Annotated in this window: 54 protein-coding genes (1 of these 54 cut by a window edge); 29 read left to right on the top strand and 25 right to left on the bottom strand. The window is 65.3% G+C overall.

Annotated elements, in window-relative coordinates:
* Nucleotides 1–312: the 5' portion of a methyl-accepting chemotaxis protein gene (locus AC3WLT_RS25910; protein WP_492594537.1), read on the bottom strand. It extends 1620 nt beyond the left edge of the window; only the first 312 of its 1932 coding nucleotides appear in the window; the start codon lies at nt 310–312; the stop codon falls past the left edge of the window.
* 999 nt (nt 313–1311) lie between these two features.
* Here AC3WLT_RS25910 and AC3WLT_RS25905 point away from each other — a divergent pair.
* The 3 genes from AC3WLT_RS25905 to AC3WLT_RS25895 are packed head-to-tail and all read left to right on the top strand — an operon-like array spanning nt 1312 to nt 4672.
* Entirely contained in the window at nt 1312–2583 is a 1272-nt protein-coding gene (locus AC3WLT_RS25905; RefSeq protein ID WP_492594536.1) for a chromate transporter, read from the top strand.
* Between the two features lie 50 nt (nt 2584–2633).
* Nucleotides 2634–4196, top strand: a complete 1563-nt coding sequence (locus AC3WLT_RS25900; RefSeq protein ID WP_492594535.1) for a sensor domain-containing diguanylate cyclase — start codon at nt 2634–2636, stop codon at nt 4194–4196.
* Nucleotides 4193–4672, top strand: a complete 480-nt coding sequence (locus AC3WLT_RS25895; RefSeq protein ID WP_492594534.1) for a hypothetical protein — start codon at nt 4193–4195, stop codon at nt 4670–4672. The genes AC3WLT_RS25900 and AC3WLT_RS25895 overlap by 4 nt, the downstream gene beginning before the upstream one ends.
* Before the next feature lie 112 nt (nt 4673–4784).
* Here AC3WLT_RS25895 and AC3WLT_RS25890 read toward each other — a convergent pair whose 3' ends face one another.
* Nucleotides 4785–5021: a hypothetical protein gene (locus tag AC3WLT_RS25890; protein WP_492594533.1), complete on the bottom strand. Its 237-nt coding sequence runs from the start codon at nt 5019–5021 to the stop codon at nt 4785–4787.
* Nucleotides 5022–5843: 822 nt separating this feature from the next.
* On the opposite strand from AC3WLT_RS25890, the gene AC3WLT_RS25885 reads away from it, so the two are divergent.
* Nucleotides 5844–8072, top strand: a complete 2229-nt coding sequence (locus tag AC3WLT_RS25885) for a GGDEF/EAL domain-containing response regulator (RefSeq protein ID WP_492594532.1) — start codon at nt 5844–5846, stop codon at nt 8070–8072.
* Nucleotides 8073–8181: 109 nt separating this feature from the next.
* Here AC3WLT_RS25885 and AC3WLT_RS25880 read toward each other — a convergent pair whose 3' ends face one another.
* The 11 genes from AC3WLT_RS25880 to AC3WLT_RS25830 all read right to left on the bottom strand — a co-directional run bounded on the left by AC3WLT_RS25880 (nt 8182) and on the right by AC3WLT_RS25830 (nt 18902).
* On the bottom strand, nt 8182–9120 hold the full coding sequence (locus tag AC3WLT_RS25880; protein WP_492594531.1) for a vWA domain-containing protein: 939 nt from the start codon (nt 9118–9120) through the stop codon (nt 8182–8184).
* Nucleotides 9117–9707: a tetratricopeptide repeat protein gene (locus tag AC3WLT_RS25875; protein WP_492594530.1), complete on the bottom strand. Its 591-nt coding sequence runs from the start codon at nt 9705–9707 to the stop codon at nt 9117–9119. Before AC3WLT_RS25875 ends, AC3WLT_RS25880 begins: the two co-directional genes overlap by 4 nt.
* The gene (locus AC3WLT_RS25870; protein ID WP_492594529.1) at nt 9704–10690 is read right to left on the bottom strand and encodes a vWA domain-containing protein; all 987 of its coding nucleotides are present in this window, start codon (nt 10688–10690) and stop codon (nt 9704–9706) included. Before AC3WLT_RS25870 ends, AC3WLT_RS25875 begins: the two co-directional genes overlap by 4 nt.
* Nucleotides 10687–11565: a calcium incorporation protein MxaA gene (locus AC3WLT_RS25865; RefSeq protein ID WP_492594528.1), complete on the bottom strand. Its 879-nt coding sequence runs from the start codon at nt 11563–11565 to the stop codon at nt 10687–10689. The genes AC3WLT_RS25870 and AC3WLT_RS25865 overlap by 4 nt, the downstream gene beginning before the upstream one ends.
* A gap of 62 nt (nt 11566–11627) precedes the next feature.
* Nucleotides 11628–12491, bottom strand: a complete 864-nt coding sequence (locus AC3WLT_RS25860) for a DUF58 domain-containing protein (RefSeq protein ID WP_492594527.1) — start codon at nt 12489–12491, stop codon at nt 11628–11630.
* A gap of 3 nt (nt 12492–12494) precedes the next feature.
* A complete protein-coding gene (locus AC3WLT_RS25855; RefSeq protein ID WP_492594526.1) occupies nt 12495–13514 on the bottom strand; it encodes an AAA family ATPase in 1020 nt (339 codons plus the stop codon).
* 315 nt (nt 13515–13829) lie between these two features.
* Nucleotides 13830–14792 carry a LysR family transcriptional regulator gene (locus tag AC3WLT_RS25850; protein ID WP_492594525.1) on the bottom strand — a complete coding sequence of 321 codons (963 nt, stop codon included), beginning with the start codon at nt 14790–14792 and terminating at the stop codon, nt 13830–13832.
* A 15-nt stretch (nt 14793–14807) separates the two neighbouring features.
* The gene (locus AC3WLT_RS25845; protein ID WP_492594524.1) at nt 14808–15563 is read right to left on the bottom strand and encodes a hypothetical protein; all 756 of its coding nucleotides are present in this window, start codon (nt 15561–15563) and stop codon (nt 14808–14810) included.
* Nucleotides 15560–16471, bottom strand: coding sequence for a substrate-binding domain-containing protein (locus AC3WLT_RS25840; protein WP_492594523.1), 912 nt, complete (start codon nt 16469–16471; stop codon nt 15560–15562). The genes AC3WLT_RS25845 and AC3WLT_RS25840 overlap by 4 nt, the downstream gene beginning before the upstream one ends.
* A 30-nt stretch (nt 16472–16501) precedes the next feature.
* Nucleotides 16502–16921, bottom strand: coding sequence for a c-type cytochrome (locus tag AC3WLT_RS25835; protein ID WP_492594522.1), 420 nt, complete (start codon nt 16919–16921; stop codon nt 16502–16504).
* Nucleotides 16922–17084: 163 nt separating this feature from the next.
* Nucleotides 17085–18902 (bottom strand): methanol/ethanol family PQQ-dependent dehydrogenase, encoded by a 1818-nt coding sequence (locus AC3WLT_RS25830; RefSeq protein WP_492594521.1) that lies wholly within the window; start codon nt 18900–18902, stop codon nt 17085–17087.
* Between the two features lie 458 nt (nt 18903–19360).
* Here AC3WLT_RS25830 and AC3WLT_RS25825 point away from each other — a divergent pair, with 458 nt between their 5' ends.
* From AC3WLT_RS25825 to AC3WLT_RS25785, 9 genes are all read left to right on the top strand, one after another.
* Nucleotides 19361–19759, top strand: coding sequence for a 4a-hydroxytetrahydrobiopterin dehydratase (locus tag AC3WLT_RS25825; protein ID WP_492594520.1), 399 nt, complete (start codon nt 19361–19363; stop codon nt 19757–19759).
* Nucleotides 19760–19908: 149 nt separating this feature from the next.
* On the top strand, nt 19909–20937 hold the full coding sequence (locus tag AC3WLT_RS25820) for a beta-ribofuranosylaminobenzene 5'-phosphate synthase family protein (protein ID WP_492594519.1): 1029 nt from the start codon (nt 19909–19911) through the stop codon (nt 20935–20937).
* Nucleotides 20938–21043: 106 nt separating this feature from the next.
* Nucleotides 21044–21985 carry an NAD(P)-dependent methylenetetrahydromethanopterin dehydrogenase gene (locus AC3WLT_RS25815; RefSeq protein ID WP_492594518.1) on the top strand — a complete coding sequence of 314 codons (942 nt, stop codon included), beginning with the start codon at nt 21044–21046 and terminating at the stop codon, nt 21983–21985.
* A 46-nt stretch (nt 21986–22031) separates the two neighbouring features.
* Nucleotides 22032–23240, top strand: coding sequence for an ATP-grasp domain-containing protein (locus tag AC3WLT_RS25810; RefSeq protein ID WP_492594517.1), 1209 nt, complete (start codon nt 22032–22034; stop codon nt 23238–23240).
* Nucleotides 23215–24246, top strand: coding sequence for a methenyltetrahydromethanopterin cyclohydrolase (gene mch, locus AC3WLT_RS25805; RefSeq protein WP_492594516.1), 1032 nt, complete (start codon nt 23215–23217; stop codon nt 24244–24246). Before AC3WLT_RS25810 ends, mch begins: the two co-directional genes overlap by 26 nt.
* Nucleotides 24243–25304: an ATP-grasp domain-containing protein gene (locus AC3WLT_RS25800; RefSeq protein WP_492594515.1), complete on the top strand. Its 1062-nt coding sequence runs from the start codon at nt 24243–24245 to the stop codon at nt 25302–25304. The genes mch and AC3WLT_RS25800 overlap by 4 nt, the downstream gene beginning before the upstream one ends.
* Nucleotides 25297–26244, top strand: a complete 948-nt coding sequence (locus tag AC3WLT_RS25795) for a triphosphoribosyl-dephospho-CoA synthase (RefSeq protein ID WP_492594547.1) — start codon at nt 25297–25299, stop codon at nt 26242–26244. The genes AC3WLT_RS25800 and AC3WLT_RS25795 overlap by 8 nt, the downstream gene beginning before the upstream one ends.
* A gap of 105 nt (nt 26245–26349) precedes the next feature.
* Nucleotides 26350–26859, top strand: a complete 510-nt coding sequence (gene fae / locus AC3WLT_RS25790) for a formaldehyde-activating enzyme (protein ID WP_492594514.1) — start codon at nt 26350–26352, stop codon at nt 26857–26859.
* A gap of 86 nt (nt 26860–26945) precedes the next feature.
* Nucleotides 26946–27353 carry a hypothetical protein gene (locus AC3WLT_RS25785; protein ID WP_492594513.1) on the top strand — a complete coding sequence of 136 codons (408 nt, stop codon included), beginning with the start codon at nt 26946–26948 and terminating at the stop codon, nt 27351–27353.
* A 57-nt stretch (nt 27354–27410) separates the two neighbouring features.
* On the opposite strand, the gene AC3WLT_RS25780 is transcribed toward AC3WLT_RS25785, so the two are convergent.
* Nucleotides 27411–27947, bottom strand: coding sequence for a dihydroneopterin aldolase (locus AC3WLT_RS25780; protein WP_492594512.1), 537 nt, complete (start codon nt 27945–27947; stop codon nt 27411–27413).
* A gap of 450 nt (nt 27948–28397) precedes the next feature.
* Here AC3WLT_RS25780 and AC3WLT_RS25775 point away from each other — a divergent pair, with 450 nt between their 5' ends.
* The 3 genes from AC3WLT_RS25775 to AC3WLT_RS25765 all read left to right on the top strand — a co-directional run bounded on the left by AC3WLT_RS25775 (nt 28398) and on the right by AC3WLT_RS25765 (nt 32544).
* Entirely contained in the window at nt 28398–30503 is a 2106-nt protein-coding gene (locus tag AC3WLT_RS25775) for a sigma-54-dependent Fis family transcriptional regulator (protein WP_492594511.1), read from the top strand.
* Nucleotides 30500–31078, top strand: coding sequence for a flavoprotein (locus tag AC3WLT_RS25770; protein ID WP_492594510.1), 579 nt, complete (start codon nt 30500–30502; stop codon nt 31076–31078). The genes AC3WLT_RS25775 and AC3WLT_RS25770 overlap by 4 nt, the downstream gene beginning before the upstream one ends.
* An 83-nt stretch (nt 31079–31161) precedes the next feature.
* Nucleotides 31162–32544 (top strand): DUF6513 domain-containing protein, encoded by a 1383-nt coding sequence (locus AC3WLT_RS25765; RefSeq protein WP_492594509.1) that lies wholly within the window; start codon nt 31162–31164, stop codon nt 32542–32544.
* Nucleotides 32545–32566: 22 nt separating this feature from the next.
* Here the strand turns inward: AC3WLT_RS25765 and rpe are convergent, their stop codons facing one another.
* From rpe to AC3WLT_RS25730, 7 genes are all read right to left on the bottom strand, one after another.
* A complete protein-coding gene (gene rpe, locus AC3WLT_RS25760) occupies nt 32567–33286 on the bottom strand; it encodes a ribulose-phosphate 3-epimerase (protein ID WP_492594508.1) in 720 nt (239 codons plus the stop codon).
* Between the two features lie 85 nt (nt 33287–33371).
* Complete coding sequence (tkt, locus tag AC3WLT_RS25755) at nt 33372–35414, bottom strand: transketolase (protein WP_492594507.1); 2043 nt, start codon at nt 35412–35414, stop codon at nt 33372–33374.
* A 46-nt stretch (nt 35415–35460) separates the two neighbouring features.
* On the bottom strand, nt 35461–36333 hold the full coding sequence (locus AC3WLT_RS25750; protein ID WP_492594506.1) for a phosphoribulokinase: 873 nt from the start codon (nt 36331–36333) through the stop codon (nt 35461–35463).
* Between the two features lie 64 nt (nt 36334–36397).
* Nucleotides 36398–37519, bottom strand: a complete 1122-nt coding sequence (locus AC3WLT_RS25745) for a class 1 fructose-bisphosphatase (protein WP_492594505.1) — start codon at nt 37517–37519, stop codon at nt 36398–36400.
* Between the two features lie 27 nt (nt 37520–37546).
* Entirely contained in the window at nt 37547–38575 is a 1029-nt protein-coding gene (gene cbbX, locus AC3WLT_RS25740) for a CbbX protein (RefSeq protein ID WP_492594504.1), read from the bottom strand.
* A 54-nt stretch (nt 38576–38629) separates the two neighbouring features.
* On the bottom strand, nt 38630–39058 hold the full coding sequence (locus AC3WLT_RS25735; RefSeq protein ID WP_492594503.1) for a ribulose bisphosphate carboxylase small subunit: 429 nt from the start codon (nt 39056–39058) through the stop codon (nt 38630–38632).
* A 109-nt stretch (nt 39059–39167) separates the two neighbouring features.
* Nucleotides 39168–40667 carry a ribulose-bisphosphate carboxylase large subunit gene (locus tag AC3WLT_RS25730; RefSeq protein ID WP_492594502.1) on the bottom strand — a complete coding sequence of 500 codons (1500 nt, stop codon included), beginning with the start codon at nt 40665–40667 and terminating at the stop codon, nt 39168–39170.
* A gap of 483 nt (nt 40668–41150) precedes the next feature.
* On the opposite strand from AC3WLT_RS25730, the gene pqqA reads away from it, so the two are divergent.
* The 3 genes from pqqA (at nt 41151) to AC3WLT_RS25715 (ending at nt 42699) form a co-directional block, all read left to right on the top strand.
* Nucleotides 41151–41225: a pyrroloquinoline quinone precursor peptide PqqA gene (gene pqqA, locus AC3WLT_RS25725; protein WP_492594546.1), complete on the top strand. Its 75-nt coding sequence runs from the start codon at nt 41151–41153 to the stop codon at nt 41223–41225.
* A gap of 100 nt (nt 41226–41325) precedes the next feature.
* A complete protein-coding gene (locus tag AC3WLT_RS25720; RefSeq protein ID WP_492594501.1) occupies nt 41326–41925 on the top strand; it encodes a DUF447 domain-containing protein in 600 nt (199 codons plus the stop codon).
* A 27-nt stretch (nt 41926–41952) separates the two neighbouring features.
* On the top strand, nt 41953–42699 hold the full coding sequence (locus AC3WLT_RS25715; RefSeq protein ID WP_492594500.1) for a (5-formylfuran-3-yl)methyl phosphate synthase: 747 nt from the start codon (nt 41953–41955) through the stop codon (nt 42697–42699).
* Between the two features lie 43 nt (nt 42700–42742).
* Here AC3WLT_RS25715 and AC3WLT_RS25710 read toward each other — a convergent pair whose 3' ends face one another.
* Genes AC3WLT_RS25710 through AC3WLT_RS25700 form a run of 3 tightly spaced genes read right to left on the bottom strand, consistent with a single transcriptional unit; the run spans nt 42743 to nt 45603 of the window.
* Nucleotides 42743–43333, bottom strand: coding sequence for an amino acid kinase family protein (locus tag AC3WLT_RS25710; protein WP_492594499.1), 591 nt, complete (start codon nt 43331–43333; stop codon nt 42743–42745).
* A 57-nt stretch (nt 43334–43390) separates the two neighbouring features.
* Nucleotides 43391–44524: a hydantoinase/oxoprolinase family protein gene (locus AC3WLT_RS25705; protein WP_492594498.1), complete on the bottom strand. Its 1134-nt coding sequence runs from the start codon at nt 44522–44524 to the stop codon at nt 43391–43393.
* Nucleotides 44521–45603, bottom strand: coding sequence for an ATP-grasp domain-containing protein (locus tag AC3WLT_RS25700; RefSeq protein ID WP_492594497.1), 1083 nt, complete (start codon nt 45601–45603; stop codon nt 44521–44523). Before AC3WLT_RS25700 ends, AC3WLT_RS25705 begins: the two co-directional genes overlap by 4 nt.
* Nucleotides 45604–45617: 14 nt before the next feature.
* Between AC3WLT_RS25700 and AC3WLT_RS25695 the strand changes: the two genes are divergently transcribed.
* The 10 genes from AC3WLT_RS25695 to pqqE all read left to right on the top strand — a co-directional run bounded on the left by AC3WLT_RS25695 (nt 45618) and on the right by pqqE (nt 55564).
* On the top strand, nt 45618–46370 hold the full coding sequence (locus AC3WLT_RS25695) for a HisA/HisF-related TIM barrel protein (RefSeq protein ID WP_492594496.1): 753 nt from the start codon (nt 45618–45620) through the stop codon (nt 46368–46370).
* Between the two features lie 288 nt (nt 46371–46658).
* Nucleotides 46659–48044, top strand: a complete 1386-nt coding sequence (locus AC3WLT_RS25690; RefSeq protein ID WP_492594495.1) for a formylmethanofuran dehydrogenase — start codon at nt 46659–46661, stop codon at nt 48042–48044.
* Nucleotides 48041–49741 carry a formylmethanofuran dehydrogenase subunit A gene (locus tag AC3WLT_RS25685; RefSeq protein WP_492594494.1) on the top strand — a complete coding sequence of 567 codons (1701 nt, stop codon included), beginning with the start codon at nt 48041–48043 and terminating at the stop codon, nt 49739–49741. Before AC3WLT_RS25690 ends, AC3WLT_RS25685 begins: the two co-directional genes overlap by 4 nt.
* 21 nt (nt 49742–49762) lie before the next feature.
* Entirely contained in the window at nt 49763–50722 is a 960-nt protein-coding gene (gene fhcD, locus AC3WLT_RS25680; RefSeq protein WP_492594493.1) for a formylmethanofuran--tetrahydromethanopterin N-formyltransferase, read from the top strand.
* Entirely contained in the window at nt 50719–51564 is an 846-nt protein-coding gene (locus AC3WLT_RS25675) for a formylmethanofuran dehydrogenase subunit C (RefSeq protein ID WP_492594492.1), read from the top strand. The genes fhcD and AC3WLT_RS25675 overlap by 4 nt, the downstream gene beginning before the upstream one ends.
* A gap of 80 nt (nt 51565–51644) precedes the next feature.
* Nucleotides 51645–52211 carry a cytochrome b gene (locus AC3WLT_RS25670; protein ID WP_492594491.1) on the top strand — a complete coding sequence of 189 codons (567 nt, stop codon included), beginning with the start codon at nt 51645–51647 and terminating at the stop codon, nt 52209–52211.
* Nucleotides 52212–52321: 110 nt separating this feature from the next.
* Nucleotides 52322–53242, top strand: a complete 921-nt coding sequence (gene pqqB / locus AC3WLT_RS25665; protein WP_492594490.1) for a pyrroloquinoline quinone biosynthesis protein PqqB — start codon at nt 52322–52324, stop codon at nt 53240–53242.
* Between the two features lie 72 nt (nt 53243–53314).
* Nucleotides 53315–54067 (top strand): pyrroloquinoline-quinone synthase PqqC, encoded by a 753-nt coding sequence (gene pqqC / locus AC3WLT_RS25660; protein ID WP_492594489.1) that lies wholly within the window; start codon nt 53315–53317, stop codon nt 54065–54067.
* Nucleotides 54064–54354, top strand: coding sequence for a pyrroloquinoline quinone biosynthesis peptide chaperone PqqD (pqqD, locus tag AC3WLT_RS25655; protein WP_492594488.1), 291 nt, complete (start codon nt 54064–54066; stop codon nt 54352–54354). The genes pqqC and pqqD overlap by 4 nt, the downstream gene beginning before the upstream one ends.
* 4 nt (nt 54355–54358) lie before the next feature.
* Entirely contained in the window at nt 54359–55564 is a 1206-nt protein-coding gene (gene pqqE / locus AC3WLT_RS25650) for a pyrroloquinoline quinone biosynthesis protein PqqE (RefSeq protein ID WP_492594487.1), read from the top strand.
* Between the two features lie 200 nt (nt 55565–55764).
* On the opposite strand, the gene AC3WLT_RS25645 is transcribed toward pqqE, so the two are convergent.
* Nucleotides 55765–55998: a hypothetical protein gene (locus tag AC3WLT_RS25645; protein WP_492594486.1), complete on the bottom strand. Its 234-nt coding sequence runs from the start codon at nt 55996–55998 to the stop codon at nt 55765–55767.
* Nucleotides 55999–56149: the final 151 nt, after the last annotated feature.

Raw genomic sequence — 56149 nt, 5'->3', positions numbered from 1 at the left:
TGCAAGAAGCATCACGGCATCACCTTTATTCCCCGACGGCAGGCCGACCAGGCCACTGCTGGCATCAGGCGTTGCTCCGTCGGCGTCGCGACGACGGATGCCAGCTATACCCGGCCTGGTCGGCGGACCCGCGTCCAGTTTCGTAAAAACTACGTACTCTTTAGCAATCGTGTTCCAAGCGAACTTGTCTGTCTGTAATAACGGTTGCACGCAGACGACCTTTACGGGTAGCAGCGTCGATGAGGAAATTTCGGTGGATTTCGCCATAGACGGGCGGTTGACGCAAAGAGGCGAAACACGCAGCAGGGTCATTCCGAAAAATCTCCCCGGCTGCGACAAACTGGCCCTCATTGAATCGCGTTGACCGCGTGTATACCCTCTCCCGTGCACCCGCGAGGTTGACTTTGCGCGGATCTCGCCGAATGCAGAGATGCGGACGCTGCCCTGTCGGGAAATGGAAGGCGCTGGAACATCCCGCCCAGGTGAGTCTCACGCCTGAGACATCACCCTCGCGCGTTGCTTGAAGTCACTGAGCCGAGTCCATTGGGGGGCACGACACCACATGATTCGCGCGTGCCTGGGCTCCCAGCGTGCGATTCGGGTCGCGTCACACCCTCGAGGCTCTTGTCGCGAAAACGCCAGGGGATCGGGCAAGTGCGCAAAACCGCCTCGCAGATAGAGGCCGTTCCATCGGCGTTCGAGATACAAGTTTGCAACATCGCGGACAAAGCCCTTCTCATCGAATCACAACGACTGCTTCCGTCATGTGGTCGTCCTGGCGGATGCCCTTACCCTCGCTCGTAGCACACGACGGAGCATGGCTCGACAGCGTTAAAACGGCCGACCGCGCCGTTACGTCGCTAGCACATTAAAACATCATTTTTAGTTAGCATTCCGACATACACAACATGCCTAACCGTGTTATGCGGCCGCTTTCAGGTTTCACGTCTGATACACCGCGCACGGATTTCCCCGGTTGCTGTTCATCCTTTCGTTGCAGGCGCCCCGGCGACCACACAGAAGGTGGTACTGGCACAGTTGTCGCGTAGGAGAGGAAGCGCGCGGTAGTCAAGGCGTTTCCGGTGTGCCGCAGTGTCCCATGAACAGGACGCTTCGGCCGGCAGCACTGCAGCCGGAAGCACACCTGGTCCAGACGCGCCGCGGCAGAGTGATGTCGTTCACGCTGGCCGGCAGGGGCTACCGCATTTTTTGTGGCTGGTCTGTTGGATGCCGCACCAACCGTAGTCGCACATTTTCGCCTCTTCCGTTATGCATATATTTAGTGATGCAAATTTAAAGGATGATAACAAGATGACAAGAATTCTCGAGAGCATTCGGCTTCTGCGCTCGAACCGGCTCATTGAACCGACCCCGGCGTTCGAAGCAACGGCAGCGATCAGGGATGAGGTAGCTGCTCATCCTGCCGGCGAGTCTTTGTGGAGTCTTTTCTGGATCGTAATCGGGTTGTCGTCAGTGTCGTGGGGCGGTCTCGCGCTCATGGCGCAACTTGAAAATCAGTATGTCGAGCGGCGCGGACTGCTCTCGCGGCCGGAGTATGCCGACCTCGTTGCGCTGGCGTGGATGACGCCGGGCCCGGTCGGCTGCAACGTGGCCGTGCAACTCGGCAACGCGTTGCGGGGCCGGTGTGGCGCATGGGTAGCCGGCGCGGCAAGCGTGCTGCCATTCGTCATCGTGATGACGCTCTTCGCGATCTTCTACCGGTCGCCATCAATCCGCGCAGTCGCGTCGCCCACGCTGCTCACGCATTTCAGCGTCGTCCTTGCGACATTGATCGGGGTGACGTGGTGGAAGCAGACGCGCACCCTCGTGAAGGGCCGCCTTGAACGGAGCGCGACCATCGCCGCGACCGTCGTGCTCGCGCTTTCGCACCATCCGGCGGCCTACGTCGCGCTGCTTGGCAGCGCGTTCCTGCTCGGCTGGTGGAAAAGCGCCGCCAGCGGCAACCCTGTGAAACTGAAGATGTCGCGCGCAGAATGGCCGCTTGTGGCGGCGCTCGTGGCGATGCTCGCCCTCTTCGCGGTTCAGATCCCGGGCCCGTGGGAAAGCGCGCTGCTCTGGCCGCGCCTGGCCGGCGCCGGCATGACACTGTTCGGCGGTGGGTTCTCCGCACTGCCCGTGTTAAAGAGCCTCTTCGTCACGCCGGCTGTCGGCGTGACCGAAAGCGACTTCCACCTCGCGTTCGCGCTATCCCCCATCTCCCCCGGTCCGCTTCTGAACGTCATCCCGTTCCTCGGCTACATGATTCAGGGGTGGACCGGCGCCATCGTGGCAACGCTCGCACTGTTTGTGCCGTCCGGTTGCCTCGTCGTCCTGGCGCAGCGCCATCTGCGGCGCCTGAAGGCACACACGCGCTTCGAACACGGGATGCGTGTATTGCGCGCGGTGACAACGGCGTTTCTCGCCGTCGCGGTGCTCCACATCGCCATGCGCATCCCGCTTCAGCCGGTCTATCTGCTGACGGCAGGCTTCGCGCTCGTTGCCTTCGGCAAACTGAAGCTGCCCGTCTATCTGGTGTACGGCATCGTGTTCGTCGCATGCGTCGGCGGATCCGTCCTGCTCTAGCCCCGGTTCTCAAGCATAACAAGAGGTGCGCGATGCAACGGACTCTCACAATGCGGGCAGCAACCATGTCGGTACGTGGGCCTGTCGGTCTCCTCACCATCGGCGTTGGTCTGGCGTTCGCCCTTTGCGTGCTGTGCGCAGCGATGCTCAACGAGTCACGTGAGGATGCGGCGAGGCATGCGCTTGCGCGGGCCGCCAACCTCGCGCTCATCGTCGAGCACGACGCGTCGCAGCTCCTCGAGACCGACGACCTGTGCCTGCAGGCGGTCATCGCGAAGCTGAATGACCCGGCTGTGGGCAAGCTGCCGCCCGAACTGCGTCAGCGGGTGTTGTTCGATTGCGTCGGTGCCTCGACGGGTATGGACGGGTTCGTGGTTCTGGACGCAACGGGCGCAGTGATCGCCGAGTCGGGAAATGGCCTGGCGCGCATCGCGAACCTGACCGGGCGCGACGACTTCAGGGCGCCCCGTCAGTCCGCGAATGCCGGACTCTACCTGAGTCACGCGTACCGGTCGGACCTGTCGGGCGACATTGACACCATCGCAGTGAGCCGCCCGATCCCACGCCAGGACGGCAGTCTTGCCGGCGTAGTGGTCGGCTTCGTGCGACTGGACCCATTCCGGCACCGACTCGCGAGCGTGAATCCCGGCGCAGGCAACTCGATATTATTGATGCTGGCCGATGGCACGACGATGGCAGAGCGCCCGTCTGGCAATAAGATCATCGAGACGGACCCGCAAGCGAATACTACCCGGGGTGGCCGGTCTGTCGCGGGAACGGTCACAGGCGCCGCGTCCGTCGACGGCGTCCGGTCCTGGCATGTGGTTCGGCACGCCACCGGCCTGCCGTTGATGGTGGATGTGGTGCTCGCGCGACAGGAAGTCTACGCGGGGTGGCGCCCGCGCGCGTGGATTTTCGGCTCGCTGGCTGCAACGCTCGGCGCGGCCATCGTCCTGATGGCGATAGCGTTGTCGCGACATCTACAGCACAGACTCGCGCTCGAAGACGAACTCCAGGCGCTTGCGTGCACCGATAGCCTGACGGGCCTGGGCAATCGACGCGCGTTCGACGACACGGCGCAAACCGAGTGGGATCGCACAAGGCGCCAGCGACGGCCGCTGTCGGTGCTAGTCATCGACGTCGACCATTTCAAGGGGTTTAACGATCGCTACGGCCACGGCGCCGGCGACGGTGCGCTAGCCGCCGTCGCCCGATGCATCCACGCGAGCCTTCAACGCCCAGGGGATGCGGCGATGCGCTACGGTGGAGAGGAATTCGCCGTGCTGCTCCCCGACACCGACCTGCACGGTGCCGCCCACGTCGCCGAAAGGATTCGCGCATCGGTCCAGCAACGGGCACTACAGCATGCCGATAGCGCGCACGGCGTGCTGACGGTGAGCATCGGTCTCGCGTGCTCCGAACAGGGAGACTATCGCCAGTTCAGGGCGATGGTCGACGCAGCAGACGCCGCATTGTACGGAGCAAAGGGTAGTGGGCGAAACCAGGTGACCCATCGGCCCGCGCCCCGGCCTTCCGCTGAAGACCTCACGCCGGCGGGTTACGGGGCCATGCCCTCGCCTGAACTGATGGACTGCCACGGAAGTATGGCGTGAGTGCCGAGACGAGTTCACGACCGATCGCACTGAGGTACAGCGAAGCGATGACGCAAGGCGTAACCCGCATCGCGGCTGCCAGGAGACCCGGCGTTTATCCGGGTTTTCTGCGGCACGCTGCCTTCGTGACAGTGAATCCGGAACGTCACCTGGCCTCGCACCTGAACGACTACTTCGACGTGTCCGGCGGGGACGCCGAGGCGGCTGAAGCGCATCGCCGCTTTTACGACGGATACAGCGCGGTGCTCGACATGGCGGCCGACTATTACCTGGAGACGGTTCAGGGGGTCTTTCAGGGGTTCCGCCTTGCGCGCGGCCCCTGGCGGGTGGACGGTGAGCCTGTTCGCCCCCGGCGCCGCTTACCGGCGGCGTCCTGGCGGTTGGCAAGGCGATTTTCAGAGCGCAAATTTACGGATCTTGAGCCCCCCAACCCGCGCGATCGTCGCCAGCAACAACATTCAGGGCCTGAAGGATGACCGGCTCCTCCTTTGTGTGCCTGACGCGGCGTCCCCATCGGCTCGCGCCGTCCGGGCGGATTACGGCGGACCCTGCCGCAGAGGGCGTGGTAGCGGGCCGGCGCGCAATGGGCTACGGCTCCTGCTCGCCCGCCTGAAAGGCTGGCGCGGTCTGTCCGGGATTCATCGACTTCACGACTTCCTCGGCAAACCTCTGTAATGACGAAATCGGCCCGCACACGCTGTGATAGGTCTCGCGACCGATCTGCGCGTCCAGCAGGACCTGCATGCCAGCCTTTCTGGCCATCTCGATCAGGTTCACGTCTGTCTCCGGAATACCGCTGTTGCCCGGCCGGCTCAGGTCGGGCATGTCAGCCTCAGCATCGGGCTACCACGACACCAGCGTAGCGGAGTATCTGAACTGTCAGTACGTCAAATAAAGGCCACACGCAAGGCCAGTTCGCGCATTTGCTGATCGCTGCGCGAATCTTTTCCGCGATCCTCAATTCGCCTGCCGGCGGGGCATCGGGCAGTACGACGCGAGGATTTCGCCCAGCGTGCGACGCCGGCCAACAGCCGTGTGCGGCTAAAGCAGCGTGCACGGTTGCTGGGACGCACCGCTGCTGCGAGGCAGTGGGGCTAGTTGGACTTGTCAGACACCTATGCCCAACTATACTTTTAATCGTCTGACAGAACCGGCGGATTCCGCGGGGCGGAAACCCCGGAAGTACCCAACCCGGCTTCGGACGCTGGGCATCCGCGTGGCTGCTTTCACACCTGGGATCTCAGCGCATTGCACGCGCGAACAGCCTGTGCCTGGCGCAATGCGCGGCAATTTTCGCGAATTCGCAGGACTGCTCGTTGCCGTCAGGTCTTTCGCGACAGCAGGTCGGTTCGGTGCCGCACGATGAGCAGCGTCCCCAGAACGGCTGGGCCTGCACGCACGGAGGAGCGAACGTTTGAGCGCCGCCGCGCCGCCGCGCTGCCCAGTTCCGTGATGGCGGCCGGGAGCACGGGACACGCGCCGTCCATTGCGGCAGCGCAACGAACGGGGGGAATCATGGTTTCAGCCCATATTGTTCAGCACTGGTCTTCAAGGGGCGGGACGCACCGCACCACGCAGCCCGCGACGGCACAGATCGGCGCGCGGGTTCTGCCCGCGCATGGCCATCCAGGCCGTGAGAGGTCCCGGATGACTATGCAGACCGACGCGGCCAGTTGGCGCATTCTGGTGGTCGATGACGACCCGGCGACCCAGCGGGACCTGTGCAGGATTCTCTCTAGTCGTCCGGACAATGAGGCTGCGCTGACGGCAGGTGTGCCAGCAGCACGCGAGGCGTTTCAGATCGATTCCGTGCATTCGGGCCGGGAAGCGCTTGTGCGGGTCATGCGTGCGCTTGGGAGGAACCAGCCCTATGCCATGGCATTCATCAACATGCGCATGTCGTCCGGATGGGACAGCCTTCAGACGATCAGACGGCTCATGAAGGTGGCCCCGCGTCTGAGATTCGCCCTGATTGGCGCGGATGCAGACGCCTGCCGCGAAGCATTGGGCGTGCGCCCGGAGTCGGAGGATCGGCTGCTCATTCTGGACGAGCCATGGAACCCTGATGAGATCCGCGAGACGGCGCGCCTGTTCGCCGCGAAGTGGCGGACGACAGGACCGGCCGCTGCCAGGATGGGCCGCTTCGCGCAGGCGCTCGAGGAACGAGCCGAGGCACTCGACGAGGTGAACATCATCGCCGAAAACTGTCCGGTCGTCTTTTACCGCCTGCGAGGCGAGCCTGCGCTTTCGCTCATGTACATATCGCATGACGTCATCAGGCTCGGTCACGACCGTGCTGCGTTGCTGGCCTCACCCGCCTGGGTCAACGACCTGGTTGATCCGCGCGATCGGGCGAGGGTTGAGGCGGCCATCGCGGGCGTGCTGGAGCGGGGCGTCAACGGTGCATCAGTCGAGTTCCGCCTGCGCACGGGCGACGGAGCGTACCGTAGCGTCGAAAACCGCTTTATCCCGGTACGCGACAAAGATGGGCGGCTCATCGAAATTGAAGGCATCATCCTCGACAGGACCAGAACGCAGGCGGCGGACGAAAAAATTACCCAGCTTGCCGGCACCGATGCGCTTACGGGGCTGGCGAACCGCGCGACATTCCTGCGTCGGCTGAGCCACGCGTTTGCCGCCACCCAGCGTGGCGCGATGCCGTTTGCGGTCTTCCATCTGGGTCTCGATCATTTCGGGTCAGTCAATGACACGCTGGGTCCGCGGGTCGGCGGCCTGCTGCTTCGAGAGGTCGCCCGACGCTTGATGGCCTGTACGAGCGAACGCGACCTGGTAGCCCGGGTAGGTGACGATGAATTCGCAGTATTGCAGGCGGAGGCCGGTGAGCCTGCCAACGCCGGGGTTCTTGCGGTGAGGCTCGGGACCGCGCTGGCGTCTGCCTGTCGCCTCAACGGCAGCGACGTGCGGATCACCGCCAGCATCGGCGTCTGTCCTTACAGTGCGGGAAGCAGCGGCGCGCACGCGCTGCTCTTCCAGGCTGACCAGGCATTCCACCGCGCCCGAGACGAGGGCGGCAACCGGTATCGTTTCGATTCCGACGGGCTCGATCAGGCGGTGCACGAACGGATGACGCTCGCCGAAGATCTGCGAGACGCAATGGATCGCGGCGAGCTGGAACTCCAGTACCAGCCCGAGGTCGAGCTGTCCTCCGGGAACATAATCGGGATGGAAGGACTGGTGCGCTGGCACCATCCGACCCGTGGCCTGCTTGCCCCAGGCGTTTTCATGCCGCTCGCAGAGCAGACCGGCACCATGGCAGACATTCGACACTGGGTGCTGGACGAGGCCTGCCGCCAAATGAGGGCATGGCGCGACGAAGGGGTGGCCCCCCTGATGATCGCGGTCAACCTGTCCTTGTGCGAACTCAGGGACGCTCAGGGGTTCATTCGCCACGTGACCGAAACCATCATGAAATGGCAGCTTGCCCCGTCCGATCTGGAGTTCGACGTGACCGAGGCAACCCTGACCCGGCTCGCGTGGGCACACAACGATGTCCTCCAGGCGCTGCGTAAGTTCGGCGCGAAGATCGCCATCGACGATTTCGGCAGCGAGTACGCGTCGTTTGACTATATCCGCGCCTATGGCGTGAGTCATCTGAAGATCGCCCGGTCAGTTATCCAGCGGGTCGACAGCGATCCCGGGAGTGCGGCGACGATCCGTGCCATTGTCAACCTTGCACGCGAGGGTGGGTTCGGCGTGATTGCACAGGGCGTGGAGACCGAACAGCAGCGTCAGTTTCTGGCTGACACAAATCGGGCGACGAAGGCGCAGGGCTTTCATTTCAGCAAGGCGGTGGGGGCCGCTGAGGCGAGCGCGCTTCTGCGCCGGGGCCGGATTGCTGGATCAATAGGAGTGTGAGGGGCACAGATAATCTCATATAGCCGGCCTGCCTCCGTTCCGGTAGAACGGCTGGCGTAGAGTCAGGGTGCAAACCCACCGACTTGACGCACAGTAGACGTCGCGCCACCTATTTGCACCAGAGCCCCGCGCGGCGCCTCGCCCAGCCGAACTCCGGCACGAACCGCCAGGCGAGCAACAGCAACGCAAGCAGCGCAGGACACCAGCGTAAATCGGTCGGCACCGGTTCCCGGTGAGCGAGTCGCGCATCGAGCATGGCGTCGCTCAAAGACGCCGCGCTCGACAGGCGGCGATACCCGAAGCCGATCTGTTCGGCCACCGACGCGAGGTAGTGTCCATGCAACGCGGACAGCTCCTCGTGACTTTCCGCCAGCGGCGCGGAACCTGGCGTCCCCGGAACCTGGATCACATCCTCTGCCTGCCAGTAGCCGTCACGGTTACCGTCGGCATCGGTACGTGGAATGGGCCCGGCTTGATCGCCACCCACGCCGATCAGCCAGCCCCTGACCTGAGCGGGATTGATGTCCCGCGTCAGCGCATCCGACGGCAGGACCGGCGGCGCCTCCTGCCCATCGGTGACGAACACGACGGCCGCGCCATGACCGACGTCTTGCGCCACGCGAACCGCCGAATAGACGCCGCCCTCCGCAATGCGGCTCCAGTTGGTCCAGCGCATGCGCCCGTCAATCCTGTCGAGCGACAACAGCAGCGCGTCAAAGTTGCTGCAGACTTCGACGGGCGGCAGCAACAGCAAAGTCCGCTGGCCGGTGAACACACTCCAGCCGATCTTCGAGCCGCACGGCAATCGCCCCAGCGCGTCGCGCATCGCAGCCCGCGCGAACACCAACCGGCTCACCGGTGCGCCATTCAGTGCGACGTCCTCGACGTCCATGCTTTGCGTAATATCGAAGGTGGCAATGTAGCTGAACGTATCGCGCGGCAGTGTCACGCGTGGCATGGCGACTGCCGCGATCAGCAACAGGAATGCCACCGACGTCGCCCAGTGGCGCCTTCCGAAAAAATCACGCGCCAGCGCGCCGGGGCTCACGGCAAATCCTTGCTTTGCGGGTCGCTCACCTTCACGTTGTGCTGCGACTTGACGTCAGGCGCATCGGGCGCGGAGCGCATTTCGGGCGCGAGCCACAGCGCACGCTCGAGGTTGTAGCGCGCATCCCAATCGTCCGGCGTCGCACGCAGCAACGTCCGGTAGCGCGCCTTGGCCTCCTCGATCATGGCGACCGACTGAACCGTGCCGGACGGGCCGTTACCCATTCCCTCACGCAGGTACATGTTGCCAAGGTCGAACAGCGCCGCGCGCCCTACTTCGTCAAGGCGCTCGTCGCGAATCAGCTCCTCATAGAGCGGGCCAGCCGTATCGTAGGCGCCCGCCTCCGACAGCGCCATGGCGCGCGCGAGTCTGACCTGCCGGGCGTCGTCACTGCCACGGCCGTTGCGCGGGGCACCTGTCGTGCCCGGTTTGCCGGGTTTGCCGGGTTTGCCCGTTTCGCCCGCCGCGGCAGCCGTCGCCTGATTGACATGCTGCGCGTGCTGCAGGCGCGCCCAGTCATACCCTGCCGTCCCGGCGCAGCACAGCGCTATTGCCGCGAAGATGACGTGAATCGACGCGCGCTTCACGACCAGGCCCGTACCTGAAGCTGCCGCAAAGCCAGCAGCAGCGCGCAACCAGACAGCGCCGCCGCGAAGCAGTACGGGCTGAAATCCTGCCGCGGCAAGCGCTCGACAAATGAAGTCAGCGCGTTTTGCTGCCGGTTGATCTCGGCCATCGCGTCCATCATCGCCTTCGCATTACCGGCCTGGAAAAGCCGATAAGGCGTCTTCAGTGAGACGAAGTAGCGATGCAGTTCGGCTTCAGCCGAAGACTCACTCGCGGGAATAGAGGCGTTCAGATCGGGACTGAATACGCCGCTGCGCAAATAGATGAAGTAAAGCGCGATCTGGTTGCGCATCAGTCCATCCTCGATGAGCCGCCGCACGTGCGCGTCGATTCTCGCGCCGCCGTCGGAGACGAGGACGATCGCCCGGCGGCCCGACGAGGCCCGCCCGTCGAACTCGCCGATCGCCGCCAGCAGCCCACGGTCGAGTTGCGTGTCCGGCATGCCGCGGCCCACAGCCGTGCCGGCGATCGCCGCCTCGATCACACGGTGGTCGTAGGTGAACGGCATGGCAAGCACCGGGCTCGTACCGAACATCATGAGCGCGAGCCGGTCATTAGGCCGTTGGGCAACGAACCCGGTCAACGAAGCGCGCGCTACCTTGTTCTTCGAGTCGCCCGCCGGCGACTCCACACCTTTGCTATTCATCGGTTCGTCCATGCTCGCACTGCGATCCATCAGGATCAGAATTTGCGCCCCGCTGCCCGTACGCAACACCTGCCGATACGAGCTTCCCGGACCGGCCAGGCCGACGACAATCCCCAGTATCGCCAGCACGGCACTGCCCTGCCCGATGAAGCCGATCCATCGTCCGACGCGATCGTCAGGCAACCACGCGACCCACGAGAACACCAGCGTGTCGCCGCGCCGTGGCAACAACGGCAGCACGGCCAGCGGCAGCAAGGCGAGCAGCCACGGATGGGCAAAATCGAACGCCGTGTTCATCGATGGTGACGCTGCTCAGCGCGATACAGTGCCCGGCATAGCACCTGCAGCGGATAAGGGGCCGCCGCCTGTGCAGGCGTGAAGAATCGCTCGGTCGATTGCTGATAGAAGTGTTCGAGTTGTGCGCGTAGTGGCTGCAAATACGGCGCTCGAGCGAACAGGCTGGGCAGAGAACCCGCGTGAACGACGTGGCCCGCCGCTTCGTTCAGTGCGCGGTGCAGGCAGAGCCACGCGTCCGCGGACATATCGACGTGCGCCCCGTCGAGCCGCCGCAGCTGTCGCATCTGCCGCCAGGCGCGCGCGAACGGCAGCCGGGCCGACTCGTGCCAGTTGCGCCACAGCCACCAGCCTGCCCATGACAGCATAGTCAGCAGCAACAGGCCGAGCGCGAGGCTCGCCTGCCGCCGCAGCGGCGCGGTCGGCACCAGGGGAGCCTGCCGGTCGGGCCGCATCGGTTGCAGGTCGCCGGCATTGAAGGCGTCGGCGGGCGTCATCGGGCCGACGCTGAGGGGCCACTCTGCAACCTGCAGCGTCGCGCCGGACGCCGAGGTCAATGTCAACGCGGGCAATGCAATCCTGGTGAGCGTTGGCGCGACGTTGACGATCTGGTAGTCGATCGCCATCCACCGGCGACCCTCGGCATCGGTTTCGAGCCGGGCAAGCCGGCGCTCGAGCCACGCGCCGGTGCGGCCAATGGACGGCGGCGCCACCGAACCCACGTCGTTATCTCCGGCTGGCAGCAGAATACGTTGCGTGAGGACATCTCCGAGCAGGTAGCCGAATGCGCGCGGCTGCTGGACCGTCGGCTGAAAGACCGCGCCCGGGGCTGCGGCAGCGCTCATTAGCGGCGCTAGCGCCAGCGAGGTGACCAACATCGTCGCGACCCGTGTCCGGCGAAGCGAACCACTCGCCGTGCCAATCCGGCGCCCACCAGGTCTCATGCGATCGCCTCCAGAAAGTAGCGTGACATGGCCTCCGGATCAAAAGCGTTCTCGACGTAAAACGGCCGGATCCCGCGGGTGCCGAACATCTCCGCGAGTTCCACACGCCGCCGCACGACGGCCTCGCGCCAACGCTCACGCACGCTGCCGCGCAGCCACAGCGTGCGCTGCCCGTTGGACTCGGCGTCGTTGACAGCAAGCAGCGGGCCGCCGTTGGGCGGTGCGATCTCCGCGGCGTCCCAGACAACCATCGGGACCACGCATGCATGGACCAGCAGATCGAGTACGGCGGGCAACGCCGCGAGCGGCCAGTGGAAGTCGGAAACAAGGAACACCAGCGCCTGCCGTCCAGCCAGTGTCGAAGCGGCGCGTTGCAGCCCCGCCATACTGCTGCTTCCGGTTGCGACGCTCGTGCTCTCGCGCAACATCGTTGCGAGCACGTTGCCGACGCCCCGGCCATATCGCGCCGGCATGAAAAGATCGTCGCGTGCGCCGGTATCGAAGGCAAGCATGCCCAACTGATCGCCGACACGGAACGCGCTGTATCCCAAGGCTTCGACAAAGTCCGCGGCAACCTGCAACTTCGTCTGGTGCACGCCGAAGTGCATCGACGCCGAGACGTCGACGATCACCTGTACTGGCACCGCGGCGCGTTGCAGGTGAACCCGCACCAGCCACTCCGAGCGTGCGGCGCGCACGCTGGCACGCAGATCGAGGCGGCGCGGATCCGGGTAGTCGAACAGGCGGCCGTGCATCGCAAATTCCTGACCGGCCCCGAAGCTCGATCCCGGGTGCGAACCGGGACGAAATCCCCCGGAGCGCATCGGCAAACGGTAGTGAAATTCCGATATCCCGTTCATGGTTCAGGGTACGGCGAGCCTGTTCATGATTTGCGCAGTCAGGGCTTCAGCGAGTTCCTGGCGGCGCAGTTCATAGATCGGCGTGAAGAACACGCGATGCCCGAGCGCGGGCATCAGCACGGCATGAATGTCTTCCGGAACCAGATGCGAGCGGCCCGCCAGCCACGCCACCACGCGCGCTGCCCGCAACAGCGCGCTCATGCCTCGCGGGCTTGCGCCCGCCAGAATGAGCCGCTGCATGTCGACGCCGTCGAGTGCAATGCCAAATCGCTGCGGTGTTTCCGTGGCCTGCCAGATGTCCAGGACATAGCGCTCGATCGTTTTACTCGACTGCACGCTCGCCTGAATGGCCGCGCCGACCTGGTTCAACTGTTCCCACGGTACGATCGCGGGCGAGAGCCGTGCAAGCAGCCTGTCGACGTCATGGAACGTTGCGTCGAATACCAGCGCGCGCCGCACCTCGGGCCCGGTCGGCGTGGGCATGCCCAACTCGAACAGGAAGCGGTCGCGCGCGGCCGATGCCAGCTCGAAAGTCTCTTCCTTCTCGACCTTGTTGCGGTCGGCGAACACCGTCATATGCGGGAAGCGATATTCGCGATCGAACGCCCACACCGAACGCTCCGCCATGGCGCGCAGCAGGAGCGACTGGACCTGCGGACGGGCGCGATTGATTTCGTTGAAGAAGAACGTGGTCAGGCGCTCGCCGTGTCGAAGAAGCGGACCGGGATCGATTCGCGGCTTACCCTCGGCGTCGACGTACGTGTGATAGACGAGGTCGCCCGGCATCAGATCGATGGTGCCCTCGACGCGCTCGAACTCCCCGCCCACGACACGCGCAAACGCGCGCAGCACGGTAGTCTTGCCGACACCCACGCCGCCTTCGAGGAGCACATGACCACGGGCGAACAAGGCGACGTTAATGAGGCGGATGGTCTGCGACTGGCCAATCACGACTCTCGAGACTTCGTCTTCGATTTGCAGCGCATGCAGACGCCAGTCCTGAAGCTGTTCGCCAGCACCCATCGATGCAATCCCCTATAGCAGGCCTACACGCGCAGGCTCGTCGTGAACCCGCGATACGAAAATGCTTCTCATGGATATGAGCGGACCTCCGTGCATACTCTGTGCCAGCACGCCGGCAGATGCAGCACGCGCAGTCGCGCGACGAAAGATGTCAACCTGTCACGCCTTTCGGGTACACAGTGTGCCGATGCCGAAAAATCGCGGCCCATCTCACGGGGACGTGCCGTCACCAGGTGAACCCGCTGCGGCACTGCCGGCAATCAGTCCGACCAGCGCCATCGCGCCGCGGCGCCAGGCCAGATCGGTATCGACTGCTCATTTCAGAACGCCTGGCTTCGCGGGCGATGTGGCGAATGCCGCGTACTCGCGCTCCAGATAAGCGGCGGCCTGCTCGAGCAGAAACTGCCTGAATACCGTGCCGGTCGGGGATAGCTGCTTGGCCCGCAGATGCACGATCTGCCATGTGCGTTCAATCGGCGTGCCGCTCACGTCGAGCAACGCGATTTCCTTCATACGCAGTTCGAGCAGCAGCGTATGGAGAGAAATCAGGCTCACTCCCATACCTGCCATCACTGCCTGTTTGATCGTTTCGTTGCTGCCGAGTGTGACGACCTTCGCGGGCGTGAAAAGATGGTGTCTGAACATTTCCTCGGCGGCCATGCGCGTTCCCGAGCCGGGCTCGCGCAACAGGAACGTGTCGCCACGCAACTCCTGCAGATCGAAGCGCCGCGCGTCGCACAATGGATGGGTCCGCGGCGCGATCACCACTTGCGGATGCCACGCAAGCGGCTCGGTCGTGGTATCGAGTTCCGGCGGCGGCCGCCCCATGATGGCGAGGTCGATCGCGTTGTCCTGCAGCATGCGCAGCAACGCATCGCGGTTGCCGACGGAGAAGTGCACGTCGACCTTGGGATACAGGTGCGAATACATGGCCAGCAGCTTCGGCGCGAAATACGTCGCGGAACTGACGATGCCCACCGCGATCGAGCCGCTATCGGCCTGCTTGAGCGACGTCATCGCATCTTCGGCATCCTTGATCTCGCCGAGAATCCGGCTCGCATGATGGCTTAGCTTTTCGCCCGCTTCGGTCAAGGCGAGTTTGCGCGCGATGCGCTCGAACAGACGCAGGCCAACCGCCTCCTCGAGCTGATGAATCTGCATCGATATCGCCGGCTGGGTCAGATGCAGTTCCTCCGCAGCGCGCGCGAAGCTCGTGTAGCGGCTCGCCACGACGAAGATCTGCAACTGACGCAAGGTCAGCGAGCGGATGAAATTCACGTTGGCGCGACCTCGTTAACGGCTCGCCCGAGGCGCGTTGGACGGCTTCACCGGCACATTCGGCGGCGGCGGCAGTTTTCGCAACACCGCCTGGAAGCTCAGCGTCTGGGTATGCAGCGGATGCACGAAATCGTTGTTCGCGCCGGGCACGTCGGTACGGATCAGCGCGACCTGGCCCGGCACCGTATCGGCGATCAGGAACGTGTAGCGCTTGCCGGTGTATTGAGCGAAGCGTTCCGCATTGGGATCGCCCAGGTACGGCTGCACGACGACCTGCTGGGCCTTCACAGGCTTGCCGCCGATCTGGCTCGTCACCAATTCGATCTGCGGCCCCGCGGCGAGCGCGAGCCGCAGGCGCCGCTGGAAATAACGGCGCTGGCCGCCTGTCAGGTGCTCCATCTCCGTGATGTCGCGTTCGAGGAAATAGATGATCACGGGGTTGCACGGCAAACCGGCGTTCGGTAACGGCACCGCTCCGCTGTGATCGGACACCTGGGCATCGCCTTTGGCGTTGTCCGGGCTGACCACCAGCACCCTGACCATGTCCGCGCTGTGCGCCGGCTGGTCCGAGCTGAGCAATGCGTAGTCGAGTTCGGTTTGCTGCGCGAGGCCGTGCAGATGATCCGTCGTGAAGATGAGCCGCTCGGCGGGCGAGATATCGCCGGTGCCCGCAGCAAGCGCGGCGGTATGCATTGCACAAGCCACGCACGTGATGCACGCGGCGAGCACACACCGCCACGCGCGGCGCAAGCGCCTCTGCGCACCCCTCATGGCGCCCCATCCGCGGGCTTGCCGGCCGGCGCGTCGACGGGCTTCAGAAGCGGCACTTCGTAACTCGTGAGGATGCTGTCGATCTTGTCATGGTTCGCGCCGATCCATTGATCGACCTTGTCCTTCCACGCTTTCTCCCCGTAGCGCACCCCCATCGCGATCGTATAGTCGAAGCGGATGCCCGGCGTGGCCGGGAACGGCACCAGCTTCACCGTATCGCCGGAGCGCTTGGCGAAGTAGCCCGCAATCGGCCCCCACAGGAATACGACGTCGACATTGCCCGCGCGCAGATCGTTTTCGATCATCTGGCCGGGGTATTCCTGCGGGTCGCCGCTTTGCACCTGATACGAGACCGCCTGATCAATCAGGTCGTGACTGAGCAGCCAGTCGACCGCGGGCGTCTGCGAGAAGATGCCGAAGCGCAGTTTGTGCAACTGGTCCGGCGGCAGCTTGAGCAGATCGTCCGGCGTATTGATGCCGGCCAGCTCAGGCCGCTTCGTAAACACCATCGCATAGGTGGAGCGCAGGTAGGGCTGCGTCGTCGAGGTCATGTCGTAGCCTTTCGGCACGCCGATGATCAGATCGCACTTATACCGCTCGGTATCCGGCACCTTCTCGCGCAAAGTGTGGCGCACGAAGCCCATGCGCTGCGGAAAATAGGTGTATTCGAGCTTGTAGCCGAAATCGCTCGCCATCTGGCTTGCGATGCGGTTCTCGTAGCCTTCGCCTTTGTTGTTGGACAAAGGCATGTTGTTCGGGTCCGCGCAGACCCGCAGCACGCCGTCGGCGCCATCGTTGTTGGGCAGTGCCTCGCCTTCGGCGCGCACAGCACCGCTCGCCAGCACCGCGTAGCACAGCGCGGCGGCCACGAGCGCGGCGTGCGCGGGCATTCGTTTGCCATGACGCATCGATAACCTCCTGAGGTAGAACCGTGGGCGTTATTTCGCGTCGATGGACTGCAGATCGCCCGGCTTGATCTGGCCGTCGGAGCGCCCTTTCAGATAGGCGTAGAGGTTCTCCCAGTTCTTCTGCATCATCTGGCTCGAACTGAAGTCGGGCATGCCCTTGTCCACCCGGCCGCCGAACACCGTGCGGTGGAACTCGTTCTTATCCAGCGTCTTGAACGCGTCGACCAGCGATGGTCCGACCATCCCCTGCTGCTGCGCGCCATGACAACGTTCGCAGGCAAGAGCGCGCCAGGTCCTCCATCCTTGCAGCGTATTGCTGTCGACCTTGCTGCCGTCGACCACCTTGTACGCCACCTGGGCAATCGCGGGATTGGTCTGGGCGTATGTGACAGGCTGCACGACGAAAACGGCGGGCAGTGCCGCCCGCAACAAGATTGATCGGCCTTTCATATGCAGATGTCTCCTTCAAGGTAAGGCCGCGCCGCGATGCGCTTCATCGACGCATCTGTGAAATGGCGCGGTCCAGATAACTCGTAGATGACTGAAGCCGCTGCCGGTCGCCCGATCCCCTGCAAGGGTAAACCGGCCGCGCGTTTCAATGCGGCCCGGCCATTCAGCTGTTGCCGCCGGGAATGGCAAACACGAAGAGCGTGCCGCCCAACGCCGTGTACTTCGCAAGCTCACGATAACCGCCCACCGCACCGAGGCCTTCGGTCGACTTCTCGAGGCCAGCCGCCATGCCGATACCGGCCCAGCCGCCGATGCCCGAGTAGACGCCGATGAACTGCTTGCCCTGATACTCGTAGGTAAACACGTTGCCGATGATCCCCGACGGGGTCTTGAAGCGCCACAGTTCCTTGCCGTCCTTGATGCGGACTGCCTTGATGTAGCCTTCGAGCGTGCCGTAGAACGCCACGCCGCCCGCGGTGGCCAACGCGCCCGACCACACCGAGAACCGCTCCGGCTTCGACCAGACGATCTTGCCCTTCGAGGCATCCCACGCGATGAAGTTACCCATCGAGTTGTTGTCGTTCGGGCCCGGATACATCGACAACGTGGCGCCCACATACGGCTGGCCCGACACATAGTCGACATCGAACGGTTCGTAGTCCATGCAGACGTGATTGGTCGGCACGAGGAAGAGGCTCGAGTTCGGGTCGTACGCCGCCGGCTGCTGATCCTTCGAACCGAGCGCCGCCGGACAGATACCCTTCACGTTGTGGTCGGAGCCGGCCGCCTGCGTCGAATAGGCCGCGTTGCGAATCGGCTTGCCGCTCTTCATATCGACATGGTCAGCCCAGTTCACCGCCGGATCGAACTTCTGGGCAACGAGCAGCTGTCCGGTTTCGCGATTCAACGTGTAGCCGAAACCGTTGCGGTCGAAGTGAACGATGGCCGGGACCTTCTTGCCGTCGACGTTCAGATCCGAGAGGATCATTTCATTGACGCCGTCATAGTCCCACTCGTCGTGCGGGGTCATCTGGTAGACCCATTTGGCGGTGCCGGTATTCAGATCGCGCGCGATGATCGACAGCGACCATCTGTTGTCGCCCGGACGTTGCGTCGGATTCCAGGTGCCCGGATTGCCGGTGCCGTAGTAGACAAGGTTGAGTTTCGGGTCCCACGCATACCAGCCCCAGGTGGTGCCGCCGCCCAGTTTCCACTGATCCCCCTTCCAGGACTTCAGCGACGAGTCCGCGCCCACCGGCACCATCTTGCCGTCGGCGTAGGTCATCGTCTTGTCGGGGTCCATCAGCATGTCCTTGTCCGGACCCGTACTGTAGGCCGTCCAGGCCGGTTTTCCGGTCTTGATGTCGTACGCGATGAGACGCCCGCGCACGCCGAACTCGCCGCCCGAGATGCCGGTCAGCACCTTGTCGCCGAATACGTGCGGCGCGTTGGTGTTGGTTTCACCCGCTTTCGGATTGCCGTTTTGCGCGGTCCAGACCACGTCGCCGGTTTTCGCGTTCAGCGCGACGAGTTTTGTGTCGGCCTGCTGCAGGAAAATCTTGCCGTCGCCATACGCGAGCCCGCGGTTGACGGTATCGCAGCACATCACAGACACCACCGCATCGTCCTGCTTCGGCTGGTATTGCCAGATGAACGTCTGATCCTTCAGGTTGATCGCGATCACCTTGTTGGGGAACGGCGAGTGGATATACATGGTGTCGCCGATCACGAGCGGCGCGCCTTCGTGGCCGCGCAGCACGCCGGTCGACATGGTCCATGCGACCTGTAGTTTCCCGACGTTGTTTTCGTTGATCTGCTTGAGTGGGCTGTAGCGATGATTCGCATAGTCGCCCGCCTGCGCCGCCCAGTTGGACGGATTTTTCATGAGCCCATCGAGCTGCGAATCGGCCTGTGCAACGATAGAGCTCAAGGCTGCCGACGCGAGGATCGCGAGCCCAAGAACCGTGGTGCGTAAGTTCATGTCTCCTCCAGAATGGTCTTGCTGTTCAACTCACGAATGACCCACGCTACCTCGTTGCATCGGGCGCGCCTCCTCGAATGCAGGTAACGATCAGCGCCCTTTCCCGATCGTTGTCAGGCTTTGCGGCGCATGACGGCCAACGCATATTCCATGCCGGAATCGAACTACCGTGCGCGTCGTTCGCCGCCACAAGCTCGCGCACACACGCCGCGCGGCGGTTCGCGCCACGCGCGCATCACCTTCGGCGCACGCTCGATCTGGCGCAGCGGTGTCACGGCCGTGACCGCCTGCGCCGCAGCACGTGGGACATACTGTGTCACTCCCCGATACGAAGCGTGTCCGTCGCGAGGCACGCAGCGAGAGAACACCTGCGCCGACAGCGCGATCATGCGGCTGGCCCGTCAATTGCAGCGAGTCATGCTCTTACGGGTCGTTCCAACACGTGTGGAGCAATGGTCATGGCAAACGCAGAACAGATCTATTCCGACGCGGAGATCCAGCAGCGCCTCGTCGGTCCGCTACAGCACTGGTATCTGGAAGACGGCTGGCTGCGGCGCAAATACCGCACCGAAGGCTGGAAAGGGACATTGATGGTGGTGAACGCGGTGGGCCACCTCGCGGAAGCCGCATGGCATCACCCTGATCTCACGGTCTCCTATGCATTCGTGACCGTGAAGCTGAAGACGCATTCCGCGAAGGGCATCACGGACAAGGACTTTGCGCTTGCCAGCAAGATCGAATCGTTCATTCAGTGGCAGCCGGGAACCGAAGGCGGCCCGCTCGAAGGCACGCCGGCGGACGACCAGCGCTTCCGCTATATCAAGTACGACGCGCCGAAAACCGCGCAAGGCGGTTGAAGCCCGGCGCCGTGCTGCGGGGCTGGTACGGCTTTCGCTTTAAGTCCCCCGCCGGGCCGCTGCGCCGCGGCACGCGCCGTCGCCACGACGGCCCTTCGGGTTCGCCCGCTCATGCACGAACAAGTCACGCACGAACAAGGACACTCGCGATGCAGCTTCACGTTCGCCGCCTTCCGCCTCATGCCGCCGTGACGGTCGATGCGCCCGCACGGCTGCATCTGGGGTTTCTCGATCCGAACGCCTCGCTTGGACGCGCGTTCGGCAGTCTCGGCCTCGTGATCGACGGCGCCGGCACCCGCATCGAAGCGCGGCTCGCCGAGCGCGACCGGATCGACGGTGCGGCGACCGATGCGGAACGCGAGCGTATCGCGATCTGTCTGGAACGGCTGCACGCCGCGTACGACCCGACTCCCGTCGCTATCGAGGTCACCCGGACGCCGCGCGCGCACAGCGGCCTGGGATCGGGCACGCAACTCGCGCTCGCAGTCGGCAGCGCCTTCGTTCGTCTGCTCGGCCATGTCGCGACTAGCGCCGAACTCGCGAGCCTGCTCGGACGCGGCGTGCGCTCGGGCATCGGCATCCTCGGCTTCGATGCCGGCGGCTTGCTGGTGGATGGCGGACCGTCCGGCGACCTGCACCCGGGCGTGCCGCCTCTGCTCGCGCGTCAGCCGTTTCCGGATAGCTGGCGCGTCCTGCTCGTCAGCGACAACGCTCGCGAGGGCCTGCACGGCGCTGAAGAGCGCCGCGGCCTCGCCGCGCTCGCCCCGTTTCCGCAAGAACTCGCCGCGCGTCTGTGCCACCTCGTCCTGATGAAGATTCTGCCGGGCGCCGCGGAGCGCAACATCGCGCCCTTCGCGCATGGCCTGACGGAGATGCAGCAGACCATCGGCGAATACTTTGCCCCCGTGCAAGGCGGCGTGTTCGCGAGCCCCGATGTCGAGCGCGCGCTGCGCGCCGTGGCCGCGCAGCGAACCGCGGGCATCGGCCAGACTTCGTGGGGGCCGACGGGCTTTGCGATCGTCGCCAACGCGCGCGAGGCCGAGTGCGCGCTCGCCACGGCACGCGAGGCCACGCGAGGCATGCCGCACATCGAATGCACGGTCGTCGCGGGACGCAATCGCGGCGCGACGGTGCGCTCCGCCGAAGCACGGCAGCAGCAGCGCATCGACGCCGCATGACGCGCTTCGGTCCCGCGCCGCTGCGTGCGAATCCAGTGGCCCACGCAGCCGTGCGCCCTTGCCTTGCGCCCTCCATGAGAAACGCCACAGAAACGAGCCTCCTGCCATGTCCGACACCACTGAAAAGCCCACTGAAAGGCCTTATATCCTGCACATGTTCACGGCCGCTCCGCAGATGAGTCCGTTCGACGTGAACATGGCCGCCGACGCCGGCTACCAGATCATCGTGCCGTATTGCGGGGTCGAGGCCGGGATGGTCGCGAACCTGACTCAGGACGCGATCTTTTCGCGTGGTCCGAAGGGCGTGTCGCGCACCGGCATCTTCATCGGCGGGCGCGACGTCATGCTCGCCGCCGACATGCTCGACACCGCGCGCAAAGCCATGGTCCTGCCGTTCGAAGTGTCGGTGTTCGCCGATCCGAGCGGTGCATACACGACCGCCGCCGCACTCGTCGCCCTGGTCGAGCGGCATCTGGCCAAAGCGTACGGCATGGAACTGGGCGGCAAGCGCGTGCTGATTCTCGGCGGCACCGGCGCGGTCGGGCGCGTGGCGGCGGCGATGGCGGCCTCGCTCGGCGCCGACGTGTCGATTGGGAGCCACGCCGGGCAGGCGCGCGCGGCGCGCGTCAGCGACGACATCAATCGGCGCTTCGGCATCGTGACCAAGGGTGTGAGCACCGCGACGCCGGAAGAACTGCGCGCGGCGTTGGGCGTTGCCGAGATCGTACTCGCCACCGCCATCGCCGGCGTTCAGGTGGTCAGCGCCGCCGATCTCGCGCATGCCAGACATCTGCTGATTGCCGCGGATGTGAACGCCGTGCCGCCGGAAGGCATCGCGGGCGTCAACGTGATGAACGATGGCAAGCCGATCGAGGGCGTGCCGACTGCTGGCGGCGCAATCGGCATCGGCGCGCTGGCGATCGGCAATGTCAAATACCAGGTGGAGCATCGGCTCTTCATCCGAATGCGCACGGGCGGCAAGCCGGTCTACCTGGGTTTCCCGCAAGCCTTCGACGAGGCCCGCGCCGTCGCGGCCGGCCTCGGTTGAGCGCGCCCTGCGTCGCGGGCCGCACGCTGCCGCTATCCGAGTCGCCATGAACTCGCGTCCGTCGCTCTCGCATGCACCGCTCGTCGCGGTGGCGGGACTGTCCGCACGGATGCTCGCGCAGTCCGCCGCGCGTGCCGGCCTGCGCGTCGCCGCGCTCGATGTGTTCGGCGACCGCGACACTCGCGAGGCAGCCGAACTGTGGTTCGACATCGGCGGCGGCCAGCTGTCGATCGATGGCGCGCGGCTCGCGCAGGCGCTCGAACGCGCCGCGCGCTTGCCGGGTCTCATCGGCTGGATCGACGGCAGCGGGCTCGAGCCGTTCGTCGCGCCGTTGTGCCGCGCGCACGGCCTGCCCCGCTTCATCGGCAATCCTGTGGAGGCCAGCGCCGCGGTGCGCGAACCCCAGCGGTTCTTTGCGCTGCTGGATGCGCTGGATATTCCGCATCCGGCGGTCGCGTTCACGCGGCCCGCTGCGGCGCAAGGGTGGCTGGTCAAACACGCGAACGGTTGCGGCGGCACGCATATCGAACCGGCCACGGCGTTTGGCGATCCGCGCGTTCCCGCGCAAGCTTATTTCCAGCGGCAGAGCAGCGGCCGCTCGCTGTCGGCGCTGTTTATCGCCGCTCGCGGTAGCGCGCGTGTGCTCGGCTTCGCTGAGCAGCTCATCTGCACGATGGGCAATCTGCCCTTCGTGCATGCCGGGTCGATGGGTCCGATCGATCTGCCGCCAGCCGTCGAGGCGCGTGTGCGCGCGGCGATCGCTGCACTCTGTGCGCAGACCGGCCTCACTGGCATCAATAGCTGCGACTTTCTGCTCGACGGCGACGCATTCGCGCTGCTTGAAATCAACACCCGCCCCTCGTCGACGATGACGCTCTACGAAACCGCATCGCCTCGCGCATGGCCGCGCGGGCTGCTCGCGTGTCATATCGAAGCATGTCGCTACGGCCGCCTGCCAGCAGCGAAAACGCCTGCGCCGGCAGCGTGGCGCGCCGGCCAACAGGTGCTGTTCGCGCCGCGTCCGTTCGCCGTCTCCCAGGGCTTCAGCGACGCCTGCCTGCGCGACCCGCGCTGCCGCGACGTGCCGATGCCCGGTACGTGGATCGAAGCCGGACAGCCGGTCTGCACGCTGCTCGTGCGAGCGGCTTCGGTGGACGCGGTGCGGCGTGCACTCGAAGCACAGCACGCGCTCGTTCTGCAACGAATCGAAACCTGCCATGAGCCCGACTATGCCTTCATCCAATGCCACTCCTGATGCACCCCAGCCGCCGCTCGCCAGTGCTGCCGCGCTAAGCGTCAACGCGCTCAGCGAGCGTCTCGTTGCCCGGTTGGTCGACGATGCAGCGCGCTTCGGCGTGAAAATCAGCCACGCGGAAAGCGGCAGCGTGCTCGTTGACGCAGGCGTCGCCGCGCCTGGCAGCGTCGCGGCCGGCGTGTTGATCGCGCGCATCTGCATGGGCGGCCTCGGCCACGTCACGGTGCGCGAGAGCCTGGATGCGCAGCCGCTGTGGCCGAGCATGATCGAGGTGCGCACCTCGTGGCCCGTGCTGGCCTGCCTCGGCAGCCAGTACGCCGGATGGAGCCTGGCGGCGACCAAAGAACAGACCGGCGGCAAGAAGTTTTTTTCGCTCGGGTCGGGGCCGGCGCGCGCGCTGGCCGTCAAGGAGCCGCTGTTCGCCGAACTCGGCTACCGCGACAGGCACGAGCGCGGCGTGCTGGTACTCGAGGTTGACCGCCTGCCGCCGCAGGTCGTGATCGACAAGGTGCTGCACGACTGCGGCCTGGCGCCCGAGCGGCTGACGCTTGTCGTCACGCCGACACACTCTGTCGCGGGAACGGTACAGGTAGTGGCGCGCGTCGTCGAAGTTGCATTGCACAAAACGCATGTGCTTGGCGTCGCGCTGGACGAGGTGGTCGAAGGCGGCGGCTCGGCGCCCTTGCCGCCGCCCGCGCCGGACGGCATTCAGGCGATGGGCCGCACCAACGATGCGATCCTCTATGGCGGCCGCGTGCATCTCACCGTGAAGCACGATGCGGTAGCGAAACAGCTCGCCGCCGAATTGCCCGCCTCGACCTCGCGCGATTACGGCCGCCCGTTCGCGGACATCTTCACGTCGTTCAACTACGACTTCTACCAGATCGATCCCGCGCTGTTCGCCCCGGCCGAAGTATGGGTGAGCAGCCTCGAAAGCGGCGCGACCTATCACGGCGGGCGCGTCGACGCGGCGTTGCTGCACGACCAATGGGGCGGCAAGCCATGAGCCTCCCTATGCCTGGCGTGAACCCCGCCGACGCGCAAAACCCCGCCAACGCGCAAAACCCCGCCAACGCGCAAGCGCCCCTGCGCATTGCGATCATGACCGACGAAACCGGCTGGCACACCGGGCGCCTCAAAAAGGCCTTCCGTGCGCGTGGCGGGGAAGCGCGCTGCATCGATCTCGCCGACTGCCGGATCGACACGACGTGGGCCCCCCATGGGCTGATGCTGCCGGGCTTCGGCCACACGCTGCCCGATGCGGTCTTCGTGCGTGGGATTGCCGGCGGCACCTTCGAGCAGGTCACGCTGCGGCTCGGTATCCTGCATGCGTTGCGCGAATCCGGTGTGCCGGTCTACAACGACGCGCGCGCGATCGAGCGCAGCGTCGATAAATCGATGACGAGTTTTCTGCTGCATCGCAACGGCGTACCGACACCCGCAACATGGGCCGGCGAATCCGCGGCGTTCGCGCAGCGCGTGCTGATCCGCGAAGCCGCGGCCGGACGCCAGCTCGTGCTCAAACCGCTGTTCGGCTCGCAAGGCCATGGACTCAAACGGCTCGGCGCGGGTGGCGCCCACCATGGCGCGCTGGCGCCTCTGCCTTCGCTCAAGCCGTACCGGCAGGTCGCTTATCTGCAGCGCTATGTCGATGGCGGCCGCCCGGGCTTCGACTGGCGCGTACTGGTGATTGGCGGCCGTGCCGTGGCGGCGATGCGGCGCGTCGGCGGCAAGGACTGGATTCATAACTTCGCGCAGGGCGCCGTGTGCGAAGCGGCCGAACTCGATCCGCCGCTCGCACAGACCGCGGTGCGCGCCACCGAGGCACTCGGACTCGACTATGCGGGCGTCGACCTGATCCCCGATCCGCACGATGCCGCGCGGCCGCTCGTGCTGGAAGTCAACGGCGTGGCAGCATGGCGCGGCCTGCAGTCGGTCACTTCGGTCGACCTCGCGGCGGCGCTCGCCGATGACCTGCTCCAGCGCAAGCTGCCCGCGCAGCGTCGCGCGCTCGCGCAGACCGGCGAGCCCGCCGTCGTGGCGTTGCATGGACGCCATGGCTGAGCCGCCCTGTCTTGTCGCGTTCGAGCGCGTTCGCACGGCCTTTCTCGCGGCCTGTCGACTCGATGTGGAAACACCCAAGCCCGGCAACGTCAGCGTGCAATGCGCCGGACACGGCATGCGCGCGGCCCAGTTCATCACCAGCGCGGAGGTGGCCGCCGACGCACTGCTCACCCGCGGCGCGTCTGTCGGCCTGCGCGTGCTCGATGCGGTCACCCGCACGCGCGCCGCGGTCGCCTGCAATACGAACCTCGGCATCCTGCTGCTGGTCGCCCCGCTCGCCGCGGCGCTGGAGGAAACCGCGGGCCCGCTGTCGGCCGACCACTGGCGCGCGGCGACCGAGCGCGTGCTCGCGCGGCTCGACCTCGACGACGCGCGCCTCGCGTACCGCGCGATTGCGCTCGCCAATCCTGGCGGTCTCGGCGAGGCCGCCGAGCAATCGGTCCATGCCTCGCCCACGGTCGGCCTGCGCGACGCGATGACGCTCGCCGCCGGGCGCGACAGCATCGCCCGCCAATACGCGGAAGGCTTTCGCGACATCTTCGAGACCGGCCTCGCCGCGTTCCGCGAAGTGCCCGCTGATCAGCCGCGGATCGCCACGCTCAATGTCTTTCTCACCTTCCTCTGCACTTGGCCCGACTCTCACATTGTGCGTAAGCAGGGCATGGCGCTGGCGCAGAGTGTCACGCTTGCGGCACGCGAACGGTACGCGCAATGGCGCCACGCGCTCGCGCAACCGGGCCATGACGCGGCGGCTCAGCCGCTCGATGCATGGGACGCCGAACTGAAGGCTGAGGCCATCAACCCCGGCACCAGTGCGGACCTGACGGTGGCGACGCTGTTCGTCGCCGGCTGCCTCGCACCGGCCTGCAGCGCCGGCCTTACGTCGCGCGGGCCGCGCGGGCCACGCGGGCGGCGCACTGGCACGGATCCTGTTAGTTAGTGCCACCGTGCATCGACACGCCGCCCGGCGATCGCGGACCAGCACCGCCACGGGCGGCATGCCAGTTAGTCAGCAAGTCCCTATTCCACTCATCGGAGGAACAGAATGGCCAAGATCAATCGCGTCCTGATAGGAGAGTCGCTCGTCGGCGACGGCAACGAGGTCGCACACATCGATTTGCTGATCGGACCGCGAGGTTCGCCTGCGGAAACCGCATTCTGCAATGCGCTCACTAACAATAAGGATGGCTTCACATCGCTGCTCGCTGTCGTCGCACCGAACCTGCTCACCAAACCGAACACGATCCTGTTCAACAAGGTGACGATCAAGGGCGCCAAGCAGGCCGTTCAGATGTTCGGTCCCGCTCAGCACGCCGTGGCGCTCGCGGTCGCGGACAGCGTCGAGGACGGCACGATCCCGAAGGACGAGGCAGACGATCTGTTCCTGTGCGTCGGCGTCTTCATTCACTGGCAGGCGGACGACGACAAGAAGATCCAGCAGTTCAACTACCAGGCGACGCGCGAGGCGCTCAAGCGCGCCGTCAACGGTGAACCGAGCGCCGCGGAGGTCGTGGCGAAAAAGAGCAGCGTCGCGCATCCGTTTGCACCGAACTGACGGTGCGCGGGTTCGCGTGGATGTGACGAGGGCCCGCAGCTGCGCGGGCCTTCGCCATGGTGCGAACGCTCTCATAGAGGCATGAGATGACCATACGATGTCGTGCGCTGGCGGCCTGTGCCTGCATCGCGCTCGCCGTGCCGCTCGCCAGGGCGGACGGCGACACGCCCAGGGCGACGGCCCCGGCGGGAGGTTACAACTACCCGACGCAGGGACGCGTCGAATACGTGCTGGGTTGCATGGACGACAACGGACACGATTTCGTGAACGTCTATAAATGCTCGTGCGTGATCGACAAGATGGCCGCCGCGCTGCCCTACGACGAGTTCGTCGATCAGTCGACGTTCTCGAAGTACGCGACGCTGGGCGGCGAAGGCGGTTCGGAGTTTCGCGTCGATCACGCGAAAGCGCAGACGAAGAAATTCCGCACGTTGCAGACCGATGCATACCGCAGTTGTGGGCTAGGCCATGACAAGACAGCGTCAGCGAAGTAGTGGGCGCCGCGTGAGGCACTGCACGCGGCGCTGGCAATGGCGCCGCGCCGCCTTACGTTAGTTCGGAATCAGCCCTTCCCCAAGCGACGCATAACCCACGAGCCCGCTAGCCGCTTGAGGTATATCGCTGCGCCGCCGTTCGATCTGCACGCCGACGGCCGACACGTCGTCGAACTTGGCCGGTTTGGCAAGCGCAACGCGCACCCAGTGAGCGCCGAAGTCGGCAATCAGCAGGCGCGCCACCGCTTCGGCAAGCGCTTCGAGCAGACGCACGCCGTGCGACGCGAGCAGCGCATGCAGCGCACTGCGTACCGCCGCATAGTTGATCGTGTCCTCGATGCGATCGGTTGTGCACGCACGGATAGCAGGGACACCGATTGCGAGATTCATTCGCACCGGTTGCAGGACATGCTGCTCGCTGGTGTCGATACCGATGATCGTCTGACCGATAAAGTTCTCGATGAATACGATGTCCATGCGCCCGGACAGCGTGCCGGTAGATGGCGCGTCGAACGGAGCAGTGGCGCCCGGCGCACCGTCATCGGCGCAGGCTGCGGAGAAACTGGCAAGGCGAACGGCATCGATACGGTCCATGGTGTACTCCGCCGCAAAGCGGCAAATAGTGAGCAGACGCAACTCGGGTAAACGCAAAGCAGGACAGGGGTAACAGGACGCGAAGCACTCTGCGCCGAACCTGCAACACGCTCTTCGCGGCCGGCCAGTGACAGGGGGCCTGAAACAGCATGGCGTTGAGAAAAGCAAAAATCGGGCACGCCATGGAGGGTTAATGCGACTTCTTATTGAACGGGAGCGCCATCGGGCGTACAGTTTTAAGCCAACGTCTGATACAAGGGCGAATTACCCAGTGCGCATGCGGACCCAGAGATCGCGGCGCGAGGGGAAGACGGTATCGATAAAGCGGCACTCGTGACGTACATGGCGAAGCAGACGCAACCGCAACGCAATGCAACGCAATGCAACGCAATGCAATGCAATGCAATGCAAACCCGGCACGCACGAATTGACGCATCGGAGACAAACCTCATGTCGTTGCTCGCTGACAGCAGTATGCACGTCCGTGAAGTTCTGAACGTCGTCAATCATCAATTGGCGACACGTCCGACGAGCGAGCCCGTCGCTCAATCCTGGGCGCGCTGCGTGAACGAATTCCAGCTCGACCCTTCGCGGTTCGTCACGCCCCCCGTCCTGACGGACTACGAACTACGTTCGCGCCGCGAGGCGATGGGCGATCTGATTGCCTGCTCGAAGCTCGAGATGACCACGCTTTATCAGCAACTGGCCGATCCCGAACTCGCGGTGGTGCTGGTCGACGCGGGTGGCGTGATCGTCCATCAGGTTTCGTCGGTGCCTTTCGCCGAAGCAGTCGCCTCCGACGGCTTTCGCGTCGGCGCCTTGTGGAGCGAGCGCGAAGCCGGCACAAACGGAATGGGCACGTGTCTGGCCGAGCGCGACTGCATCGCGGTCTGCCAGCACGAGCATTTCTATCCGCGCTATACGTCGCTCACCTGCTCCGCCGCGCCGATTTTCGACGACAGCGGCGAGATTGCCGGCGTGCTGGATGTGACGAGCCGCTCGAAGCTGCTGCAGCAGCATTCGCTGGTGCTCGTCGGCATGTCGCGGCAGATGATCGAGAACCGTTTGCTCGATGCGCGTTACCGTCACGCGAACATGATTCATTTCCATAGCCGCCCGGAATTCGTCGGTACGCTGCACGGCGGCAAGCTGGCGGTGGCGGACGACAGCACGGTGCTCGCCGCGAACCGCAGCGCCCTCTTCCAGCTCGGCTTCCGCACGCTCGGCGAATTGCGCGGCCGGCGCATCGAGGAAGCGTTCAATGCGTCGCTCGAAGACATGATCGCGCGCAGCATCCGCGGGTCGTTCCATCCGGTCACCGTGTATAGCGCGAACGCGACCAACCGCTTCTTTCTCGTCGCGCAGACTGCGCAAAACAGCGCGGCACGCGGCACGCGGGTGGCGGTGACAGCGCCTGTTGCCCGCGCCAGCGCGCCGGAAAAACGGCCACCGCCGGCCCGGCTCGACGAGATCGCGCACCTCGAGTTCGGCGACCCGCGCATGGCCTCGCAAATCCAGCTCGCGGCGCGCGTGGTCCAGCGCAAGATCCCGATCGTGCTCAGAGGGCAAACGGGTACCGGCAAGGAAGTCTTCGCGCAGGCGCTGCATAGCATCAGCCCGCACGCGTCCGGCCCGTTCGTGCCGGTGAATTGCGCGTCGCTGCCCGAAAACCTGATCGAAAGCGAACTGTTCGGCTATCGTGCCGGCGCGTTCACCGGCGCGCAGCGCGAAGGACGGCGCGGCAAGATCGTGCAGGCCAACGGCGGCACGCTCTTTCTCGATGAAATCGGCGACATGCCGCTCACGTTGCAGGCGCGGCTCTTGCGCGTGATCGAGGAACACGAGGTCACGCCGCTCGGCGCTGAAACGACCGTCAAGGTCAATTTTCAGCTCATCAGCGCAAGTCACCGCAACCTGCTCGAACTCGTGCACGGCGGGCAGTTCCGCGAGGATCTGTACTACCGGCTCAAGGGCGTCGAGCTGAATCTGCCGCCGCTCAGCGAGCGGGTCGACAAGCTCGCGCTGATTCATCATCTGCTCGAAAACGAAACCGACAACGATCCGCCTGAGCTGACCCCGGAAGCCGAGCACGCATTGCTGACCTATGCATGGCCCGGCAATATCCGCCAGCTGCGGCACGTATTGCAGATGGCCATCGCGCTGTGCGACGGGCAACCGATCCGCTGCGAGGACCTGCCTGCCGAAATCACGCAACGTATGCCGGCCACCGGAACGCCGGCCGCCGGATCGCCGGCCGCCGGGCTGCCGGTCGCTTCGCGCGCGGATGCGGACCTCGATCCGCATCCGGCCAACGACGCGGATCTTTCCGCGCTCAATGCAATTCAGCTGAACGAACGCGAGACCGTCCTCACGCTGCTCGATGAGCATCGCTGGAACGTCAGCAATGTCGCCAAGGCGCTCAGCATCAGCCGCAACACGCTGTACCGCAAGATGCGCCGGCTGCATATCCGTCTGTCGCACGACGGCTCGGCGCTCGACAGTGCGCCGCCCGACGATTCGCCGCCCGAAGAATCGCCGCCCGCCGCCAACGCATGACCCAGGCGCCCGCTCGCAATCTCGCCGACTTCAAGCCCGATGCGCGCTTCGCGTGGTGCGTAACCGGTTCCGGCCATCTGCTCGAAGAGTCGATCGCGCTCGCCCTGACGTTGCCGCGCGCCGACCTCTTCCTTTCCGCGGCCGCGGAGGAAGTCCTGCCGCTCTATGGCTGGCCGCTGCCCGAGCTGCGCAAGCACTTCCGCGTGTTTCGCGACAACAGTGCGAGCGGCGTGCCGGTCGGCATGCTCTATCACGGCATGTACCACACCGTGGTGATCGCGCCGGCCACCAGCAACACCGTGGCCAAATGCGCGTTCGGCATCTCCGATACGCTGCCGACCAATATGTACGCGCAGGCAGGCAAGCAATGCATTCCGGGCATTGTCTTTGCATGCGACACGGAACCGACCGTGGTCACGCAAAGCCCGAACGAATGGGTCGAATTGCGTCCGCGGGCGATCGAACTCGACAACGTTGAGCGCCTGTCGCGCTTCGAATACACGACGCTCGTCCGCTCGCTGGATGAGCTGAAAGCGGCGCTCGGTGAACGCTTGGGGCGGCCCGGCGCGTACTGACATGAAACAGCCCCCACGCTCCCTGCGGTCGCTGCCCCCCGAGGGGGAGTCAGTACGCTTGGGGCGGCCCGGCGCGTACTGACATGGACCACATCGTCTTCCTGACTGGCCGGCTCGCCGAAAAGAGCCTGATCCGCGTGCTCGAAAGCATGGCGCCGACGCCGTTCAGCTGGGAGATTCGCGAAATCGGCCTGCAGGTCGCCGCGCTGATGACCGCCGACATGATCCGCCGCCGGGTGCCCGCCCCGCTCGCGGCGCAGCGGGTTATCGTACCCGGGCGCTGCCGCGGCGATCTCGCTGCGCTGACCGGGCACTATGGCGTGCCGTTCGAGCGCGGTCCTGAAGAGGTCAAGGATCTGCCGCAATTCTTCGGCCGGGAGGCGCAGCCGTTCGATCTGACGCGTTACGAGACCGAGATTTTTGCTGAGATCGTCGATGCGCCGCGGCTCGATCTGGACGGCATCGCCGCGCGTGCGCGCGACTACGCCGCGCAGGGCGCCGATGTGATCGACATCGGTTGCCTGCCCGAAACACCGTTTCCGCATCTCGAAGACGCGGTGCGCCTGTTGAAAGCCGAAGGGTATCGTGTGAGCGTCGATTCGATGCGCAGCGAGGAACTGCTGCGCGGCGGCCGCGCGGGCGCAGACTACCTGATGAGCCTGAACCTCGATACGCTATGGATCGCCGACGAGGTGCCGTCCACGCCGATCCTCGTCGCGCGCGAACCGCGCGATCCCGATTCGCTCGACGCCGCGATCGACCTGCTCGCCGCACGCGGCCGCGCGTTTCTCGCCGACCCGATTCTCGATCCGATTCCGTTCGGTCTCGCCGCATCGATTGCTCGTTATGTCCGGCTGCGCGAACGCTACCCGGACATCGCCATCATGATGGGCATCGGCAATGTGACCGAGTTGACCGAGGCCGACACCAGCGGCATCAACGCAGTGCTGCTGGGTATGGCAGCGGAGCTTCATGTGAGTGCAGTGCTCACCACTTCCGTCAGCCTGCATGCGCGGCGCGCGCTGCGCGAAGCCGATGTCGCGCGCCGGGTGATGCACGCTGCCCGCGAAGCGCAGGTGCTGCCCAAGGGCATCAACAGCGACCTCGCGACCGTCCATGCCAAACGCCCCTTTCCATACAGCGCCGCCGAAATCGGCGAGTTTGCCCGCGACGTGCGCGATCCCAACTTTCGCGTCCAGATCAGCGCCGACGGCATTCATGTTTACAACCGCGACGGACATCGCCGGGCCGGCGACCCGTTCGCGCTCTACCCGGACCTGCATCTCGAAGCCGACGGCGGCCACGCATTCTATATGGGCGTCCAGCTCGCCCGTGCGGAGATCGCATGGCGGCTCGGCAAGCGTTTCGATCAGGACCAGCCGCTCGACTGGGGCTGCGCGGCCGACCGTCCCGAACAGGATCTCATGGCGTGGTGCGCGCCAGGCGAGACGATGAAGAAGCGCTGAGGGCTCAAGCAAGCGCAGCCATTCATCGCGCCACCGCCAAAGCGCCGGCGCCTTCGTTGTCTTCGTTCACCTGCTCGAGCTCGTCGTGCATCCCGCCGATGGCCTGCGCGTAGTCGTCAGTACCGAACACCGCGGAACCGGCCACGAACACGTCCGCACCCGCCGCTGCGATCTGCGCGATGTTCGACGCCTTCACGCCGCCATCCACCTCGATCAGCAACGGCCGTCCTGTCCGCTGCATCGTCGCATCGACCCTTTCGCGCAAGGTCCGCAGTTTGTCTAGCGTTTCCGGAATGAAGGCCTGCCCGCCGAAGCCCGGATTCACCGACATCACGAGCACCACGTCGAGCCGCTCGATCACATGATCGAGCACCGCGAGCGGCGTGGCCGGATTGAGCGCCAGTCCCGCGCGCGCGCCGCTCGTCCTGATGAGATCGATGGTCCGGTGCACATGGAGCGACGCCTCCGGATGAAAGCTGATGGTATTCGCGCCCGCCTCGGCAAAGCTGGCGACGAGCGGATCGACGGGTATGGTCATCAGATGCACGTCGATCGGCACGGACGTATGCGGCCGGATCGCCGAGCACACGAGCGGGCCGACCGTGAGGTTCGGCACGTAGTGGTTGTCCATCACGTCCAGATGAATCCAATCCGCGCCGGCTGCCGTGACGTCGCGAATCTCGTCAGCGAGGCGGGCGAAATCCGCTGACAGCAGCGATGGGGCAATCAGGAAGTCGCGCATGAGTCTCCTTGCAAACAGGTCAGTGATAGCGGCGCGCCATCATCGAATCAGGTGGTGGCGCGCGGTGCATGCCGCTGGTGTGTACTTATGGCGCGAGTTGCGCAACGCGGCGGGCTTCGTCCACCACGGCCCGCGCGGTCAGATTGAAATGCGCGAACAGCGCGGCCGCAGGGGCGGATTCGCCGAAGGTATCGATGCCCACCACGCCGCCTTCAAGCCCCACGTATTGCCGCCAGAACGCGCGCACACCCGCTTCGACCGCGACGCGCGGCACGCCCGGCGGCAGGACCGCGTCGCGCCATGCGCCCGGCTGCCGGTCGAACACGCTGGTGGATGGCATCGACACGACCCGCGCGGCGATGCCGGCTTCGGCCAGCGGCGCGACGGCATCGAGCGCCAGTGAGACTTCCGAGCCCGTAGCGATGAGCACGACGCGCGGTTGTTGGCGCTCGGCCGGCCAGTCGCGCAACACATAACCGCCCCGCTCGATCGCGTCGATCTGCTCGCCGCTGCGGGCGGCGAACGGCAGATTCTGGCGACTCAGCAGCAGGCACGACGGCCCGTCGCGTTCAACAGCAGAGGCCCACGCCTGTGCGGTCTCGACCGTGTCGCATGGACGCCAGACGTCGAGTCCGGGAATGAGCCGCAAGCTCGCCGCGTGTTCCACCGACTGATGCGTCGGTCCGTCTTCGCCGAGGCCGATCGAGTCGTGCGTGAACACGAAGATCGAACGGGTCTTCATCAACGCAGCCATGCGCAAGGCGTTGCGCGAGTAGTCGGAGAACGTGAGGAAGGTGCCGCCGAACGGAATCTGCCCGCGATGCAGCGCGATGCCGTTCATCACCGCGCTCATGCCGAACTCACGCACGCCGTAGTGCAGATAGTTGCCGCCTTGCAGGCCGCCATCGTCGGCATGGACGTCGACCGCGGCTTTCCAGTGGGTGAGGTTCGAGCCGGTCAGGTCGGCGGAGCCGCCCAGCAGTTCCGGGAGCGTGCGCGCGAGTACCGCGATCGCCTGCTGCGAGGCCTTGCGGGTCGCAATCGATTCGGCCGCGCAGTCCGCGTCGCGCACCATCGCGCGGACCGCATCGCGCCAATGCGCAGGCAGCGTGCCTTGCATCCTGCGCTCGAACTCGGCGGCCTCGTGCGGATAGCGCTTGCGATAGGCTTCGAAACGCTTCGTCCAGTCCGCTTCGGCGGCCGCGCCGCGCTCACCGGCATCCCAATGCGCGCGGACTTCGGCCGGCATCGAAAACGGTGGATGCGGCCAGCCAAGCGCGCGCCGCGTGTCGGCGACTTCGTCGGCGCCGAGCGGCGCGCCGTGCACATCGTGCGTACCCGCTTTCGACGGCGCCCCTTTGCCGATCACCGTGCGGCAACAGATCAGCGTCGGCCGGCCCGCTGCGCGCGCGCCTCGCAAGGCCCGGTCGACCGCGTCGACGTCGTGTCCGTCCACTTCGCGTACGACGTGCCAGCCGTAGGCGGCGAAGCGCGCCGGCGTGTCGTCGCTGAACCACTGCGCGACGTGGCCGTCGATCGAGATACCGTTGTCGTCGTACAGCACCGTGAGCTTGTCGAGCTTCAGCGTGCCGGCGAGCGACGCCGCCTCGTGCGAGATGCCTTCCATCAGGCAGCCGTCGCCGGCAAACACGTAAGTGCGGTGATCGACAATCGGATGATCAGGCCGGTTGAATTCGCGCGCGAGCAGCGCCTCGGCGAGCGCCATGCCGACAGCGTTCGCCAGCCCTTGCCCGAGCGGCCCCGTGGTCGTTTCGACCCCGGGCGTGACACCGACTTCAGGATGCCCCGGCGTCCTGCTGTGCAATTGACGGAAGCGCTTCAGTTCGTCGATGGGCAGGTCGTAGCCGGTGAGATGCAGTAGACCGTACAACAGCATCGAGCCGTGTCCGTTCGACAGTACGAAGCGGTCACGGTCGGGCCATGCCGGATTGCGCGGATTGTGTTTCAGATGCCGGTCCCACAGCGCGACGGCAATCTCGGCCATGCCGAGCGGCATACCGGGATGGCCGGACTTCGCCGCTTCGACCGCATCGATCGCGAGCATGCGCAGCGCGTCGGCCATCAGCCGGGTCGCGGGTGTTGCGATGGATTCTGCGACGGCACTCATCGAACGTCTCCTTGCACGAATTAAACAAACCGCGTTGCGCAGTGCTTCAGGCCCGCGCCCGCCGGTCGATCAGTTGAAGAATCATCGGCGTGAAAATCAGCTGCATCGCAAGGCCCATCTTGCCGCCCGGCACGACGATCACATTGGGGCGCGACATGAACGAGTCGTGCAGCATCGTCAGCAGATACTGGAAGTCGATCCCCTTCGGGCGCGCGAAACGGATCACGACGAAGCTCTCGTCCGGCTGCGGAATCTCCCGGGCGATGAACGGATTCGACGTATCCACCGTCGGCACGCGCTGGAAGTTCACATGCGTGCGCGAGAACTGCGGACAGATGTAGTTCACGTAGTCAGGCATGCGCCGCAGGATCGTATCGACCACCGCCTCGTGCGAGTAGCCGCGCATGGTCTGGTCGCGATGCAGTTTCTGAATCCATTCGAGGTTGATGATCGGCACGACGCCGATCAGCAGATCCGGGTGCCGCGCGATGTCGATGCTGTCGGTCACCGCCGCGCCGTGCAGCCCTTCGTAGAACATCAGGTCGGTGTCGGGGGTGACGTCCTCCCACGGCGTGAAGGTTCCGGCGTCCTGCTTGTAGGGCCGCGTTTCGGCTTCGTCGTGCACGTAGTGGCGCAACTGCCCGGTGCCGTTCTCGCCGTAGCTGGCGAACAGTGATTCGAGTTCTTCGAGCAGATTCGCCTCCGGTCCGAAATGGCTGAAGTTCTGTGCGCCATCCCGCTCATGCTGCTTCATGGCCTCGCGCATGCCGTTGCGGTCGTAACGGTGAAATGCGTCGCCTTCGACGATCTGCGCGTTGATCTTTTCGCGCCGGAAGATATGGGTGAAGCTCTTCATCACGGTCGTGGTGCCGGCGCCGCTCGAACCGGTCACCGCGATGATCGGGTGTTTGACTGACATGCGCTTGTCTCCGGATAGTGGTGTTCTGATCGGGTGGTGCCTGGCGAACCCGCGTCGCAATCCGTCAGGCCGTGAAACCCGGCAGGAAAAGCGAGCGCCGGCCAAAAAGCGGCGAGGTGAAGGGCTGATCTTCGCCGCGATCGTATTCACCGTGATAGCGGCCGATGCGCTCCACCTCGTTCTTCGAACCGAGGATCACCGGCACGCGTCCATGCAGCGCGTGCGGAACAACGTCGAGAATGCGCTCGCGCCCGGTGATCGAGAGACCGCCCGCCTGTTCGATGAGAAAGCTCATCGGGTTGGCTTCATACAAAAGCCGCAAGCGCCCTTCCATGGCCGGTGTCTTCGAGTCGCGCGGGTACATGAACACGCCGCCGCGCATCAGGATGCGGTGCACCTCGGCGACCATCGACGCGATCCAGCGCATATTGAAGTCGCGCGCGCGGCAGCCGCTGCGTCCGTCCTTGCACTCCTGCACGTAGCGAAGCACCGGCGGCTCCCAGAAACGTTCGTTCGACGCGTTGATCGCGAACTCGACGGTGTCTTCGGGAATGCGGATGTTCGAATGCGTGAGCACGAAGTTGCCGATGTCGCGCTCCAGCGTGAAGCCATGCGTGCCGTCACCGACCGAGAGCACGAGCATCGTCGACGGACCGTAGACCGCGTAGCCGGCTGCGACCTGCTCGCAGCCCGGCCGCAGAAACGCGGACTCGCCGACCCGCCCCTGCGGATCGGCGGTGTTGCCATTGCCATTGCCATTGCGCAGCACCGAAAAGATCGATCCCACCACGCCGTTGATGTCGATATTCGACGAACCGTCGAGCGGATCGAAGGCGAGCAGATAGTCGCCGCGCGGGTAGCCTGGCGGAATCGGGTAGACGGTCTCCATTTCCTCGGACGCCATCGCGGCGAGCAGTCCGTCCCACTCGCACTGCTGCACGAAAATCTCGTTGGTCGCGACATCGAGCTTCTTCTGTTCCTCACCGTGCGTGTTGATGCTCTGGGCGGAGCCGTAATTGCCGCCAAGCGCGCCTTTGGTGAGCATCGCCGAGATCGACTTGATTGCGGCGGCTACGTCGATCAGCAGCGCCGAGAGGCCGGCGTTCTGCGCCGTCCCCGCGCAACATGGCTGGCGGTCGAGGGTGTCGATCAGGAACTTCGAAAGGGTCGTACGTCCGTCTTGCATGGCGATCTCCTGAGGGATTGTTTTCGTTCAGCCTGGCGGCGCCGTCACGGCGCGCGTTGCATGAGAGGACGCGGGCGCCCCTTCGCTCGCCGCAAGCGGCTCGGCGAACACGCGGCTCGCGCGAACGTCGGCGGCGGCAATCAAGGTGAGCGCGTCGGCATCGATCGGCGCGCCGCCTTGCATCGCCGTGGCGAAGAGGCGATTGGCCTGGCGCAGCCGCGAACGATCGAGCGCATTGCGCACCGAGCGGGCGTTGGCGAAATTCGGCTGGCGGATGCGTAGTGCGAGATAGTCCGCGAAAGCGCGCCGCGAGTCGGCGTCGAAGCGGTAGTGCATCGTCGCGAGCATTCGCTCGGCGATGTCGAGCAGTTCGGCGTCGCCGTAGTCGGGAAACGTGATGTGATGCGCGATGCGCGAACGAAAACCCGGATTGCTCTCGAAGAACACTTCCATGCGCGCCGCGTAGCCGGCCAGAATCACCACCAGATCGTCACGCTGGTTTTCCATCGTCTGGAGCAGGATTTCGATCGCTTCCTGACCGTAGTCGCGTTCGTTTTCCGGGCGATACAGGTAATACGCTTCGTCGATGAAGAGCACGCCGCCCATCGCACGCTTCAACACATCGCGCGTTTTCGGCGCGGTATGGCCGATGTACTGGCCGACCAGATCGTCGCGCGTCACCGACACCAGATGATTGCGGCGAATGTAGCCGAGCCGGTGCAGCACTTCGGCCATGCGCAGCGCGACCGTGGTCTTGCCGGTGCCGGGATTGCCGGAAAAGCACATATGCAGGGTCGGCGCGCCGCCCGCGAGACCGAGCGAATCGCGCGCGCGCTCGACCAGCAGATGCGCCGCGACCTCGCGAATGCGGGTCTTCACCGGGGCGAGCCCGACCAGATCGCGGTCGAGTTCGGCGAGCACGTCGCCGATGCCGGAGTCGCGATAGAGCGCGGCGAGATCGATATGCGGCGCTTCCGCGCGGCTGTCTCGCACCGTGGCAGCGTCCCGTGCGACGGACGGCGGCGCGTTGGCATCGATGGCGGCAGCTTCGGTCATGGCCTCTCCCTTTGTTTGTGGCGGTTCATCGAGCCTCGCATCGCGGGCCTTCTTCTAGCGTGCCGGTCCGTATCGTTCACCCGACGGCCGGTCGCCCGCGTAGCTCGACAGCCCGTACCGCTGCACCCGTCCCTGCCCGTCCTGGCGCGTGAGGCGGAAGCCCGGTTCCTCGTCCGGACGGTTGACGATGAACGACAGGCGCATCGACTCGAAGCCGCGCACCGAGTCGAATGCGTTGACCTTGATGTAGTGCTGCGGCCGCGCCGCGCGGCACGCCTTCACTTCCTGCAACACGCCTGCCGCATCGTGCAGATCGAACATCGGCAGGCCCCACATGTCCCAATAGGTGTTGCGCGGATGCGGGTCGTCAGTGAATTCGACCGAACAGGCCCAGCCCTGGCGCAGCGCATAGTCGATCTGCAAGCTGATCTCCTCGTCGGTCAGTTCCGGCAAGAAGGAAAACGTGCCCTGTGTAATACGCATGACGTACCTCGTTAATGGATGCAGCGCTGGGAACGGCGTCAACGGTCTCCCGCGCAGTGCCGCAGCACTGCGCTCGGACTTACCCTGAGAATCTTTGAATGCCCGCCGCTCAGGCCGCGGTCGGCGTGGCGGCGAAATCTGGCGTGTCGGTCGACGCGTAGTTGAAGGTCACATCCCGCCACGTATCGAGCGCCTGCTGGAGCGGCGTGCACCAGCGCGCCGCGGCGTCGAGAATGTCCGGCCCTTCGTGAACGATGTCGCGGCCCTCGTTGCGCGCCTTCACCATCGCTTCGAGCGCGACGCGATTCGCCACCGCGCCCGCCTGAATACCGGCCGGATGGCCGATCGTGCCGCCGCCGAACTGCAGGATCGCGTCGTCGCCGAACAGATCGAGCAGCTGATGCATCTGCCCCGCATGAATGCCGCCCGAGGCCACCGGCATCACCTTGCGCAAGCCGGCCCACGGCTGATCGAAGAAAATCCCGCGCGACAGGTCGACCTCGTTGTGCGCCTCGCGGCACACGTTGTAATAGCCCTGCACCGACAGCGGATCGCCTTCGAGCTTGCCGACCGCGGTGCCCGCATGCGCGTGATCGACGCCCGCCATCCGCAGCCACTTCGCGATCACGCGAAACGAAATGCCGTGATTGCGCTGCCGCGTATACGTACTGTGTCCCGCGCGATGCAGATGCAGAATCATGTCGTTCCTGCGCGCCCAGCGCGCCATTGACTGAATCGCGGTCCAGCCGATCACGAGATCGATCATCACGATGCATGAACCCAGTTCCTTCGCGAATTCGGCACGCTCATACATGTCCTCCATCGTGCCGGCCGTCACGTTCAGGTAGTGACCTTTGACCTCACCCGTTTCCGCTTGCGCGCGATTCACCGCTTCCATCGAAAACAGAAAACGTTCGCGCCAGTGCATGAAAGCCTGCGAGTTGATGTTCTCGTCGTCCTTCAGAAAATCCAGGCCGCCTCGCAATCCTTCGTACACGACGCGGCCATAGTTCTTGCCCGACAAACCGAGCTTCGGCTTGACGGTTGCGCCAAGCAGCGGCCGTCCGTACTTGTCGAGGCGCTCGCGCTCGACGACGATTCCCGTCGGCGGCCCCTGGAAGGTCTTCAGATAAGCAACAGGTATGCGCATGTCTTCGAGACGCAGCGCCTTGAGCGGTTTGAAGCCGAACACGTTGCCGATGATCGACGCCGTCAGATTGGCGACGGAACCCTCTTCGAACAGATCGAGCTCATAGGCGATGTACGCGAAGTATTGCGGTTCGCCGTCGCGCGAGGCCGGCACCGGCTCGACGCGGTAGGCCTTGGCCCGATACATGTCGCACGCGGTCAGCCGGTCGGTCCACACCACGGTCCAGGTGGCCGTCGACGATTCGCCGGCCACGGCCGCCGCCGCTTCCTCCGGATCGACGCCCGGCTGCGGCGTGATGCGAAAGAGCGCGACGATGTCGGTTTCTTTCGGCGTGTAATCCGGCTGCCAGTAGCCCATCTCGCGATACTTCATGACCCCCGCGGCGTACCGCTCGCGAGGATTGCCCGCGTTGCGCGGCTTGTGTACGGACTCGATCACCGGTTGACTGAAATCGTTCATGACGTATCCTCGAATGTGGACAAGCGCGCTGCCGGAAGAACGAAGCGCTTGTTTGCACTGTAGGCAAGGACGTCGCTATTGAGAATTCACGATTTTATTTGGCAGACTTAACCGATCCGTTATCGATCTCATATCGCGGAGCGCATTTTCAACCCATGCGCTACCGGTCGGTGGAGAACGGCTTGCACGGGAATGGCAAACACGGCGTGACAGACGGACAGAAACCTTCTGTCCGTGATGGAACACTTTGCTGCATTCCCGGAACAGTGCGCCGCGTGGCTGCATCATGTCGCTCTCCCGGCCGCCGCGCCGGCCTAATTCGACAGACGCTGCATGGCAGCGCGGCAATACGGGCAATACGCAGCCCACGCGTCGTCATCCGACGCCCGGCATGGAGCTTGCGTGGCAATGCACGCCAATGAAGTCCCGGTATCACGCCGGGCCGACGGCGCAACGCTGCATCAACACGTGGAGGAAGCACATATGCAATGGAAGACTCCGAGCTACACCGATATGCGTTTTGGTTTTGAAATCACGATGTATATCGCTGCGCGTTAAGCCCGCACGGGCCGCGAGCCGCGGCCCCTCCGCGGATCGGGTGTTATTCACTCGCTAAACGGCCGGCCTTTCGGCGCCGCCAGGACATGCGTTCCCATCCATGATCCACGAAACGATCGTCACCACGGCAGCGTGCGATGGCCGTCCTCATATCGCGCCGATGGGGGCCCGTTACGAAGGCGACTTCATCATCCTGTCGCCTTTTCGTCCGTCCGTGACGCTCGACAATATCGTCGCGTCGCGTGCGGCGGTGTTGAACTTCACCACGGACGTCCGGATCTTCGCCGGCTGCGTCACGCATTGCGCGACCGATTGGCCGACGCTCGCCGCCAGCCGCGTGGCGAGCGTGAGGCTCGCCGAGTCGCTTGCGCACGCCGAGCTCGAACTCGACGAGCTGCGCGACGACAAGGCGCGTCCGGTGCTGCGCATGAAATGCGTGCACCGCGAAAACCATGCGCCGTTCGCCGGTTTCAACCGTGCCCAGGCCGCGGTGGTGGAAGGCTCGATTCTCGTGAGCCGGCTCTTCATGCTGCCGGCCGACAAGGTCGACCGCGAAATGGCCTATCTGCAGATCGCCATCGACAAAACCGCGGGCGATGCCGAACGCACCGCCTGGGGGTGGCTCACCTCCGCGATCGCGCGGCACCGCGAGAGCCTCGAATCTTCCGGCGGTTCGGCCGGCGAACTCGTATCCCACTAGTCTTGCCCGTCTTTTCGGAGAACATCGATGACTGCATTGCTCGCGAGCGTCCGCTCAGAGGACGAGGCGTTCGAGGCCGCCCAGGCCGGCGCCGAACTGATCGACCTGAAAGAGCCGAACGCAGGCGCGCTCGGCGGTTTGGCGATCGGCGACATCACGCATATCGTCCGCCAGCTTCGCGCCCGCTATCCGGTCAAGCCGATCAGCGCGACGATCGGCGACGTGCCGGCGGACGCGCTCGACGAGATCGCCGCACGCGTCATCGAAGTCAACGACGCGGGCATCGACTATGTGAAAGTGGGCGTGACGCCCGGACCGGCTGCACGGCGCTGCCTCGAACAACTCGGCAATCTGCCGGCCGCGGTCGTGCCGGTGCTGCTGTGCGACGGCGGCATGGACGGCGAACTGGTCGCCTATGCGGCCACGCTCGGCTTTGCAGGCGTGATGTTCGACACCACCGGCAAGGACGGCAGCACTCTGTTCGACCACGTGGATAGCGCCACGCTCGCCCAGTGGCTGCGGCTCACGCGCGAGCATGGCGCAATGAGCGGCATCGCCGGCTCGCTCGGCTGGGCGCAGTTCGAGCAGATCCGTGCGCTCGCGCCGGATGTGGCGGGTTTTCGCACGGCGCTATGCGTCGATGGACGGCGCTCGCGGCTCGATCCGCAACGCGTCGCGCAATGGGCTGCCGCGTTGCATCGGTGCTCCGGCGATGTCGGTCCTGCCGGCACCACGCCGGACTCGATCACCTCGGGCGTTGCCCGCATGGAATGACCGCACGCATGGCTAGCGTTTGCGCCACCCCCACGGCGAAACGCTAGATCACCGGCGTGTTCAGCAGCCGGTCGCGCATCAACGCGACATTGTCCTTGTTGAACAGCTCGACGACATAATTGGCTTCGTTCACATAGTCGACGAAACGCCGGTCGACCACGCCCGTTGCGGCCAGCGTCTCGAGCCGCTCGTCCTCGGAGATGGGGCATGACTTCACCACGATCAGCCGTTCGGCGTTGAGCATCGTCGAGAGCCACGCGGCGAGGCTGTCGGAGGTGGTGTCCCAGTTGCTCATCGCGTCGGGCGTGTCGCGCATCAGCGCGGTCGGCACCCACACGGCGACATGCCCGTCGCGCAGCGCGCGGCGGATCTTCGCCTCGCTCGAGGCGAGCACGAGTTCGGGCAATACCCCTTGCATGAGAATCGCGTATTGCGTCATGGCGAGCAGACACATGTTGTGCGCGGCGAGATCGTCGAAGCGCCACTCGCTCTGGTATTGCCGCACTTTGTCCGCGAAATCGCCGCCGCCGGGCACGATGACGACGCGCCCGCCCCCCACTTCGCATAGCTCGGTGAGCCACTGGCGCAGCGTCGGCTCGTGACTCAGGCTGCCCCCGATCTTGACCACCCACATGACCGTTGTCCTCGTTTCCGCTCGTTTCCGATTAACCGCGTTTGCCTGCCCGATGACTCAAGCCGCCCGCGATGTCGCGCTGCGGCTATCAGCGTCGGCGTCCCTATCGCGGATCGCCGCCAGTAATGCCACCGCCACACTCGGCGCGCACGTCGCGGCCCACTCCGATCGACTTGCCGGCACACCTGCCAGCGTGCCGAAATCGATGTAGCCGCGCGCCTCTTCGCGCGCCAGCGCCGCCGCGAGAAAACGTCCGCAGCCTGCGCCCACCAGCGGCGCGGCGGCGAGCCCTGGGTGGGCCGCCGTCACGCGCGCCAGATTGACGCCGATCTCGCGCAACTGCAGCTCGCGCCAGCGCAGCGCGAACCCGCGCCATTCGACGGGACTCGTTTCATGAGCATCCCGGCCGATCATCCGCGCGAGCCGCGTTCGGCTTGCGCTTTCCGTCTTCGGCCCCTGGTCGGCGCTCGGATACAGGTCGTACTGCGGCGCCAGTTCACCCGTGAGCCGGTAGATGTCCGCCGTGGTCGCAAACCATTCGTTCATCACGTTGACGGCCACCCCTTCGAATTCGATGCGATGCGCGATACCGCACAACGGCGTGCGCACGACACCCTGGTAGACGAGTTCGCCGGTGCCGAGCCGCCCGGCATCGGTCGCGGCACGCGCGACAACACGGCCGCCCGCGATCGGAATGATGTCGGTGGTCGTGCTGCCGATGTCGATGAGCAGCGCATCGGGGACGCGTGTCGCGACCCAGCGCGCGGTAGCGAGCCAGTTCGCCGAGGCGACGCTGCGCCAACCGGCCGCGCATGCCTGCGGCGTGAACCAGCCGGCGTCGCCCGCATAGAAACGCAACCGTGGTCCGAGCCGCTGCGCCAGCACGGCGGCGATCGCCCGCACGCCTTGCGCGCGGTCCTCGAAAAGGTCGACCATCTCGCCAGTCATCGTCACTGCGTGCTGCGCGGCGTACGTCTTCGCGGCCGGCCAGCGCTCGAAGACGAGGTCGATGGTCCGCTCAAGATGGTCGAGGCCCTGCCACAGCGGACACGCCCATTGCGCGACATCGAGCACGGCGCCGCCGGCCTCGGTCATCGACACCTTCACATGCGCGCCGCCGACATCCCAGCCGAATACCGCCGCGCCAGCGGCCGCCGCGGGGCATGTATGCGTGATGCGCGCGGCGCTCATGGCTGGGCTCCACAGGTCGGCTGCGACCCGAACGTGCGCGTCGCCGCTGCGGATCGGTCAACCCGCACCCCATGCGCCGCCAGCAATGCGGGCGCGAGATTGCCGCCGAGCGCCGCGGACAGGCCGGCATACGCAACCGTCAGACGCGGATTGACCTCGATCACCACCGGCCCGCGCAACGGATGCCACACCACGTCGATGCCGACAAAGCCGCGCAGGCCCGGCATCGCCTTCGCCACCCGCTGCGCGAGCGCGCCGAGCGTGCGGCCCTGGTCGCCAGCCGGATCGATCTGGTTGACCGTCACGCCATCGAATTCGACGATCCGCGGGTGCTGCCCCGGCGCCTTGCCTCCGCTCAAGCCGATTTGCTGCCGGTTGATGCTGATGAGTTCGACGCGCTCGCCGTGGCAGATCAGCGAAAGGCTAAGCGGCTCGCCGTCGACCCATGCCTGCAGCACCGGATTGCGCGCGGCGGCCGCGCGTGCCTCGTATTCGGCGCAGGCGTCCGCGAAGTTGTCGAACACGAAGGTATCGAGACCGCCCGCGCCGTCGTCCGGTTTCACGACCCAGCGGCCGGCGACCCGGCGGCCGGCGGTCCGGCGGTCGCCTGGCTGCCCGTCGGCCTGTCCGGGTTCGACAGAGGGCGTCGTCGCGATGCCATGCGCCACGAGGCACGCCGCCGTCGCGCTCTTGCTCGACGCCACACGGATCGCTTCTTTCGCGCAGCCGAGCCAACGCGCCGCGCCCACCGCGTCGTACAGATGCAGCAACAAGCCGTCGCATTCCGGCGCGATGATCCACGCGTAATCGTGCTCACGCGCCACCCGTGCGACAAAGGCCGTCATCGATTCCCCTTGCGCGGCCATACAATGGGCGAGCGCCGGGTCGACGGTTTCGAAGCGCGAGCTCGCGAAGCTCACCTCCACACCGTCGAGTTCGCGCAGGTCAGTCACCAGCGCGTCGCGCATCACCCGGCCTTCGACGATCAGCGCGCTCAGGTCGGCAAGACTCCCCGCGCCGGCATGGGCCGGGTCGATGCCACCGCCGGTGAGATACTCAAAGACAAAGATCTTGGTCAAAGGAACGCGCCCCCATGCAGGTGATACCGGTTCTCGATCTGCTCGACGGCCACGTCGTACGCGCAGTGCGCGGCGAACGGACGGCCTATCTGCCCATCCAGTCGTCGCTCGCCGCCACCAGCGAGCCGCTTCACATCGCCCGTGCGCTGCTTGCTGCAAGCGGCGCACGCACGCTCTATATCGCCGACCTCGGCGCGATCCTGCAGCATGGCGCTCATGTCGAGACGCTCGCTGCATTGCGTGCCGCCCTGCCCGGCACCGACATCTGGCTCGACGCGGGCTATGCCGACTACGCGTCGATGCATTCGCTGTTCGAACGTATCGACGAGACCGGCAAGCGCAACAGCCATAGCCAACCTGCGCCGCACGATCTCGCGACCCTCGTGCCGGTGTTCGGCACCGAGTCGCTGCACGACATCGACGCGCCGCGCGCCGCCGAAACCGCCGGGCTCTCGCCGATCCTTTCGCTCGACCACCGCGCCGGCCAACTGCTCACCGCTACCGCACTCGAGCGCACCTCCGCATGGTGTCCTCGCAGGGTGATCGCGATGACGCTCGATCAGGTCGGCAGCTACGACGGCCCCGACCTCGCCACGTTCGAACGCATCCGTGCCAGTGCCCCCGCGCATACTGCCGTGATCGGCGCGGGCGGCATTCGCCATCGCGACGATATGGCGGCGGCGGCCAGAACCGGCGCTTCAGCATGGCTGGTGGCGTCCGCGCTGCATGATCGCCAGATCGGCACGCCGCTCTTCGAGTCCACGTAGGCGTGCTATACAAATTCCATGCCAATCGTCGAACAACGTGCAGATGTAAACAAACGGCAAGCCGCTGTACCCGCGCGTGACACTCTGCTCCAGATGGACGCACAACCTGTGCGGCGCGGACAGGCTGACGCGCCGCGGATCCGACACAGTCGATGCGGGGCATCGCACATGCCGCGACCGTATTGATCCTTTTAAGCGCGAGGCCACCTAAGCGGCGCGCGATCCGTTGCGCACCGGCGCCACGGCGCTAACAGTCGAATCGGCATGGAGCTTGCTAAAAGTGCGCCCATGCACCTCTCGCCCATCGATCCCATCGATCCATCGAACACGAGCTCATCGGCCGCGGCCAACGCACCCGCCTTGTCGATCACGCACGACTGGACCTGCCCGTTCTGCCCGCTGCTGTGCGACGACCTCGTCGTCGACTCGCATGACAACGCCACGCTCGCTGTGCCGAACACCGAATGCCCACGGCTCGCGCAGGCGCTCGCATGCTATGGCGGCTCGGATGCACAGTGCCGCAACAGCGTCGGCGGACACGACGCGGATCTCGACACCGCCCTGGCTCACGCGGCGCGGATACTGTCGTCAGCACGCCGCCCATTGTTCGGCGCACTGACGACCGACGTTGCCGGCGCCCGTGCGCTATATGCGCTGGCGGCGGGCTGTGGCGCCATCCTCGATCATTTGCACGGCGATGCGATGAGCGCGGCCACGCTCGCGTTGCAAGACCGCGGGTCGTTCTTCACGACCCTTTCGGAAGTGCGCTCGCGCGCCGACCTGCTGGTGTTTTTCGGCTGCCAGCCTTCGCGGCGTTATCCGCGCTTCTTCACGCGTGCGCTGGAAGGTGCTGAAAAGACACGTGAGCTGGTATTCGTCGGCTGCACGCCCGACCCGGCTGCGAGAGGCCTGGCGAATGCGCGAATCGAAGCGGTTCTTCCGGACGCCGATCCTTTTGACACGCTCGCACTCTGGTCCGCGCTTAGCGAAGGACGTCAGCCGAGCGCGTTGCAAGACAACGGGACGGGCGCGGCAGAAACACTTTCCGCGTTGCAGGCGCGTATCGCCGCCGCGCGTTACACCGTGCTCGTCTACGAGCCCGCCGCGCTGCCCGGCCCGCATGCGGCGCTGCTCATCGAAGCATTGAACCGGATCGTCAAGGCGGCCAATCGCACCGCACGTGCGGGCTGTCTCGCGCTCGGCGGCGATGATGGCGCATTGACGGTCAACCAGACCGTGACCTGGCTTTCCGGTCTGCCGCTTCGCACTCGTGTCTGCGCGCCCGCACGTAGCGCCGGCACGGCGCCGCTCGACCACGATCCGACTCGCTATCGCACCGCCAGACTGCTCGCCGACGGCGAGATCGATGCCCTGCTGTGGGTCGCCAGCTTCGCGCCGCCGACATGGCCGGAAGCGCTCGATCAGAATGTGCCTGCGATCGTGCTCGGCCATCCCGCTTTAGCGGAAGCAGCAAAAGTGCGCGGCGCCGCCACCGTCTTCATTCCTGTCGCAACGCCTGGCATCGATAGCAGCGGCCATCTGTTTCGCGTCGACGGCTCGGTCGTGATACCGCTCGTCGCCGCACGCGGCGCGGCACTTCCCACGGTGGCGACAATCGCGGCGCAATTGGCCGCGCGCCTTCATGCCCAGCCCGCCGCGCAGGTGCAGCCATGAGTCTGATCCGCCTCAAGGGCGGCACGATCTTCGATCCGGCGAACGGCGTCGACGGCGAGCGCCGCGACCTGGCGATCCGCGACGGCCGCATCGTCGACGTGCCCACCGGCACGCCGGCCGACCGCGAATATGACGCCACCGGCATGATCGTGATGGCAGGCGGCATCGACATGCACTCGCATATCGGCGGCGGCAAGACCAATCTGTCGCGGCTGCTGCTCCCCGAGGATCACCGTGACGATCCTGTGCGCGAGCCCGCCTACGAATCGGTGCAGGACGCGAACGGCCGCTACCTGAGGCTGCCGTCGTGCGGCGTGTGCACGCCCGGCACGCTCGCGACCGGCTACCGCTACGCCGAAATGGGCTACACGGCCGCATTCGAACCGGCCATGATGCCGTCCAACGCGCGCCACACGCACCTCGAAATGGGCGACACGCCGATCATCGATCACGGCGCCTACGTGATGCTCGGCAACGACGAACTGTTCCTGCAGATGCTCGCCGCACGCGACGACTTCGAGCGTCTGCGCGACTACATCGGCTGGACGATCCACGCGAGCAAGGCACTCGGCGTGAAGGTCGTCAATCCAGGCGGCATCTCCGCCTTCAAGTTCAACCAGCGCTCGCTGAACGTCGACGAGCCGCACGTGCACTACGGCATCACACCGCGCGAAGTGCTGCACACACTGTCGCGCGCGTTGACCGAGTTGCGCGTGCCGCATCCGCTGCATGTTCACGCGAGCAATCTCGGCGTGCCCGGCAACATCGATTCGACGATCGCCACCATGGACGCCGCCGACGGCCTGCCGATCCATCTCACGCATATCCAGTTTCATAGCTATGGCATCGAGGGGCCGCAAAAATTTTCGTCGGGCGCGCGCCAGATCGCGGAGGCGGTGAACGCGCGGCCGAACGTGTCGATCGACGTCGGCCAGATCATCTTCGGACAGACCGTCACGGCCTCCGGTGACACGATGATGCAGTTCCGCAACACACCGCTCGCGCGGCCGCACAAGTGGGTGGTCGGCGATATCGAATGCGACGCGGGCTGCGGCGTGGTGCCGTTCCGCTATCGCGAGCAGAGTTACGTGAATGCGCTGCAGTGGATCATCGGCCTCGAGATCTTCCTGCTGGTCGACGACCCGTGGCGCGTCGCGATGACGACCGATCATCCGAACGGCGGCCCGTTTACGAGCTATCCGCATCTGATCCGTTTGCTGATGGACAAATCGTTTCGCGACGAGCAACTCGCGAAGCTCAATGCCGACGCGCAAGTGGCGAGCGCGTTGCCGCAGCTGCAGCGCGAGTTCTCGCTGTACGAGATCGCCATCATCACGCGAGCAGGACCGGCACGTCTGCTCGGCCTGCGCGATCGCGGCCATCTGGGCGTCGGCGCGGCGGCGGACGTCGCCGTCTATCGCGACGACCCGGACCGCGAGCGGATGTTCACGTCGCCCGCCTATGTGTTCAAGGACGGCGAACTGGTCGCGCGCGACGGCACGCTCGTCGCCACGCCGACGGGCGGCATCCATTTCGTCTCGCCCGAATTCGACCGCGGCATCGAGAAGACGCTGCGCGCCTACAGCGACGCCAACCTCGCGAGCAACTTCGCGCATGCCGCCATCAGCGACGACGAGGTCTGCAACTGCTGTCGCGGGGGCAGGCTGCTGCCCGTCGAATGTTTCGCGCACAGCTGATCACAAGGTGAACCGCACACGATGAGCGACCCGGCGACCCTGCAGATCAACGGCACCACGATCGATGCCACCTTCGCGGAAGCCTTTCCGATGAAGGCGACCCGGCTCGTCATCACCGCGCATACGCCGGCGTGGGCGATGAACGCCGCCAACTCGCTGACCGGTTTCGCGACCTCGGTGATCGGCTGCGGCTGCGAAGCCGGCGTCGAGCGAATGCTGGCGGCCGGGGAAACGCCGGATGGCCGGCCTGGCGTCGCGGTGCTGCTGTTCGCGGTGTCTTCGAAGGAATTGGCCAGACAGATCGAACGGCGCGTCGGGCAATGCGTGCTCACGTGTCCGACCACCGCCGTGTATGGCGGCATCGATCCTGAGACGAGCCGCGCACCGCTTTCCGACCGAGCGTCGCTCGGCAGCGGATTACGCTTTTTCGGCGACGGCTGGCAGATCTCGAAGATGCTCGGCGACACGCGTTACTGGCGCGTGCCGGTGATGGACGGAGAGTTCGTCTGCGAAGAGGCGGTGCCCACCGTCAAAGCCGTGGGCGGCGGCAACCTGATCCTGCTGGCACGCGATATCGACGCCGCGCTGGCCGCATCCGAGGCCGCAGTCACGGCGATGCGCACGCTGCCGAACGTGATCATGCCGTTTCCGGGCGGCGTCGTGCGTTCGGGATCGAAGGTCGGCTCGAAATACAAAGGGGCGAGCGCGTCCACCAACGATGCGTTCTGTCCGACCCTCACGGGCCTCTCGGCGCGCAGCGAACTGAGCGCGGAAGTCGGCTGCGTGCTTGAAATCGTGATCGACGGGCTCACCGATGCGGACGTCGGCGCGGCGATGAGCGCCGGTATCGCCGCGGCCGCCGGGCTCGGGCGGGCGGCGGGCATGCTGCGGATTTCAGCCGGCAACTACGGCGGCAAGCTCGGGCCTTACCACTTTCATCTGCACAGCCTCGCAGCGGGCCTCGACGGGAGCCGCACATGAGCCGTCGCACAACCCTGCGCGTGAAGACACCCCCCGGTTTCCGCGTCGATGCGTCCGCCTTGCTGCCGGTGCCGCTCGCGACCATGGCCGTGGCGGAAATCGAGCGCATTCTTCTGCCTGCGGGCAATGACAGGTGCGTCGTGGGCGATGTGTTCGAAGTGTCGCGCAGTGAAACCGCTGCTGCACCTGAAGCGCCGCACGCCGACGCCAGCCTCGTGATCGACAACGCCGCGCCATGGCTCGATCGCGTCGGCGCGCGCATGACGGGCGGCCACCTCGCCGTGCACGGTTCGACTGGCGACTACAGCGGTTTCCAGATGGCGGGCGGCGTCCTGCAGATTGACGGCCATGCGGGCCACTTCACCGCCGGCGAAATGCGTGGCGGCCGGCTGACGGTGACCGGCGACAGTGGTGATTTCACCGCCGGCGCGCTCGCCGGCGACATGGAAGGCATGACGGGCGGCACGCTGACGATTCACGGCAACGCAGGAGCACGGCTGGCCGATCGCATGCGCCGCGGCCTCGTGCTGGTCGGCGGCGATGCGGGCGAATTTGCTGCGTCACGGCTCGTGGCGGGGACTGTCGGCGTCGCCGGTCAACTGGGCGCGCATTATGCGTACGGTATGAGGCGTGGCACGCTCCTGCTCACGCAACAGCCCGCGCATTGCCCACCGACTTTTACCGACGGCGGCCGCGGTTTCGACGTATTCTGGGCGCTTCTCGTGCGCAGTCTCGCCGACGAAATCGCGCCCTTTTCGCAGTGGCGCGCAGCGAGGCTACCGATACGCTACGCGGGCGACCTCGCGGTCGACGGACGAGGCGAAATACTGGTCGTGGGCTAGAGGTCGGAGCCGCGCGCTGCTCACGGAACAGGCAGTAACATGGTGTTCGACAGAGACGCCGGATAAGGAAGGAGACAGGCATGACGATCGCGCATTCTCCCCACGTACAGCCAGGCGCCGACACACGCGCGCCGAGCTATGCCGCCTCGATGATTGCCCTGCATTGGCTAATCGCGCTCGGCATCATCGGCCTGCTCGCGCTCGGACTCTATATGGTCGGACTGCCGAAGGGTTTGCCTGTCAAAGCGACATTGATCAACCTTCACAAGTCGCTCGGACTGACGGTTTTCCTGCTGGTGCTTCTGCGCATCATGGCGCGTGTGGCCCTCCACCGGCCGCCCTTGCCGCCGATGCGACCGTGGCAACGCGCCGCCGCGCGCACTACGCAGGGCCTTTTATACGTAGCCATGGTCGCGATGCCGCTGTGCGGCTATCTCGGCTCGTCGTTCAATCGTTATGGGACGCGTTTCTGGGGTATCCCGCTGCCGAAATGGGGCTGGGACGATGCGGGTTTACGCGGACTCTTCTTCGGCATTCACGAGGCCCTCGGCTACGCGCTGATCGCGCTGATTGCGCTGCACGTGGCGGGCGTGCTCAAGCATCAGTTGATCGATCGCGACAATCTGCTTGCGAGGATGCTGCCATGACGCGGCACGCTTCACAGCCCGCTTCACAGCCCGGCTCACAGCCCGCCTCACACCCCGGCTCACACCCCGGCTCACACCCCGGCTCACACCCCGGCTCACACCAGCGCGGCATGAAGATCAAGGTACTCGGCTCGTCGGCGGGCGGTGGCTTCCCGCAATGGAACTGCAATTGCCGCAATTGCGACGGCGTGCGGCGCGGCTCGTTAAAGGCGACGCGCCGCACGCAATCGTCGATCGCGGTCAGCGCGAACGGCGAGGACTGGCTGCTCGTCAATGCGTCACCCGATCTGCTCGCGCAGATCGCCGCCAACCCGGAACTGCAGCCGGCCCGCCACGCGCGCGATAGCGGCATTGCCGCGGTGCTGGTCATCGACGCGCAGATCGATCACGTCACCGGCCTCCTGATGCTGCGCGAGCGCGACACGCCGCTGCCGCTCTACGCTACCGATGCGGTTTGGCAGGACCTGTGCAGCGGCTTTCCGGTCGCGCCGATCCTCGCGCACTATTGCGGTGTCGAGCATCACCGCATCGCGCTCGACGGCGCGCCGCTGGCCGTCGCCGCGCTGAACGGCGTGCAGATCGATGCGCTGCCGCTGTCGAGCAAGGCGCCGCCCTACTCGCCGCATCGCAACGCACCCGAGCGCGGCGACAACATCGGACTCGTCTTCACTAACCAGCAGACCGGCAAGCGCGTGTTCTACGCGCCGGGGCTCGGTGCTATCGACGCACATGTGCTCGCGGCGATGCGCGAGGCGGATCTGCTGCTCGTCGACGGCACGCTGTGGACCGGCGATGAAATGATCCGACTGGGTCTGTCGAAGAAAACCGCGGCGGATATGGGCCATCTGCAGCAGTCCGGCCCGGGCGGCATGATCGAAGTGCTGGACTCGCTTGTGGCGCACAACGTCCGCAAGGTGCTCATCCACATCAACAACACGAATCCGATTCTGGTCGAGGATGGCCCCGAGCGGCGCCTCCTGACCGAACACGGCATCGAAGTGGCGTACGATGGAATGACATTCGAAATATGAAGTGTGGCGATGAAATGGGGCTACGAAGCACCCGTTAAAAAGCGTGGCCATGAAGCAAAAAACGGAGACGGCATGAACGCGAAAGACACCTTAGGCACGGCGCCGCCGAGGGATGCGCAGACGACCGGACGCGACGACCGGCCCGCCTGGACCCGTGAAGAATTCGAAGCCCAGTTGCGTGCCAAGGGCACGGCCTACCATATCCATCATCCGTTCAACGTGAAGATGAATAGCGGCGGCTGCTCGCGCGAACAGATTCGCGGCTGGGTAGCGAACCGCTTCTACTATCAGATCAACATTCCTCTGAAGGACGCGGCGATCCTCTCCAACTGTCCGGATCGCGAAACGCGCCGCCGCTGGGTGCTGCGCATTCTCGACCACGACGGCTATGGCGACGAGGAAGGCGGCATCGAAACATGGGCGCGTCTTGCCGACGCAGTCGGCTTGTCGCGTGCCGACCTGTGGTCGCTGAAGCAGGTGACGCCGGGCGTGCGCTTCGCCGTCGACGCCTATGTGAATTTCGCGCGCCGCGCGCCGTGGCAGGAAGCGGTGTGCTCGTCGCTCACCGAAATGTTCGCGCCGCAGGTTCACCGCGACCGGCTCGCGAGCTGGCCGGAACACTATCCGTGGATCGAGCCTTCTGGTCTTGCGTATTTCCGCTCGCGCATTTCGCTGGCGCAGCGCGACGTGCAGCACGGACTCGCTGTCACGCTCGATCATTTCACACGGCGCGAACAGCAGGAACGCGCGCTCGAGATCCTGCAATTCAAGCTCGACATCCTGTGGACCATGCTGGACTCGATCGAAAAGGCCTTCCCGCAATGAACGACCTGCCACGCGCCGGCGGCGCCGTGCCCACAGCCGATCGTCCGACGATCAGCAAGCTCTTTCGTCTGCAATGGGAGCCCGCTCAGAACGCTCACGTGCTGCTCTACCCCGAAGGCATGGTGAAGCTCAATCAGAGCGCGGCGGAAATCCTCAAACGTTGCGACGGCACGCGCGATATGCACGCACTGATCGCCGACCTGGAACAGGCGTTCAACACGACCGGGCTCGGTCCCGAAGTGCGTGCGTTCGTTGCCGACGCGCTGTTGCGCGGCTGGCTGGAGTAGTGCCATGACGGATCTCTCGCAAGCCGGCGCCGGTGCACAGTCTCAAGCGACCCCAACTGGCGTGGCGCCGCCGCTCTGGCTGCTCGCGGAACTGACTTATCGTTGTCCGCTGCACTGCGCGTTCTGCTACAACCCGGTCGACTATACGGATCACAGCCGCGAACTCAGCACGGAACAATGGATCGGCGTGCTGCGTGAGGCGCGCGCGCTCGGCGCCGCGCAACTGGGGTTTTCGGGCGGCGAGCCTCTCGTGCGCGACGATCTCGAAGTGCTGGTCGGCGAAGCGCGCAAGCTTGGTTTTTACACCAACCTGATTACATCGGGGGTCGGCCTGACCGACAAGCGCCTCGGCGACCTGAAGGCGGCCGGTCTCGATCATATCCAGCTGTCGTTCCAGGATTCGACCCAGGAACTGAATGACTTTCTGAGCAGCACCCGCACCTTCGACCTGAAACAGCGCGTTGCCGCATCGATCAAACAGCACGGCTTTCCGATGGTGCTCAACTGCGTGCTGCATCGCTACAACCTGCCGCACGTCGACAAGATCATCGACATGGCGCTCGCGATGGGCGCCGAATATCTGGAGCTCGCGAATACGCAGTACTACGGCTGGGCGCATCACAACGAAGCGCAGTTGATGCCGACGCGTGAACAGCTCGAAGAAGCCGAGGCAGTGGTCGAGCAATACCGCCGCACGCAGGGCGAGCGCTGCAAGATCTTCTTCGTCGTACCGGACTATTTCGAACGACGCCCGAAGCGCTGCATGAACGGCTGGGGCGCGGTCTTTCTCGGCGTCGCCCCGGACGGCGCGGCGCTGCCCTGCCACGCCGCACGCAGTCTGCCCGGACTCGTGCTGCCGAACGTGAAAGAGACACCGCTGCGCGAAATCTGGTACGAGAGCGACGCGTTCAACCGCTTTCGCGGCCTCGCCTGGATGAAGGAGCCTTGCCGCAGTTGCGACGAAAAGGAACGCGATCTCGGCGGCTGCCGCTGCCAGGCCTATCTGCTCACCGGCGATGCGGCCAACGCCGACCCCGTCTGCGACAAGTCGCCGTCGCATGACACGGTGGTGAACGTGGTGCGCCGCGCGGCCGCGGCAGTCGAACCGCGCGAGCAGCCGATCCTGTTTCGCAACGACGCCAACTCGCGCAGGCTGGCGGCCGCCCGGTCGGGCGGCCAGCCGGATGGCCACGGCCACACAGAAGGCTGACCATGGCAGCGGGAGACATCTCCGCTATACCGACGCCGATACCACGCTGTCGTTCCCGGCAGGCGGCGACGGACAACGATCTGCATGGCACGCAGACCAATCCACGGTCCTTTCCTGGCAATCCGAAGCAGCCCTATACGTACCCCGGCCAGGGGTTGTAAGCCGGAACCCCAGAAAATTCCGTCACCCCAACTCCAGCTTCAACCAGCAAGTTTCCTGATACGTTCGGCAAGGCGTCCGAATGCTTCATTGACGTACTCCAAGTTCTTGGGTTCTGCCCAGCGCACGTAGAGAGTTTTTGAAGCTTTCCAGATCGGCAAGCCTGTGACTTTCAGCGATAAATGGCGGTGAATTTTCAGCGTTATTTGGCGCGAATGGGTGGTGCTGACGGCTTCGCACGATGCGTTCTCGGGGCGATAACCCAACGGCAGCACGCGACCCGTTTCGGTCGGTCAGCCTTTCCCAAAGCAGCCACTCGAATCAAGTTCCTTCCAGCGTCGGGCGCTTACGTCTTCGGGTTCCACCTATTAATGGATGCACCAACCCGGCGATAGAATCTCCGGGCACCTCCGATGACGGATAGGT

The sequence above is a fragment of the Paraburkholderia sp. FW306-2-2C-D06C genome (genome assembly GCF_058781505.1).
This window is presented reverse-complemented; position numbering and strand designations above follow the sequence as displayed.

What these genes read in the sequence shown, in the direction of transcription:
- AC3WLT_RS25905 (WP_492594536.1), top strand. Translation starts at nt 1,312, where the DNA reads ATGACAAGAATTCTCGAGAGCATTCGGCTTCTGCGCTCGAACCGGCTC.
- AC3WLT_RS25900 (WP_492594535.1), top strand. Translation starts at nt 2,634, where the DNA reads ATGCGGGCAGCAACCATGTCGGTACGTGGGCCTGTCGGTCTCCTCACC.
- AC3WLT_RS25890 (WP_492594533.1), bottom strand. Translation starts at nt 5,021, where the DNA reads ATGCCCGACCTGAGCCGGCCGGGCAACAGCGGTATTCCGGAGACAGAC.
- AC3WLT_RS25885 (WP_492594532.1), top strand. Translation starts at nt 5,844, where the DNA reads ATGACTATGCAGACCGACGCGGCCAGTTGGCGCATTCTGGTGGTCGAT.
- AC3WLT_RS25870 (WP_492594529.1), bottom strand. Translation starts at nt 10,690, where the DNA reads ATGAACACGGCGTTCGATTTTGCCCATCCGTGGCTGCTCGCCTTGCTG.
- AC3WLT_RS25865 (WP_492594528.1), bottom strand. Translation starts at nt 11,565, where the DNA reads ATGTTGGTCACCTCGCTGGCGCTAGCGCCGCTAATGAGCGCTGCCGCA.
- AC3WLT_RS25860 (WP_492594527.1), bottom strand. Translation starts at nt 12,491, where the DNA reads ATGAACGGGATATCGGAATTTCACTACCGTTTGCCGATGCGCTCCGGG.
- AC3WLT_RS25855 (WP_492594526.1), bottom strand. Translation starts at nt 13,514, where the DNA reads ATGGGTGCTGGCGAACAGCTTCAGGACTGGCGTCTGCATGCGCTGCAA.
- AC3WLT_RS25845 (WP_492594524.1), bottom strand. Translation starts at nt 15,563, where the DNA reads ATGAGGGGTGCGCAGAGGCGCTTGCGCCGCGCGTGGCGGTGTGTGCTC.
- AC3WLT_RS25840 (WP_492594523.1), bottom strand. Translation starts at nt 16,471, where the DNA reads ATGCGTCATGGCAAACGAATGCCCGCGCACGCCGCGCTCGTGGCCGCC.
- AC3WLT_RS25835 (WP_492594522.1), bottom strand. Translation starts at nt 16,921, where the DNA reads ATGAAAGGCCGATCAATCTTGTTGCGGGCGGCACTGCCCGCCGTTTTC.
- AC3WLT_RS25830 (WP_492594521.1), bottom strand. Translation starts at nt 18,902, where the DNA reads ATGAACTTACGCACCACGGTTCTTGGGCTCGCGATCCTCGCGTCGGCA.
- AC3WLT_RS25825 (WP_492594520.1), top strand. Translation starts at nt 19,361, where the DNA reads ATGGCAAACGCAGAACAGATCTATTCCGACGCGGAGATCCAGCAGCGC.
- AC3WLT_RS25820 (WP_492594519.1), top strand. Translation starts at nt 19,909, where the DNA reads ATGCAGCTTCACGTTCGCCGCCTTCCGCCTCATGCCGCCGTGACGGTC.
- AC3WLT_RS25815 (WP_492594518.1), top strand. Translation starts at nt 21,044, where the DNA reads ATGTCCGACACCACTGAAAAGCCCACTGAAAGGCCTTATATCCTGCAC.
- AC3WLT_RS25810 (WP_492594517.1), top strand. Translation starts at nt 22,032, where the DNA reads ATGAACTCGCGTCCGTCGCTCTCGCATGCACCGCTCGTCGCGGTGGCG.
- mch (WP_492594516.1), top strand. Translation starts at nt 23,215, where the DNA reads ATGCCTTCATCCAATGCCACTCCTGATGCACCCCAGCCGCCGCTCGCC.
- AC3WLT_RS25800 (WP_492594515.1), top strand. Translation starts at nt 24,243, where the DNA reads ATGAGCCTCCCTATGCCTGGCGTGAACCCCGCCGACGCGCAAAACCCC.
- AC3WLT_RS25795 (WP_492594547.1), top strand. Translation starts at nt 25,297, where the DNA reads ATGGCTGAGCCGCCCTGTCTTGTCGCGTTCGAGCGCGTTCGCACGGCC.
- fae (WP_492594514.1), top strand. Translation starts at nt 26,350, where the DNA reads ATGGCCAAGATCAATCGCGTCCTGATAGGAGAGTCGCTCGTCGGCGAC.
- AC3WLT_RS25785 (WP_492594513.1), top strand. Translation starts at nt 26,946, where the DNA reads ATGACCATACGATGTCGTGCGCTGGCGGCCTGTGCCTGCATCGCGCTC.
- AC3WLT_RS25780 (WP_492594512.1), bottom strand. Translation starts at nt 27,947, where the DNA reads ATGGACCGTATCGATGCCGTTCGCCTTGCCAGTTTCTCCGCAGCCTGC.
- AC3WLT_RS25775 (WP_492594511.1), top strand. Translation starts at nt 28,398, where the DNA reads ATGTCGTTGCTCGCTGACAGCAGTATGCACGTCCGTGAAGTTCTGAAC.
- AC3WLT_RS25770 (WP_492594510.1), top strand. Translation starts at nt 30,500, where the DNA reads ATGACCCAGGCGCCCGCTCGCAATCTCGCCGACTTCAAGCCCGATGCG.
- AC3WLT_RS25765 (WP_492594509.1), top strand. Translation starts at nt 31,162, where the DNA reads ATGGACCACATCGTCTTCCTGACTGGCCGGCTCGCCGAAAAGAGCCTG.
- rpe (WP_492594508.1), bottom strand. Translation starts at nt 33,286, where the DNA reads ATGCGCGACTTCCTGATTGCCCCATCGCTGCTGTCAGCGGATTTCGCC.
- tkt (WP_492594507.1), bottom strand. Translation starts at nt 35,414, where the DNA reads ATGAGTGCCGTCGCAGAATCCATCGCAACACCCGCGACCCGGCTGATG.
- AC3WLT_RS25750 (WP_492594506.1), bottom strand. Translation starts at nt 36,333, where the DNA reads ATGTCAGTCAAACACCCGATCATCGCGGTGACCGGTTCGAGCGGCGCC.
- AC3WLT_RS25745 (WP_492594505.1), bottom strand. Translation starts at nt 37,519, where the DNA reads ATGCAAGACGGACGTACGACCCTTTCGAAGTTCCTGATCGACACCCTC.
- cbbX (WP_492594504.1), bottom strand. Translation starts at nt 38,575, where the DNA reads ATGACCGAAGCTGCCGCCATCGATGCCAACGCGCCGCCGTCCGTCGCA.
- AC3WLT_RS25735 (WP_492594503.1), bottom strand. Translation starts at nt 39,058, where the DNA reads ATGCGTATTACACAGGGCACGTTTTCCTTCTTGCCGGAACTGACCGAC.
- AC3WLT_RS25730 (WP_492594502.1), bottom strand. Translation starts at nt 40,667, where the DNA reads ATGAACGATTTCAGTCAACCGGTGATCGAGTCCGTACACAAGCCGCGC.
- AC3WLT_RS25720 (WP_492594501.1), top strand. Translation starts at nt 41,326, where the DNA reads ATGATCCACGAAACGATCGTCACCACGGCAGCGTGCGATGGCCGTCCT.
- AC3WLT_RS25715 (WP_492594500.1), top strand. Translation starts at nt 41,953, where the DNA reads ATGACTGCATTGCTCGCGAGCGTCCGCTCAGAGGACGAGGCGTTCGAG.
- AC3WLT_RS25710 (WP_492594499.1), bottom strand. Translation starts at nt 43,333, where the DNA reads ATGTGGGTGGTCAAGATCGGGGGCAGCCTGAGTCACGAGCCGACGCTG.
- AC3WLT_RS25705 (WP_492594498.1), bottom strand. Translation starts at nt 44,524, where the DNA reads ATGAGCGCCGCGCGCATCACGCATACATGCCCCGCGGCGGCCGCTGGC.
- AC3WLT_RS25695 (WP_492594496.1), top strand. Translation starts at nt 45,618, where the DNA reads ATGCAGGTGATACCGGTTCTCGATCTGCTCGACGGCCACGTCGTACGC.
- AC3WLT_RS25690 (WP_492594495.1), top strand. Translation starts at nt 46,659, where the DNA reads ATGCACCTCTCGCCCATCGATCCCATCGATCCATCGAACACGAGCTCA.
- AC3WLT_RS25685 (WP_492594494.1), top strand. Translation starts at nt 48,041, where the DNA reads ATGAGTCTGATCCGCCTCAAGGGCGGCACGATCTTCGATCCGGCGAAC.
- fhcD (WP_492594493.1), top strand. Translation starts at nt 49,763, where the DNA reads ATGAGCGACCCGGCGACCCTGCAGATCAACGGCACCACGATCGATGCC.
- AC3WLT_RS25675 (WP_492594492.1), top strand. Translation starts at nt 50,719, where the DNA reads ATGAGCCGTCGCACAACCCTGCGCGTGAAGACACCCCCCGGTTTCCGC.
- AC3WLT_RS25670 (WP_492594491.1), top strand. Translation starts at nt 51,645, where the DNA reads ATGACGATCGCGCATTCTCCCCACGTACAGCCAGGCGCCGACACACGC.
- pqqB (WP_492594490.1), top strand. Translation starts at nt 52,322, where the DNA reads ATGAAGATCAAGGTACTCGGCTCGTCGGCGGGCGGTGGCTTCCCGCAA.
- pqqC (WP_492594489.1), top strand. Translation starts at nt 53,315, where the DNA reads ATGAACGCGAAAGACACCTTAGGCACGGCGCCGCCGAGGGATGCGCAG.
- pqqD (WP_492594488.1), top strand. Translation starts at nt 54,064, where the DNA reads ATGAACGACCTGCCACGCGCCGGCGGCGCCGTGCCCACAGCCGATCGT.
- pqqE (WP_492594487.1), top strand. Translation starts at nt 54,359, where the DNA reads ATGACGGATCTCTCGCAAGCCGGCGCCGGTGCACAGTCTCAAGCGACC.